Origin of the sequence: Marinomonas sp., assembly GCF_039940335.1 — a bacterium.
Lineage (GTDB): Bacteria > Pseudomonadota > Gammaproteobacteria > Pseudomonadales > Marinomonadaceae > Marinomonas.
The window spans coordinates 115195-157061 of the sequence record NZ_JBDVGW010000016.1; the positions used below are offsets into that span (position 1 = coordinate 115195).

Genomic DNA, 41867 nt, shown 5'->3' on the forward strand with positions numbered 1-41867 from the left:
ACCTCAATAAAAATTTTTACAACACATGATAAATCAGGTCCGCCTATGGTTTTAATGCGGACCTTTTTAATACCTATCTAATACCTAGCGCTTGATATTGCTCACCACTAGGAAAATGGCACCAAATAAAATCCCCCAAAATGCGGAAGCAATGCCCGCGAATGACAATCCAGACACCGTCACTAAAAAAGTCACTAATGCGGCCTCACGAGTGACTTCTTCACCCAGTGCATTTTTTAAGTTGGTTGCAATGGTGCCAAACAAGGCTATCCCAGCTAAGGCTGCGATCATTGCAGTAGGAAAGATAGAAAACATAGCGACAACTGTGGCACCTGCCATACCCGCAAGCATATAGAAAACTCCCGCAGACAAACCTGCAATGTAACGTTTAGCAGGGTCTTTATGGCACTCGTCACCTGAGCAAATAGCGGCGGTAATGGCAGCTAAATTAAAGGCAAAACCGCCTAAAGGGGCTAGGACAACCCCAGCAATACCCGTCCAATAGATAAGGGGAGAAGCTGGTGCTTGATAGCCAGCGTTTTTCATTACCACCACACCCGGAATATTCTGTGAGGTCATGGTAACAATATAAAGAGGAATACCAATCCCAATAATGGCGCCTAGATTCCATTCTGGCCACACCCAATGAAAGCTACCCAATGCCAGGGGAATCTCCCCCATACTAGCACTACCTTCATTCAATAAAACCCAAACGACACCTGTCACTAACACCACTAACACTGAATAACGAGGGACTACTAATTTGCTAACCAAGTAAGCCAACAACATAGCCCCCACTAAGAAAAAGTTACTTTCAAAGGATGTGAAAACAGCAAGACCAAAATTAAACAGAACCCCTGCTAACATGGCACAGGCTATTGGTAATGGCACCCAGCGCATCAGTTTATCAAAGCCACCTGTCAACCCTGTGATAACAGCTAAGCCACTAGCGAATACAAATACACCAATGGCTTCGGGATAACTTATCGCACCTAGGCTGGTCGCCAAGAGCGCAGCCCCTGGTGTCGACCACGCAGTAATTACGGGTGCTTTATACCATAAGGACAGAAAGAAGCAGCTCAACCCCATTCCAAGTCCAAGCGCCATAATCCAAGAAACGATTGTAGCGGAGTCAGCCCCTGCCGCTTGAGCCGCCTGGAAAACAATCGCAACAGAGCTTGCAAAACCGATTAAGACGGCAACAAAGCCTGCCACAATAGCGCTAACGCTTAAGTCCTTTAAAACATTTAACACTCATTTTCCTTAATATAATAAAAACGCCCTTATAGGGCGCTTGATATCAAAAATAACGTGCTCACGAACATTGCTACGGTTGCTTTTCGCAGGTTTTTACACCTTCAGGTATCTGATACCAATCTTGCTTTTCATTGGTCCAAATATGAATGGCGGGCTCAAGAATACTGGTATCTTCTAGTGTTGAAGGTTTCAGTTTGATGCTGTCAGGCTCAGCAGGATTATAATGATATAAACGGTTACCACAATTTGTGCAAAACTTTGCAGCGCTGATATTACCACTATCAGCTGGACGTTGCCATTCAGCCATCTCGCCTTCAAAACGAATATTTTTACTGTCTACAAATGCCGTTAAGCTGAAGGCGCTCGTAGAAAGTTTTTGGCATTCACGACAGTGGCAAGCCGCCACCATGGCTGGCGCGGCTAATAGCTCATAAGTGACTTGCCCGCACTGACAAGCGCCTTTAATCGGATACTTTGCTTCACTCATTATGTCTTCTCACATCGTCATTGAACATGTTTAACTACGAAGCTTATTAAGCTGATAAGTGAATTATTACACCTTAGAGCACAGTTAGGTTCAAGAATCTTTGCATAAAAAATGCAGCACTAAGGCTGCATTCTTTAATCTAAATACAGTCAGTGCTATTTTTCAGCACGACCTGCAAATTTACGCTCTTCCACATTCACTTTAATGCGGTCACCCGTAGAGATATGTTCGGGGACCTGCACTGTTGCACCGGTTGAAAGTACCGCAGGCTTTGTTCTAGATGTCGCTGAGGCACCTTTGATAGATGGGTCTGTTTCAACCACTTCCAATTCCACATTGGTGGGCATATCCAGCGCGACAGGTGAGTCGCTGACCAAAATAACCTGGATACCTGCGGTTTCTTCATTAATGAAAAGCACTTCTTCTTCAATGGATGCCTTGTTCAGATTGTACGGTGTGTAGTCTTCTGTATCCATAAAGACATATTCTTCACCGTCCAAATAAGAAAACATCGCCGGACGGCGCACAAGATCAGCCAAATTGATCATATCTGAGTCTTTAAAAGTCTCATCCACTTTTCTGCCTGTTACCACATCGTACATACGCATGCGATACAGGCTTCCACCAGCTCGGCCTTGAGGCACAGAGCGCTCAATATCTTTTACGATAAAAGTCTTTCCATCATGATCGATGGCAACATTTTTTTTAATTTCAGATGCTTTTGGCATTCTCTATATCCTGATAAAAACCATTAAAATAAACACGCAATACAAACTTAAGTCTGTCGCCTAGTGTCGCAAAACAAACGATACTGTCATCTAGACTTCGCCCTTAAATATCGCCAATCAATCCTCAGCCTTCATAGCAGTACTGGCCATTATTTGATGTAAAGGATACAGCACATCAGCTCCTAAGATTTTAGCCCGCTCAGGTGACCAACCGACGATTTCATCGGGTAAGTTTTGGTTATCTTTAAAGGGCATCTCTAAGGTTAACGCCAAACAACGATAAGTCTCCCCCACCCATTTGGTTGCAACAGTTAAATTCGCTTCACCAAATTGGTCTGGGGTATAACCCATCTCCGTTTGAAAATCTGGGCTAACCGCACAAAATGCATCTTTGAAAATACTTTCCAGACTGGCCATTCGTTCATCGAAAGAAGGCACGCCCTGACACCCATCCACAAAATTGACGGCTAAGGCTTCATCTCCATGTATATCCAAGAAGACATCTACGCCTGTTTCGGCCATTTTTTTCTGTACGGCCAACACTTCTGGACTGAACTCTTTACTCGGATTTTTCCACTCGCGGTTCAAGTTCACGCCCTTGGCGTTGACTCTTAGATTTCCGTGAACCCCTCCATCTGGGTTCATATTGGGGACAACGTAAAAGCGACACTGGTTCAGTAAGGATCGAGCAATAGGATGGGACTCATCAAACAAACGCTCTAACAGCCCTTCGACAAACCACTCTGCCATCGTTTCACCGGGATGCTGGCGTGCAATAATCCAAACATTCTTAGCTAAACCTTGAGTTTTACTTACTTCTAAAAGCGTAATATCGCGACCTTCAGCGGTTTCACCAATATGATCGGTTATGCAATCTTCATGGCTGGCCGCCCAAGCCAGCATGTCTAAATGGCGCTCATAGCTGTAAGGGGCAAAGTAAGCGTAGTAAACACTGTCTTGTTCTGGCTGGTGATGTATAACCAGCTTTCCGTCATTGTACTCTGTAGGTACACGGAACCAATATTCACGATCATAAGAAGCAACAGCCTGATAATCCACCCAACCAGCTGGATAAGCCGCTTGGCTGGCATTCTCAAAATGAATCACACATTGTTCGCCCATTCCGCCTTGTAATCGAAAATAAAACCACTGTAGGAATTTAGAGTTTGTATCGTTAGGGATTTTTACTCTAATATTGTCTGGTTCCGTCGCGTCAATAACGGAAATATTACCGCCATCAAATTCACTACTTATCTTGATTCGGCTGGTCATTCGCTTATTCCTTACACTTAAATTGTGATTCTATATTATGGCAAGTTTACCTATATTCATAACGGCTGTCGCTAATTCTTCCGATGAGCCAGCTTTCCCATTACTCTTTACTTGGTCTACTCACGAAGCACAAGTTAAAGAAGTTTTAGTCATACCCGATGATGCTTGGTTGGAAAATCACACAATTGAATCCAACGCATTAGATTTGGATGAGCAACAGCTCTATGAGTTTGGTTATGAAGCCAGTGATATTTTAGCGGAATGGATAAACGAATTCGATACGGATGTGGTGTACGCACTTGAGCCTGAAATGATTACACCTTTGATTGAAGCGACTTATGATGCTAAAGGTTTAGAGCCTAGTTTTGAAGTACAAAGTATTTATAACTGGTTTGATGAGCGCGATGTACAACTAGATGAAGTAATCAATGACATGGGAATCCATACACCCTTACATCTTTTACCACCAGATGAACTGATCATGCAATTGCTACAAGTTGCGGCAGATCATCAGCTTATAAACCTAGAGGATATTCAAGAAGCGTAAAATAATCTAAGAATTAAATAGGTTTGGATACCGTTTATATACGGCATCCAAACTGGAAATATTATTGATAAGTGCCGCGAGCTGGACGTTCGTTTTCAATGGTAAAGATCATACCGTCTAGAAGCTCTGCAAGGTCCGGACGTGCTGCTGGGCCATTGGATATCGCCGCAATTTGGACACTACCATCTGGTCGCAAGCAAAATACTGCCGGTTCAGAGAAAGGACCATCCGCTTCATTAGCACTCAGAGGCTCACTGATATAAACACCAAGCTTTTTCATATCCTCAATGCTTAGCTCACAAGCAATTGGGAAAGTCCAGTTAAACTCAGCAACATCCTGCTGAGCTTTGGCTTGAGAATCTGCGGAGACAGTCATGATATCGAAACCTGCATCTGCCCAAGCCTGTTGCTGCCCCTGTAAAATATTCAAATATTTTTTACAGCGCCCACAATGCTTGCCGCGGTAAACAATCACCAGTTGCCACTTACCATTTGCTTGACCGATTGTTATTTGCTCACCGTCCAACACAGATTTTGCTGTGAAGTTAGGAAGTGCCTTACCAGCATCAACTTTATGACTTGTCATCTATCATTCTCCAGTATTTTAATTATTGGATTTTGAGTGTCACAAATAATCATACAATAGTCACTTAAATGAATAAATTTGTGCAATTCTTCCTTATTGTCTGACCATACTACTTAAGTAAACAACTTTCTTGTTTCATGAAGGTTATTTATTCAGTAACCTCTCACGTTTATTTCATGATGTGGATTATCCTAACTGATGCGCACCTTATTATTTTTAGCTTTACTACTCATCGTTTGTAATGATGCCCATGCCAAACTGAATTTTTCTACTATTAAAGACTATGCAGAATTATCCAACGGAACTTATTTAAACGACGAAGCACTCGGACAGATTTTAGAAGAGAAACAGCGCCAACTAGTACATCAGGCAACCTTTACAAACTCACAGGTAAGCTTTTACCTAAGCTCAAATGACGACATACAAACCATTGCCATTCGTGGCACCGCTAATCTTGAGAACGTGATGCTGAACCTTAACCTTGCGCTGCAAACAGACACCACTTTAGCCATAAGTTTGCATCAAGGTTTTGCCAGTGCCGCCCGTGCGGTTTATCAAGAAGTCCAACCCTTCTTAGCCCCAGACATGCCAATCTCTACCACAGGACATAGCTTGGGTGGTGCCATTGCCGTTATTTTAGCTATGTATCTTGAACAGGATGGTTACGATTTACAGCAGGTCATTACCTTTGGTCAACCTAAAGTCACCAACGTTAGTGGCGCAAAAAAATTTATCGCCCTCCCCTTGCTACGGGTTGTTACTCCAGAAGATATCGTGCCACTCGTGCCACCCATTAGTCCGTTACAAATAACCAACCTTGATATATTTTGGCACATGGGGGATGAGATAATTTTACAAGGAAAAAATCAGTATGCGCTTACGACAGGTATAAAAAGCATGCTACGTGCCACTAAATTCGGCAGTAGCATTCCTAGTGAAAAGAACTTAATAGCACATAAAATGATGACATATCTTGCTAAGCTCAACGAGCTTCAGCAAGAGTCTCAAGAAGTGACCTACAAGACAGACATCAATGTGTTTGGCTTTACACTGGATTAAGCCCTAGGAGAAAGCCATGGCCTCTAGAGCAATCTAGAGGCGCAAACCTATAGGCAAGCTTTCCCCTAACAAGGCATTTAGCTCATCATCATTGATTTCATCTAAGCTGTTTAAGCGCTCTAACCACTGGCTTGGGCATTTATCTTTCTTAAGTTTGTTGGCCACTTTTTTACGATACATCGGCATTTTATCGGTTTCATCAAGACACACTTGAGACATCAAAACAGCAGCCAAACCTGCTTGTTTACGCTTTTTCCAATCTTCTTTTAGACAAGCATCTAAAATAGGGTAAAGCTGTGTTTCAGGCAGTTTGTCAGCACTTTGCCCTGAGAGTAAATGTCTGGAAGCCAAACGCCCAACACTCCACCATGCGGTATCAGGCTCAGACGATTTGTTTAATCGTTTGAGCAAACAAGCCAATAAAGCTTGCTTATCCTCAAGAGCCAAAGCTTCCAAAGCCCCCACCAAGCGAATGAGATCGTCGCTTGATCGAGTCGTTAGCGCTTTCATCTTTTCACGCGAACGCTGCCCTGCTGGCGAGTAGAATTGATTAAACTCTTTTAATAAAACTTGTTGATCCATTACACTTAGACCACCAGCGATACGCCTGTACAATGTCCAGTACTGCCCCCATACTGGTGCAGAATCATGCAGCGCCCCCGCTTTAGTCAGGTTAATAACCTGGTCTACCCGAGGTTTATCTGCGGCATCACCACAACCGGGTCGTAAACAAAACCCTACTAGCTGTAACCATTGGCGTTCATGGACAGGGGACTTACTGCGGCCTGATTTAAGACTCAGCAACTTATCAACTAAGCGCCTTGAAGTGGCTAGATTCCAAGTCTCACGGCTTCCCAATAGTTGATCTAAATCTTGTTTTAAAGATTTCACCAAATCAGGGAATTGTTTCTGCCCAACATTAGAGAAACACTTCATCAAGTGTTCTTCGGCGGCGCCGGTATTAGCATGCAGCAACTCTTCTTGGGATGAAGAAGCCAACTCTTCTTTTGCTTGTGTAGAAAAATCTAACTGCCATTGGTCATTAGAATCCCTTGCCACAAGGCTAACCTGCAACACACCTACTTCAGTAAGCTGGGCGCTCACTTGCACCGCCACCTGTTCATCTTGGCATTGGCTATCAAGCTCAGTAGTTAGATTCGACACATAATGCATACCTGAAGCGTCATGAATCGTCCCAGGGAGACACTCGATGAAATCTTCAGCGCGGTATAAAGGGAATTGTACGGGTTCATCCACAGCCACATAAAATGTCTGCTCTAGGGTGGTCACTTGGGCACTATGGGTTCCTTTCGGCAAAATGCCCACAAACTGATCATCAGCCAATTGTAGATATAAACTATGAGCAGCCCCACTTTCTATACCCTTACCGTCTCCTGCTAGAGCACTTAGGTACAAGGCGGCACCTTTAGCCACTGCTGCATTAGGCTCTGGCGCTAAACAGCTCAGTAAAGGATGGTCAGACCATGAAGCCAGTTGATCAAGAAAGCGCTGCTTTAAAATTTGGCTGTTAAACAGTCCACCGTTAAATAATACAGCGTCTGGCATACTGTGGCCTGTCGCAGCAACAATTAATGATTGGTGCTGGGTCAAAAATGCACCCAGATGACGAGTGAAGGCGGCATCCGCTTCATACGGTAAGCCTAGTGTATGCATGCCATAGCTACTTTTCACGACCTTATCGTGCAGGGTCACGTTAGGCAAAAAACCTGTTTCCACTTGTTCGAGTAAGGCCTGCTGATACACATCAAATTTTTGCGAACCGCCAATTAAACGGCGACCGCCACCCAGCACAGTAATACTGACTTTTTCAGGAGCATTTGCGGCTAACAACTGCTCTTTCGCTTGGCGTGTTTGTTGTACCAGTGCGGCCAATCGGCTGGTAGACAACGCAGAAATTTGCTGAGGGTCCAATTGGAAAGCTAGAGCTTGGTCAAGATTATCCCCCCCAAGCAGGAGGTGGTCCCCAACAGCAATCCGTTTTAGGGTGATCTCATCGGTTTGGGTATTAGATGGTTTTATTTCTACTAAGCTGAAATCGCTTGTGCCGCCACCAATATCCACCACTAAGAGCATTTTTTTATCGGCAATCGCAGCCAACTTGGCTTCATCATTCATATAATGATAACAAGCCGCCTGAGGCTCTTCTAATAGGTATAAATGTTTCAAACCTGCTAGGTTCGCCGCTTCCAGCGTCAATGCACGAGCTTCTTCATCAAAGGATGCTGGCAGCGTCAAAGCCACTTCTTGCTCTTCCAATAAGGCCTCTGGGAATTGCTGATTCCAACTTGCCCGAATATGCGCCAGCAAGATTTTACTGGCTTGCAACGGGCTAAGTTTTTGGCCGTTTTCACTGCCCCAAGGCAGAATTTTTGCTCTTCTATCGACCTTACTATGACTTAGCCAACTCTTAGCACTTTGTACGAGTTGATCCGCTCGTCGCTGGCCTAAAGCCAAGGCACCAGTTCCCACAATACAAGCGAGATTATCGTATGCTGCCTTTGTCCAAGGCAAAACAGCCGAGGATGTTTCATCTTCTGCCAATAGATAAATAGCGCTAGGCAGATATTCAAACACCTGTACGGAGTTATCCGCCATCACTTGCGGTATCGATAATAGCAGAGGGTCTGATGCTCCCGCTGTAAGGTAAGAAACCACACAGTTCGTGGTACCTAAATCAATACCCACTCGATAGCTACTTGTTGACATTAAGACTCCCTAACTAAAAACTCGATTGTCCAACTTAGCTCAGATTGACTGTCGTGAGCTTGCAACAATAGCAAACCGAGCTCTGTCACTTGCGCGGTTAAGTACACGCGCACCATTTCCCCCGCCTGATAATGCCCCGCTTCTAAGCTTACTGACAAAGGACTCAATTCCAATAGCTTACCAATAGCGAAAGAGCTAATCACCTTGCCAATATTATCCGTTTCACCATCTTGTGATTGGAAGAATCGGAAGGTCACCGTTTCTCCCACAATCAATGAAAATTCATTAGGCAACATAAGCTCACTTGAGCCTTCTTCCAAGCCAAATGGTGCAACACACAAAGCATCGACAGGTGTTGGCATACCAGGGATAGCGGGCATAGGACTGGCGATACCAATATAGTAATTAGCCGCTAGACCACTTTTAACTTTAACGCCGCCCTCGGCCTGAGTCTGTGCATAAAAAGTTGCGCCTTTAGCCACCGCATAATCTAAGTGACTTGGCACCAACATAACAGGAGAGTTTTCCTGCAGAAGAGCGGCTAATTGAGCTTCGATGCGCTGGCGAATCATGCTGGCATTAAAGACACCACCATTAAGTAATACTTTGTTAGGTTTGGCATCATGCTGGGCTAAGAATTCGCTAATATGACGAGTGATAGCAGGGTCTGTTTCATAATCTAAGTTAATAGTGCTGAAACCACTACGAGGCGTTTTATGAGCACGCTCACCATAACTAACCTCTGGAAAAAAACCTTGCAATAGTAGGGTTTCTACATCCGCTTGAGTCAGTGTTGCTTTGATGCTGTTATTGAATAAACTACGACCACGGCTGGGCACCACCACACTGACTTCAGCGAGGGAAGCATCCGCCAATAAACGTTCTTTGGCTTGTCGACAAGCTTGGGTTAAACCACTAATTTGCCACGCTTCCAGTTGTGTCCCGGAATGAGCCAGTTGTGCGGCAAGATGATAACTAAGAGTCATATCCATGTTATCGCCACCAAGCAAGATATGTCTACCTACAGCGACACGTTCAAGACCTAACGCACCGTCTTTCTCAACCGCTTGGATCAAGGACAGATCGGTTGTACCGCCACCCACATCCACGATCAAAACCTGATCATCAACCGTGAGTTTATCTGCCCAGTTAGATTGCTCCCCTAACCAGGCATAAAACGCCGCTAACGGCTCTTCAATTAAGCGCGCACGTAGTCCTAATTGTTGCGCGACCTGTTCTGTCGCAGCCCTTGCCGCCGGATCGAAAGAAGCAGGCACAGTAATCACCACGTCTTGCTCAGCCATAACAGCATCTGGAAAGGCAAGATGCCATGCCTGAACCAAATGCTCTAGCAGGGCTTGAGTAATATGCTGAGGAGAAACCTTAGCAACTTCGTCTAAAGCATCTATCGGTAAAACCGCCTCATCTACTGAAACACTTGCGTGGCACAACCAGCTTTTTGCACTCTGTACCATACGTCCAGAAGACTTTGCTCCCAACTCTCGAGCAAATTGGCCAATCACACTAGAGGCTTTTCCCCACGGTAGTTGCAAATCACTTTCTAGAAATTCTGTTTTATGAGGGTAATAAACAAATGACGGCAATAATGCCAATTCATCAACCTGCCCTGGGGCAACCAATTGAGGAATTTTTAAAGCTTTAATATGCCCTGAATTGTCACCATTTTTAGCAGAATAGAACACGGCCGAATGCGTGGTACCGAGGTCGATACCAATGAAATACTGACTCATGATTACACCTCGACTTGTGCAGGAGCAATGATGTGCAAACGGTCGGTTCGACTTACTTTAGGCAATCGAATATCCGTTACCTGCCAACCAGGATGCACTAGCGTGCCCTGATATGGGCCTTCACCAGTGACGCGACCTTCTAGTTTGATTTGGCTGTTGTCATAATCTGCTGCCACTTCTATGCGACTGTTTTCAGGGCTATGGTTCACCACTTCTAGCGTAAAGTGCCCAGACAAGACTTTTGCACAACCTTTATGGATTTGACGAGCGGCCGCCCCCACATCGCTATCACTGTAATCATCAATATTTTCTTGTAGAAAATCGATGAAGCGTGCTTCTTGTTGCAGAAGCTGCAGTAAATGTAATGCACCATCCGTATTTACTGTGTCTAGTACGGGTGCTGGCACTTCGATTTCACGGATAACTTCTACTGTCTCGGTAATGATTTTTGCTTCAACTTCATTGGCCAATAGCTCGCCATGGCTAAGCTGCTGACAACGGGCCGCATATTCGCCATCACCAAGGTATTTAAAAAATTGCCCAAACGCGCCAACAAAGCGAGCGGCAAAGGATATAGGTTTCAATTCATTACTCATAACTTACCCATTCTGCATTTCTTCAAGCTCAAGCCACCTTTCCATAGTGTTCTCAAGTTGTTGTTCTTTTTCAGCCATTTTGGCCAACGTATCTTGTACTTGTTGTGCATCACCTGCGTAGAAATCCGCCCCGGCGGTGATTTCTTGTAAAGCTTCCACTTCGCTTTCAAGGCTGGCAATCAACTCTGGCATACCATCAAACTCTCGTTGTAGCTTATAACTTAATTTAGCTTTTGGTTTAGGGGCAGCTTTGGCTTCTACAGGTGTTTTTGGTGTTTCAGCAACGGCACTTGGCTTTGCAACCTTTACTTCGTCAGTCTGAGAGGTAGATTCACTTGGGAATTTACCACCTTGTCGAATCCAATCCTGGTAGCCACCAACGTATTCTCGAACACAGCCTTGCCCTTCAAAAGCAATCACACTGGTTACAACATTATCTAGAAATGCCCTGTCATGGCTAACTAACAGTAAGGTGCCGTCATAATTCATTAACAGCTCTTCTAATAACTCTAGCGTTTCTACATCGAGATCATTGGTCGGTTCATCCATCACCAGCAAGTTGGCAGGTTTGGTAAACAGCTTGGCTAATAAAACTCGATTTCGTTCACCACCAGACAATGCTTTAACTGGGGTGCGAGCTCTTTCCGGGGGAAATAGGAAGTCACCTAGATAGCCGATTACATGCTTGTTCTGACCATTGATTTCAATAGTTTCTTTGCCTTCGCCTACGTTCTCAGCAACGGTTTGTTCAGGGTCTAGCTGCTCTCTAAGCTGATCAAAATAAGCCACATTAAGTTTTGTGCCGATGCGCACAGCCCCTTCAGCCGGCTCAAGTTGACCCAATAAAATCTTTAGGAAGGTACTTTTACCACAACCATTAGGTCCAATAAGTCCAATACGGTCGCCTCTTGAAACCACAAGATCCATCGGTTGCAAAATAACTTTGTCATCAAACGCATGAGCAACCTGAGTAAATTCAGCCACCATCTTGCCTGATTTCTCTTTGCTCTCAATCGCCATTTTGGCATTGCCTTGACGGTTAATGCGTTCTGAACGCTCAACCCGCAACGCTTTCAACGCTCGAACACGGCCTTCGTTACGGGTACGACGTGCTTTAATACCTTGTCGAATCCAAACTTCTTCTTCTGCTAGGCGCTTATCGAACAAAGCATTTGCGCGCTCTTCTTCCTCTAGCAGTTTATCTTTAAAGACTAAAAATTCATTAATATTACCGCTGAATGACAATAAATTACCGCGATCAAGCTCAACAATACGGTTAGCCAGCTTTTCAAGAAAACGACGGTCATGGGTAATAAATAGGATCAAACCACGGAACTGCTGAAGTTGCTGTTCCATCCATTCGATCGTGGGTACGTCCAAATGGTTGGTTGGTTCGTCTAGTAGCAAGACATCTGGGTTTGAAATCAAGGCTTGCGCGAGTATCACTCGGCGACGCCATCCCCCAGACAACTCCGACATTAGCTTTTCAGCAGGTAGCGCCAAACGCTGAACCATATGATTCACTCGTTGTTCAAGATCCCAGCCTTGAATTTTGTCTAACTCTACTTGAATATCTCCAAGTTCATCACTGTGATCTGCATCTAGATCTTCTAGCAATTTATAGTAACGAGACATAAGTTCATGAGCTTTACCGGCACCTTCACTTACCACTTCACGTACTGTTTTATCATTTGCATCCGGAAGTTCTTGAGGTAATTGAGCTAGACGCATACCTCCTTCTAAGCGCACTACGCCTTCATCGGCTACCTGCTCACCTGAAATGATTTTCAGCAAAGTAGACTTACCAGCACCATTTCGGCCGATTATAGCAACACGCTCACCAGCGTTGGCAGAAAAACTAATTTTTGAAAGCAATGGGTTGTGCCCGAATGCGACACTGACTTGCTCTAATGACAATAGACTCATATCTATCCAAATAATGTAAAAATTTTGTGGCCGTATATTAGCATTCTTCCGAGCACAGATTCAGCAATTACGCTCATATATTCACAAAAACTCGTGCATATTATACTGTTAGTAATTGTGTAAATAATTTGATAAAAATTCCAAATGCTGCCGTATAAACAGATAAGTCTTGTGTTATCTTACTGATAATAATCTTTAATTATTTTCAGCTAAGTCTGTGTCACATTAGCCGTATGCATGAAAGCGGAGTATTTAATGGAATTAAAAAATAAAATTGGTCCAATCACAGCGGTAGTGGTCACAGGGGCCGCTATAGTCTGGATGGCAACGGGTGATACGGGTTTAACCACCGCGCCTTCCCAAGCCAATCAAAGTAAAACGACAGACACTCAAGTTAATGCCGCAAAAGCCGAATCTGCAATCAGTTATTCAGTACAAGCTCAAACCATTTCAGCTCGCCCAATACAATTGCACCTCCCACTGAGCGGTAAAACGCTTGCGAATGAAACCCTAGAACTAAGAAACACATTTCAAGGTAGGGTCGTACAACTGTTCGCATCCAAGGGAGATACCATCACCGAAGGGCGCTCTATTCTTAAAATCGACACACGCGTCCTAAATAGCCAAATTGAAGAAGCCAAGTTGATTCTGAAACAAAGAACTTTAGAGTATGAAGGCATCAAAAAGCTGTCTTCGAGTAACTACTCAACTAAAGTGAACCTCGCACAGGCGGATTCAAATTTAGCCACCGCTAGAGCAAACTATCAATCTTTATTAATTGACTTAGAAAACGCCAATCTAACGGCGCCTTTTACTGGTGTTCTAAATACTTTAAATGCTCAAAAAGGTGCGTTTCTAACCAACGATGCTTCAGTTGGTACCTTGGTTTCTCTCGACCCCATTAGAGTTCAAGTCAATATACCGCAAAACAAAGTCACCAAAATTGATATCGGGACACTGGCAGACATTACTTTCGAATCAGGTAAAAGTGCTGAAGGCACCGTTTCCTACATAAGCACTACCGCCAACGAAGCAAGCCGCACGATCAGTGTGGAAATATTAGTCGATAACCCCGACAACAAAATTCCGGCGGGATTATCGACTAGCGTGGACTTTTTATTGGATGATCAGAAAGCACAAGCTTTTTCACCCGCCCTGTTAACGCTGGATGATAGCGGTAATACAGCTGTGAAGATTTTAGATGTTGATAATATTGTCACTCTCATGCCAGTGGAGATTGTGAAATCAGAACGTGACAAAGTATGGGTAACAGGCCTACCAGATAACGTAAATATTATTACCGTTGGGCAAGGTTTTGTTGCCCCAGGCGATAAAGTGAACGCTCATTATCAAGACTAAGGATAGATTCGATGCAAAAAGTTATTGAAGCGGCTTTAGCTCGCTCAAGAACCGTAATGATGTTCTTTGTTCTGATACTCATTGCAGGTACGGTTTCATACGTGGAAATAGCAAAGGAAAGTAATCCTGATATTACTATTCCGATGGCCTATGTATCGATTTCACTGGAAGGTATATCTCCAGAAGATGCGGACAGTTTACTGGTACACCCACTAGAGAAAGAGCTAAAAGGATTAGAAGGGCTTAAAGAGTTGCGCTCCACTGCATCCGAGGGTCATGCTTCGATTATTCTTGAATTCGAATCCGGAACAGATATTGATCAAGCCATTATTGATGCTCAGGAAAAAGTTGAGCGCGCTAAAAGTGAACTGCCTGATGACGCTGATGAGCCTAGTGTCAATGAAATCAACCTCTCTACGTTCCCAGTTTTAAGAGTTAATTTATCAGGCAATGTAGATTTTGCCATATTAAGTCGAATGGCTAACAATTTACAAGATACCATCGAGGCCACTGATGGCGTACTTGAAGCCGCCATCAGTGGTGACCGCGAGCAACAAGCACAAATTATTATTCGCCCGGAACAACTCGAAGCATACAATTTATCTTTATCGGATGTAGCCAGCTTCGTCGCCAACAATAACCGCCTTGTTGCCGCCGGCAATCTTGATACTGGTGCGGGTAAATTTGCATTAAAAGTCCCGGGACTCCTAAAAACTAAAGAAGATATTCTAAACCTACCCATAAAAGTTAGCGGTGATGACGTAGTATTGCTAGGAGACATCGCAACAGGTGAACTCACCTTCGAGGATGCTACCAGTTATGCTCGAGTTGCTGGACAACGCAGCATAACCCTTGCTGTATCCAAGCGCGTAGGCGCTAACATCATAGAAACCATCGAAGGCGTTAAGGAGGTGGTCGCTGAACAGAGTCAACATTGGCCAGAAGGTGTCCAATATCAGCTCACGGAAGACCAATCCAAAGAAATAGAAACCTCACTCAACGATCTTTTCAACAATGTGCTCGCTGCTACTTTACTCGTCATGATCGTTATTGTGTGGGCGCTTGGCATTCGTAGTGCACTTTTAGTTGGTCTTGCAATCCCTGGTGCCTTTTTATCCGGCATTCTGTTACTCGACATCCAAGGCTATACCATCAATATGGTGGTATTGTTCGCCCTTATATTAAGTGTTGGCATGTTGGTAGATGGCGCCATTGTAGTGACCGAATACGCCGACCGAAAACTGGCCGAAGGAGCGTCCAAGCAGCAAGCCTACAGTGAAGCTGCCAAACGTATGGCTTGGCCTATTACCGCCTCTACCGCAACGACCTTGGCGGTATTTATGCCATTGTTATTTTGGCCGGACATTGTTGGTGAATTCATGCGTTACATGCCCATCACTATCATTGCCACTTTGGCTTCTTCATTAGTTATGGCGTTAATCGTGATCCCAACTATCGGCTCTATTATAGGTAAGAAAGGCGCCTACTCTGCTGAGATGCTTAATACACTTCGTATCACCGAAACAGGTGATTTAGGATTACTAAAAGGCGCTTCTGGTTTTTATAGTCGCCTATTATCTCAATTGGTTGAGCGTCCAGTATGGGTGCTGCTTTTCACCATCACCCTTATGATAGGCATTTTTATTAGCTACGGTAAGTTTGGTAAGGGTGTAGAGTTTTTCCCGAATGTAGAGCCCGAGGCAGCAAGCCTTGATATTCGCGCCCGCGGAGACTTATCTCTTAATGAAAAAAATTCATTAGTAAAACAAGTTGAGCAACAAGTTCTTGGTTTTCCAGGCCTTAAAAGCACCGTAGTCACGGTTTATTCTACACCTGGAAACAATGCTGCAACTGATAGTATAGGCAGTATGAGTTTAGAGTTTACCGACTGGCATAGTCGTGAGCCTGCAAGTGCCATACTTGATAAAATTCGAGCAAGGACAAATCAGATCCCAGGCATCGAAGTAAGTTCTGAAGTTCAACAAGGCGGCCCTCAATCAGGTGCAGACATACAACTACAACTAAGTTCTGACTTTACAGAGGCATTGAATACGGCCACTGACAAAATCAATGCCGAACTATTAGCAAGGGATGAAATTCTAACCGTTAGTGACAGCCGGTCTTTACCGGGCATTGAATGGCGGATCGACATCGATCGCGCTCAAGCAAGTCGATATGGTGTCGATGTCAACATGCTGGGCAATGTCACTAAACTAGTCACTACAGGAATCACTTTAAGTGACTTCCTTCCCGAGGGCGCAGATGACAAAATTGATATTGTGTTACGTTATCCTGTTGAGCAGCGAAACCTAGAGCAACTAGATCAGTTACAAATCCCAACAGCTCAAGGTAGCATTCCTGCGAGTAACTTTATCCACCGCTACGCTGCGCCAAAGCAAGGAGTAGTCAATAGAACCGACGGCAAAAAAACGGTGACTATTGAGGCGGATGTTAGAGATGGACTGGTAGTCGACGAGGTAATTCAAACCATCAAAGCTGAACTTGATGCTTCTCACCTAGGTGATAATGTCTCTTATGAGTTCCGTGGTAACACCGAAGATCAACAGGAATCCATGATCTTCTTAATGAAAGCCTTTGGAGTGGCTTTCTTTATTATGGCTATTATCCTGGTTACTCAGTTCAATAACTTCTTCCAATGCCTATTGATTTTGAGTGCGGTTATTTTCTCTACGATGGGTGTATTTATTGGTTTAATGGCAAAAGGCGAACCTTTTGGCGTGGTTATGAGTGGTGTTGGTGTCATTGCCTTAGCGGGTATAGTAGTTAACAATAATATTGTCTTGATTGATACTTTTAACAGTTTACGTAAACAAGGCATGCTTGTTCGTGAAGCGGCCATTCGTACAGGGGTGCAACGCTTAAGACCCGTTATGTTAACCACCATTACCACTATTCTCGGTTTATTACCCATGGTGTTCCAGCTCAATATTGATCTTACACATCAGGCAATGAGTGTCGGCGCCCCTTCGGCTCAATGGTGGACTCAACTTTCTACAGCCATTGTTGGCGGGCTAACCTTTGCTACACCTTTAACACTGATACTGACTCCTTGCCTACTGGTATTGGGTTATCGTAAAAAAGAAAAAGCTCAGCTGGAATCAATCCACTTTGATTAAGACATAAAAAACCCTCAATGTTTGACTTAACAAAACATTGAGGGTTTTTTGAGCTAAGTTATTCTAAGAACATAAACTAATCTAGTTGACCTAAGGCTTGCTCAACATCCGCAATAATATCGTCAATATCTTCCAAGCCGACTGATACCCTTACTAAGCCATCAGCAATACCTGCTTTTTGTTTTTCTTCGTCCGTTAAGCGTCCATGGGTTGTTGTAGCAGGATGCGTCACTAAGGTTTTAGTATCGCCCAAGTTACCAGTAATAGACATCAGCTTGGTGCTGTTAATAAAGCGCCAAGCCGAGTCACGCCCACCTTCTAGCTCGAAAGATAGCAGTCCGCCAAAGTCTTTTTGCTGTCGTTTAGCCAGCTCATGGTACTTATGGCTTGGCAAACCACCATAATTTACCTTCTTCACTTTTTCGTGAGCTTCAAGGTATTTCGCCAATTTAATTGCATTAGCGGAATGTGCTGTCATACGCAATGACAAGGTCTCTAAACCATTGAGTAATATCCAAGCATTAAATGGGCTCATGCAAGGCCCAGCACTGCGCATAAAGGCAGTGAAAACATCAACGATTTCTTGGCTTGCAATAAGCGCCCCGCCCAAACAACGACCTTGGCCGTCAATAAACTTGGTGGCCGACTGCATGACGATATCCGCACCCTGAGTAAGAGGGTTCTGTAATGCTGGGGTCGCCAAAACCGTATCAACACAGAGTAAAGCACCTTTGTTGCGTGCTAATTGTGACACTTTCGCCACATCAACCACTTCGTAAAGCGGGTTAGACGGTGTTTCAAAATAGCACAGTCGCGTTTTATCTGTAATGGCCTCTTCCCATGCGGCATAATCTGTAGCATCTACATAGACCACTTCAACACCAAACTTAACCGTATAGGTATTGAAAAACTTCACGGTAGAACCAAATATATTACGTGAACAAACCACGCGATCGCCGGCACTTAGTAAGCTGTACGCCAGAGTCATAAGCGCAGCCATGCCCGAACTTGTTGCAATGGCGGCCTCACCTTTCTCTAGAGTGGCTAAACGCTTTTCAAACAAACTTACGGTTGGATTAGTAAAACGGGAATATACATTACCGTCATCATCACCAGAGAACTTACCGGCGGCCTCTTCAGCACTGGCATAGGCGAAGCTAGAAGTCATGAATATAGCTTCACTATTCTCCTGCTCTTGGGTTTGTGCAACACCTGCATGTATAGCATTTGTCGCATCTTTAAAATTCGACATTTTTTATCCTTAAATACTCGCTGAACGTTGAATGCATAATTTAGTGTAGATTACATTGGGTGCATCATATCGCTGGATGTCGTCACTTCAACATTGATTTTATTAATATCATTACGGCTGCCTTCTAAATTGGCCAAATAGTCCGCATCAATATTGCCAGTAATGTAGGTCGCGTCGAAAACTGAGGTATCAAATTCGCGTACCTCTGAGTGTTTTTCATCAATACATGCTTCAATTAGATCATCAAGATCTTGGAAGATCAGCTTATCAGCGCCTATTAACTCACAGATATCATCCACAGTGCGATTGTGAGCAATCAATTCATGGGCTGCTGGCATATCGATACCATAAACATTTGGATAACGAACTTCAGGGGCTGCTGAGGCGATATACACCTTCTTAGCGCCTGCCTCACGAGCCATTTCAATGATTTCCTTACTGGTCGTACCACGGACGATAGAGTCATCCACCAACAGAACGGTTTTATCTTTAAATTCAAATGGCACAGGGTTAAGTTTCTGGCGAACAGATTTTTTACGCACCGCTTGGCCCGGCATAATAAAGGTACGGCCAATGTAGCGGTTTTTCACTAAGCCTTCACGGAATGGAATCTCAAGGGTCTGAGCAATTTGTAGCGCTGCTGTGCGGCTGGTGTCCGGAATTGGGATAACCACATCAATATCATGCCCTATCCATTCGCGCTGAATTTTTTCAGCCAAACGGTCACCCATATTAATACGGGCTTTATAAACCGAAATACTATCAATGACAGTATCTGGACGAGCAAAATAAACGTATTCAAACAAACATGGTCGAGGCACTTTTTTAGGCGTACATTGACGCATGTGCACCTTATGATTAACGTCTAAAAAGATCGCTTCACCTGGTTGAATATCACGCTCCACTTTAAAGCCAGCAGCATCCAGTGCTACGCTTTCAGAAGCAACCATGTACTCAATACCTTGTTCTGTTTCACGTGATCCATAAATCAATGGGCGAATCCCATCTGGGTCACGAAACGCAAGAATGCCATAACCAGTAATGAGGGCGGCAACAGCATAACCACCTTCGATACGCTGATAAACCCGCTCCAATGCATTAAAGATGTCATCAGGAATTGGCACTAATTTGCCTTCTTCGTGTAACTCATGAGCTAATACGTTGACCAGCACTTCGGAATCTGAAGTGGTATTGATATGACGTAGGTCTGACTCAAACACTTCACGCTTTAGCTTCGCCGTATTGGTAAGGTTGCCGTTATGCGCAAGCGAAATGCCGTATGGAGAGTTTACATAAAAAGGCTGAGCTTCAGCGGAGCTTGAAGTGCCTGCCGTTGGGTAACGAACATGGCCAATGCCAATATTCCCAAGTAGTTTTTTCATGTGACGTGTACGGAACACTTCACTGACCGGACCATTGTCTTTACGTAAACATAAACGTCCATTATGGCTTGTGACCATACCCGCAGCATCCTGCCCACGATGCTGAAGAAGCGTTAACGCATCAAAGATTGCTTGGTTAACTATAGACGTGCCTACGACACCAACGATACCACACATGTTCTAGATCCTCGTATTGGGAAACGGCGGCTGGTTCAGCCGCAACAGGTTTTAACAATTTGATTTAATTGACTAACAACTAACTGCTTAAGGCTCGGTCAATTAGACTTGGATTAACAAACTCCGAACCTTTACCAAGCATTTCTCTTGTCCAATCTTTTAATAGTACTAGCTGTGGAATCAGCTGAGAGGATTTCCACATATCTGTTTTTTCAATAGCGGGGCTCAAACTTAATAGCGAAACGAAGGCCACCACAACCATACTGCCACGCGCAAACCCAAACACCATTCCGAGCACTCTATCAGTACTGCTTAGCCCGGTAACTTGAATTAAAGAGCCTAACAAAAAGCTAACCAATGCACCCACTACCAAACTTGCAATAAACAAGGAGACAAAAGCGACAATGTATCGAATCTGATCACTCTGTACTTGTTCGACTAATAAGGCCTGCATCTGATCGGAAAATTTTACAGAGACAACAAAAGCAACGACCCAAGTGACTAATGAAAGAATTTCTTTAACAAAGCCGCGCTTCAAACTTAACAAGGTAGAAATCACTACCACCGCAATAATTAACCAATCCAAGGTGGAAATCGCACTTAACTGATCCATCAAAACCTCATCTCAATGATACGTCCTAGTAAACCCTATAACGGGAGCTTACAAATTATGTTCTACTAATTCACAGAATACTTAATAACAAAACCGCTTAAACGGAAATCTTTCTTAATTTGCTCACGAGCCTTATCCGATACTTCACGTTTAAACTCAGGTCCTACATAGACTTTATAAAGAGAGTTAACTGTAATACTGTAGGCGTCATAATTGGCACTCTTTAATTTAGCGACCAAGCGCTGAGCGTTTTCCTGACTCTTAAAGGTAGCAATTTGTAACGTCCATCGTTCCGCAGGCTTAGTCGTAACGACAGGTGCCGAAGTCCCTTTCGCAACAGAAGTGCTCTTAGTGGGCTTAGCCTTTTCAATAACAGGGACTTTAGCGGTTGGTTTTTCAATTAGGTTGGTAACGGTTTTATGAGCATTAGTCTGTTGAGGAACAGGAATAAGCTGAATATCATCACTGGTAGTGTTTTCGGAAGTCGAATTGGGTGCCTGAGTTATTTCTTCTAAACTTTGTACAGGGTCAATTTTTTGTACGACAAATTCGGGCGCTTTCGCTAACTCAACTTGCCTGTCTAATTCTGCAGGGCGTTCGCCATCTAGCACCAAAGGTAAAAGCGCCGCTGCCGACAAAACCATTATCCCGGCACCAATCAATCTAAATTTAATGGTGTTATCGATCATAGTTCATCCTGAGTACGTTGCGATAAAAGGTAGTCAGTTACCGTTACAAACGACCCAAATACGATTAGAGCACAGTTCTCTTTTTGTGCCATTTGATACGCCGCTTGATAGGCTAACGTTACGCTTGCATAGGCTTGACTTTTAGCTGCCACATTGGCTGGCAACATGTTTACGATTTCTTCGCCTTTCGATCCTCTCGGAGCATTCAAATCTGCACAGAACCAAGCACCAAACGAGCCATTTAAGTGCTCTACAACTTTCGTAATGTCTTTGTCTTTTAACATGCCACACACAGCAATAGCAGGCTTATCTAACTCAGCCAGCTTAATCGCCAACTGCTGAGCCGCTTCAGGGTTATGAGCAACATCTAAAAAAGTTAATGGTTCACTCGACACTTGTTGAAATCTGCCCGTCATTTGACAGCTCGTAAACAAATCCACTAATTCAGCATTTTTTGGAACTAGCCCCATATAAGTCAATACAGCGACAGCAGTTGCCGCATTTTCTAGAGGCAATTTAGGCATTGGCAGGGATGTGTAATTTGACTCCCCTACTGCACAAGACCAAGATTTAGTGCCTTGGTAAAGGTGAAAATCAACGCCCTTTTGATATAAGTCAGCACCGATTTTCTTAGCAGTTTCAGCCAAAGACTCAGGGGGGGCGTTCACACCACTTACTAGCAGTTTTCCGGCACGAGCAATTCCAACTTTTTCTTGAGCAATAACCTCTAAACTGTCTCCTAACCAATCGGTGTGATCTAGAGCAATGGAGGTCACGACCGCCACATCGGTATCAACCATATTGACGGAATCAAGACGACCACCTAACCCAACTTCAAGCACCCAATAGTCAAGCTGTTGCTGATCAAAAATCCATAATGCGGCAAGGGTACTGAATTCGAAGTAAGTGAGAGAAATATCACCTCTTAAGGCTTCGATAGTTTCGAAAGCTTGGCAAATTAATGCATCATCACAAGGGATGCTATTAAGGGCGATACGCTCATTGAAAGCGATAAAATGAGGAGAAGTATAGGTACCAACACGATGTCCTCGTGCGGTGAGAAATTGCGTCAATAAAGTACAGGTAGAGCCTTTACCATTGGTGCCAGCGACTGTAATGATTTTTGCTTTAGGCCGGCCAATATTTAATTTGGCCAGCACCTTAGCACCACGCTCAAGACCAAGCTCAATTTCAGTGGGGTGCTGGCTTTCAATATATGAAAGCCAGGCATCCAATGACGGTTGGGTCATTTAATTAAGCCGCCTTGTTGGTAAGCAATGAAAGAATATTATGCAAACGCTGACGCATGTCTTTGCGCGTAATAATCATATCAAGAGCACCTTTATCCAATAAGAACTCACTGCGCTGGAAACCTTCTGGAAGTTTTTCACGAACAGTTTGCTCAATAACGCGAGGGCCAGCAAAACCAATCAAGGCATTTGGCTCAGCGACGTTTAGATCACCTAGCATAGCAAGAGATGCAGAAACACCACCAAACACAGGGTCAGTCATTACCGAAATATACGGAATGCCTTCTTGCTTCATGCGTTCAAGACCTGCACTGGTTTTTGCCATTTGCATAAGAGAAATTAATGCTTCTTGCATACGAGCACCACCACTTGCAGAAAAACACACAAGCGGGATACGTTTTTCAAGACAAACATTCACAGCTTGAATAAAACGCTCACCAACGATGGCTCCCATAGAACCGCCTAGGAAGCTAAATTCAAAGGCAACGGCAACAACCGGCATGCCGTTTAACACACCTTCCATTGCGACCAAAGCGTCTTTCTCGCCTGTTGCTTTCTGAGCGGCAACGATACGATCTTTATAACGCTTAGAATCTTTAAACTTAAGTTTGTCCTCTGGCTCTAAGTGAGCACCGATTTCTTGACGGCCTTCTTTGTCCAAGAACAAATCTAAGCGACGGCGCGCGCCAACACGTAGGTGGTGTTCACACTTAGGACAAACATCTTGGTTTTTTTCAAGCTCTGGGCGATACAGTACGCTTTCACACTTAGGACATTTTTTCCATAAGCCTTCAGGTACAGAACCTGCAGATTTCTTCGACTCACTGCGTACAATCGAAGGAACAAATTTATCTAGCCAGCTACTCATTTAATTCTCCATATCTTTGTAAGCTAATGCTTAGGCGTCCATTTCGGTACGCATAGGCTTTAAAATCGCCCCTAACGCATTAGCAATGTATTCTTTTTCGCGTTCTTGATTTTCAGCAATGGCATTTACTAGCACACTGCCTACAATGACACCATCAGCGCATCGGCTAACCGCTGCGGCTGTTTTTGCATCACGAATACCAAAACCCACCCCAATTGGTAGGTCAGTAATCGTGCGCAATGAATCTACATGCTGCTTGACACTATCCACATCAAGTTCAGCAGAACCTGTGACACCTTTTACCGAAACGTAATATACGTAGCCTGAAGCTAGGTCACATATCTTTTTAGCGCGTTCAGGTGTTGTTGTCGGCGCTAATAGGTAAATCAGGTCAATCTCATTTGCTTTGAAGTATTCTACTACATCTGTCGCTTCTTCTGGAGCCAGATCGACTAATAAAATACCGTCTACACCCGCTTCTTTTGCTGCATCGGAAAATGCTTGATAGCCGAAGAATTCAATTGGGTTCAAGTAGCCCATCAAAACCACTGGGGTTTCATTATCCGTTTGACGGAATTCACGGATAATATCAAGTACTTTACGAACACTTGTACCCGCAGCTAAGCTTCTCTCACACGCTAATTGGATAACCGGGCCATCTGCCATAGGGTCTGAGAACGGCATACCAATTTCAATAACATCGGCACCCGCAGCCACCAACTCATTCATAATGGTGACAGTATGGTTCGGTGTTGGGTCGCCAGCGGTAATATACGGAATGAGCGCCTTTTTACCAGATTTTTCTAAATTTTCAAAACACTGTTTTATACGACTCATACTTCAATACCATCCAATTGCGCTACTGTCAGAATATCTTTATCACCACGGCCCGATAAATTCACCACGACAATTTGGTCTTTATCCATAGTCGCTGCCAGTTTCATACCGTAGGCAACCGCATGGCTTGACTCAAGGGCAGGCATTATACCTTCAAGACGGGTTAAGTCACGGAAGCCATCCATCGCCTCATCATCATTGATTGCCACATAGTTGGCACGACCAATATCTTTTAGCCATGCATGCTCAGGGCCCACGCCCGGGTAATCCAAACCTGCCGATATAGAATGGGTGCCGATAATCTGACCATCATCATCCGCCATTACATAGGTACGGTTTCCGTGTAGCACCCCAGGACGACCCGCAGACAAAGGTGCTGCATGACGACCCGTCTCGATTCCATCGCCGCCAGCCTCAACACCATACATGGCAACAGATTCATCTTTAATGAAGGGGTAGAACATGCCAATAGCATTAGAACCACCACCAACACAAGCGACGACCGCATCCGGTAAGCGCCCTTCTTGCTCTATACATTGCGCCTTAGCCTCACGACCGATCACGGCTTGGAAATCACGAACCAATTTAGGGTATGGATGCGGCCCTGCGGCAGTACCTATAATGTAGAAGGTATCATCAACATTACCCACCCAATACCGCATGGCTTCGTTTAACGCATCTTTAAGGGTTTTCGTACCTGATTCAACCGATATCACTTCAGCGCCTAACAGTTTCATACGATAAACGTTTAGAGACTGACGACGAATATCTTCTGCCCCCATGAATACCTTACACTTAAGACCAAGGCGTGCTGCAACCGTTGCTGACGCAACACCGTGCTGACCTGCGCCCGTTTCGGCTATAATATTCGGCTTACCCATATGTTTAGCCAACAAAGCTTGGCCAATGGTATTGTTAATTTTGTGAGCACCAGTGTGATTTAAATCTTCACGCTTTAGATAGATTTTTGCGCCACCCGCCCTTTCAGTAAGACGTTCTGCAAAGTACAAAGGCGAAGGACGACCAACATAATGCGCCAAATCCTTATCAAAAGCGGCTTGAAATTCTTGGTCTTTAGAAAGGCGTTCGTACATCTCAGTCAGATCATCAAGTGCGGCCATTAAGGTTTCCGACACAAATACGCCACCATACTGACCAAAACGGCCATGGGAATCCGGCAATTCTTGGTTGATATCTTTAATATCCACTTTTTGCTCCACTGATAAATTCTTTTACTTTAAATTTGTTTTTAATGCCTTTCGACAATTCTACACCACCACTGACATCAACAGCGTATGGTTTAGTTGCTTTTACTGCTAATTTTACATTTTCTGGAGTTAATCCCCCAGCGAGCACTATTGGCTTAGGCATTTCACTTGGTATAGCCCCCCAATCAAAAGACTCTCCTGTACCTCCCGGAACTCCAGGCTTGTAGGCATCGAGTAAGATAGCTAAGGCACTTGGAAAAGATTCGGCTTGCGTTTTAATATCCGCACCGTCTTTCATTCGTAAAGCTTTTATGTAAGGTCGATCATATTTTACGCAGCCAGACTCTACTTCATCACCATGAAATTGAATCAACCAACGTGAGTTTTGGGACACCACTTGTGTTACCTGTTCTTCGCTGGCATTGACAAACAAAGCAACAGGCGTCACAAAAGGAGGTAATTTCTCAACAATAGCATTGGCTTGCGCTGGACTGATGTAACGGGGGCTTGGCGGATAAAACACAAAACCTAAAGCATCAGCTCCCTCTTCGCACGCATGCAGCGCATCCTCCAGGTTAGTGATGCCACAAATCTTAACTCGACAGGTCATAAGCAGGCTCTTGAATGAAGGGTAAAAAATGCGGCCCTAGAGGGACTTGGGGGACGTCGAAGTGCTCCGGATATTGTGCATCGACAAAATATAAACCTGTTGGTGGGGCTGTCACCCCACCCTGAGCTCGATCTTTAGCATTAAGTACTTGCTCAGCCCACGCAGCTGGCTTCTCGCCCGCACCGACACTCATCAGCACACCCGCAAAGTTACGGATCATATGATGTAAAAAGGCATTAGCGCGAACATCTAAGACAATATAATGCCCTATTTGCTGAATATCGAAATTTAAAATGGTTCGAATTGGACTGTTCGCCTGACAACCGATAGCACGAAATGAAGTGAAATCATGAGTGCCTAAAAAGACCTTACACGCCTGCTGCATCGCGGTGACATCTAGAGGTTTGTAAGTCCAAGTTACACCTTTAGACAAAACCGCAGGACGAATCGCTGAAGAATATATCACATAGCGATAACGACGACTTATAGCACTAAAACGTGCATGAAAGTCCTCACTCACCCCTCTTGCTGCGACTACGGCGATATCCGCGGGAAGATGAGAGTTAACGCCTAATGTCCACGCGCGCATAGGACGATCACAGTCGGTTTCAAAGTGCACAACTTGCGCGCTGGCGTGTACGCCTGCATCAGTTCGTCCTGCACAAATCACCGTGACGGGATGATTTGCGATCACACTTAGTGCTTTTTCTAAATTCTCCTGAACTGTTGCCACACCGTATTTCTGAGCTTGCCAGCCTTTGTAAGCACTGCCATCATATTCAACAACCAATACCACTTTATTTCTAGTCACTTGGGAACATCCGCTCCATCATACTCTTCGCTTCTGCTACTTGTTGCTCATTACCCGTCTTTGCGACATCTTCGAAAATCACACGCGCACCTTCATCATCGCCCATATCCATGTAGGCACGGGCTAGATCCAGTTTAGTGGCCACTTCATCACCACTGGCGTCAAAGAAATCAAACTCTTCTTCATCATCACTTTCTACTTCGTCTTCAATGGCATCTTCAACACCAAAGGACGGAGCTTCAATCTCTTCTTGTGCTTCTGCTAACGTTTCTTCAATTGAATTTGCAAGTGCTTCATTGGGGTCTTGATCAAAGACTGCAGACTCGTCAACATCATCTTGTTCAACGTCATTCAGCAAACTAGAAACAAAAGATTCTTCTTCACTAATTTCTTCTTCATCAAGATCATTAAGTCCGTCCAGTTCATCAATAACATCTTCAAGTGGGTCAACCGTTGGTACAGATTCTTCTTCAATTGTTTCGTCTTCATCTTCGAAATCAATTTCCCCGAAGTCGTTTTCAAGCTCATCAACTTCTGGAGCAAGTTCCATTTCTGGTTCATCGTCTTCCGGAAATTCAAACTCATCTGCTAACTCAGTTTCTTCCACCTCAAAGGATTCTTCTTCAAAAACATCTAAGTCATCAGAAACTTCAGAGTTATCATTAAAATCAAAGGCAAATGGATCTTCTTCAACAACAGGCTCTGGTTCCTCTTCAGTAACCGCTTCCGCAACAGGTGCTGCCGCAACTGTTGCTAATGCCGCACCTCTGGCGAGATCAAATTCATCAGCTGCGCGTTCATCTTCTTTCTTTTTGCCGCCTTTACGCAGCAACATACCACCTAAGAAACCAAGTAACATTAGGACCACGGCACCGATGGAAACGATGATCGAATTACCAAAAATTTTATTGAAAAGCGAGTTTTCTTCCGCTAGTTCTTTTTCACGACGCACTTGATCCGCCTCTAAAAGCTGATCCACCGTGTTTTTCTGTTCTTGCAGCGCTTGTTGCGCCTGACTAAATTGCAATTGCAATTCCGCCATTTGCTTGTCTTTTAGACTAATTAACTGCTCAAGTGTCGCTAACTGCTGATTTAAATCTCCAAGCTTGTCTGATAGCTCTGCTTTTTCTCGCTGCTCTTTATCTAACAACTCTTGAGAGGCCGATAATTGGTTTTTTAATTCAGCAACAGCCTGACCGCCACCAGCATTAGAACTAGCGTTAGATTGAGGTAAAACACTTTGCCCTGAAGCCAGCGTTAGCTTGTCGCTTGTTGATGTTTTATTACCGGAAGCGCTCTTAGACTGAGCTTGAGTATTTAACTGAGCTTGCTCAACACCACGTGAGGCATTATTGGATTTAAGTGCCATCCAAGCTTGATGTTGGCGCTCGAACTCTTGTTGAGACATAGATTGATTAAACAAAGCAATCTGATCTTCAGTAGGCAACCTTAAAATAGCGCCTTCTTTCAGCAAGTTAATGTTGTTAGCATAGAAAGCTTCTTGGTTAAGAGCCTGAATCGCCATCATAGTTTGATAAATAGTTAACTGGTTGCCTTGACGATTTTGATTGGCAATTGACCACAGCGTATTACCCTTCACCACATCAAGCTCTGCACGAACTGGCAATTGATTTGCACTGGATACTGCATCTTTGAAAACACTACTAGGTGTGTCAGTTGCACCAGCTAAACTAGCTGCCTGAACCACTTCGCTTTGAGATTTTTCAACACGAGCAGATTGTTGCAATGGCGTAAGATATTCACGAACCACCTGCCCACTAGGCCAGCGTGCGGCCAAGACAAAATGCAGTTCTTCGGCCTGCAAAGGGGCATCCGAACTAACTTGCACGACCAAGCGACCATTAGATTGAGTGACATCAAACTTCAATTCAGAAAGTATTCGGGTAGGCGCTAATCCGGCTTGGCGAAACTCACTTTCGCTACCAAGACGGACTAAAATATCATTGCTGGTCAGGCCTGCGGCATCAGAGATAACGATTTGGCCACGATAGGGCTCATCCACATTTGAATTAGAGGTTAACTCACCCAATTCCAGAGCTTGGCTACTGGACGCGTATAGTAAGCTTGAAACGGCCATACTAATGAGGGTTTTCCTAAGCATATGCTTCCCTTAATTAACAAAAGTGGATATGTGAATTTTATAAGTATCTTACACAGGTGACTATTTATCAATAGCTTTAGAATCAATGGTTTGTATTGTCTTCCCATGAAGACAATTTTCACTGAATAATTGCTCTTCTAGTGACCATATCCTACTCTTTTAATCATTAAATCCCACACACCGTTTACCTCACCACCCCATATACATTGCAACCCGACGTAAGAATGAAAACCACTAAGTTGCTTGGCTTTAATGCCCCATAGTTAGATGCAAAGCAGTAAGTTTTTCGACATAAAAAAACCTCGCCAGATAACATCTGACGAGGTTCGATTATTGCGAACAATAATTGGTAGAGCTTGGGTTACATCATTCCACCCATGCCACCCATTCCGCCCATGCCACCCATATCAGGCATTGGTGCACTTTCAGGTGCAGGAATGTCAGCAATCATAGCTTCAGTAGTAATCATTAGACCGGCAACAGACGCTGCTGCTTGTAGCGCAGAACGCGTAACTTTTGCTGGATCTAGGATACCCATATCTAGCATATCACCGTATTCACCAGAAGCTGCGTTGTAACCATAGTTACCTTCGCCCTGCTTCACTTTATCAACCACAACTGATGCTTCTGCGCCAGCATTGGCAACGATTTGACGCATTGGAGCTTCCATAGCACGTAGCGCTAGAACGATACCTACGTTTTGATCTTCGTTATCACCTAGAAGGCCTGATACTTTAGTTAGTGCACGAACGAGTGCAACACCACCACCAGCAACGACACCTTCTTCTACCGCAGCACGTGTTGCGTGAAGCGCATCGTCTACACGAGCTTTTTTCTCTTTCATCGCGATTTCAGTCGCCGCACCGATTTTAATAACCGCTACACCACCTGCCAACTTCGCAACGCGCTCTTGCAACTTCTCTTTGTCGTAGTCTGAAGTTGAGCTAGCGATTTCTGCACGAATTTGATCAACACGACCTGTAATAGCTTGAGCATCGCCTGCACCATCAACAATCGTTGTGCTTTCTTTAGTCAAAGTAACACGTTTAGCCGTGCCTAGCTGCTCGATACTTGTTGTTTCTAGAGAGAAACCAACTTCTTCAGAGATCACTGTCGCACCCGTTAGAATCGCAATGTCTTCTAACATAGCTTTACGACGGTCACCAAAACCAGGTGCTTTAGCCGCGGCAACTTTCACGATACCGCGCATGCTGTTCACAACCAGTGTTGCAAGCGCTTCGCCCTCAACATCTTCAGCAATGATAAGCAATGGACGAGAAGCCTTGGCAACACCTTCCAATACTGGTAGCAAGTCGCGGATGTTAGAGATCTTCTTATCAACCAACAAGATAAATGGATTTTCTAACTCAGCACTCATAGTCTCTTGGTTGTTAATGAAGTAAGGAGATAGGTAACCGCGATCAAACTGCATACCCTCAACTACTGCTAGCTCGTCTTCAAAGCCAGAACCTTCTTCAACGGTAATCACGCCTTCTTTACCTACACGCTCCATCGCTTCAGCAATGATTTTACCAACAGAAGCATCAGAGTTAGCAGAAATAGTACCAACTTGCTCAACAGCACGAGTGTCGGCACAAGGTGTAGACAACGCAGCAACTTCTTTTACAACCGCTTCAGTTGCTTTATCGATACCACGCTTAAGATCCATTGGGTTACGACCCGCAGCAACAGCTTTAAGACCTTCAACAACGATAGCTTGCGCAAGAACCGTTGCCGTTGTCGTACCATCACCGGCCACATCGTTGGCTTGAGATGCGACTTCTTTAACCATTTGCGCGCCCATGTTTTCGAACTTATTTTCTAGTTCGATTTCTTTTGCTACGGACACACCATCTTTGGTGACAAGCGGCGCACCAAAAGACTTTTCAATAATTACGTTGCGACCTTTAGGGCCCAAAGTTACTTTTACTGCATCAGCAAGTACGTTCACGCCTTTCAGCATTTGCTGGCGAGCGCTATCGCCAAATTTAACTTCTTTAGCTGCCATTTTTATATACCTTAAACTGTTTTAAATACGATAAAACGAATTAGCATTGTGAAAAATATGATTAGGCTTCTACTACGCCGTAAATCTCATCTTCTTTCATAATCAACAATTCTTCACCATTGATTTTAACGGTTTGACCTGAGTACTGGCCGAATAACACAGTGTCACCAACGCTAACAGCCAATGCCTGCACATCACCATTAGACTGAATACGGCCAGTGCCAACAGCCAAGACCTCGCCTTGAGTAGGCTTCTCGGTCGCAGATCCAGGCAGTACGATACCAGATGCAGTTGTTGTCTCTTCTTCTTTACGTCGAACAACAACGCGATCATGCAAAGGACGAATATTCATTGATCATTCTCTCCAATTAAAACAATACCAGGACTCCCCTGGCGGGAATATTCTCGCTTATAGCGAGAAACTATATCGACTTCTTATATACGGCTAACAAAACGCATTTCAACCCCATATATCGAAATTATTTTTTATTTATCAGGTCATTTTCTTCATTCACATATTCACCTTCAATGATGTCACCTTGCTGAGCGGTGGGTCCGCCTCGCCAATGACGTCCTCGAGTCATAATGCTGCTCATGAATTTAACAATTAGGCCCGCTGCAAAAAGTTTGCGCAAAGGGGAAATCAACAACAACGCACCCAGTGCATCAGTCATAAATCCTGGTATCAATAAACACAGGCCAGCAAACATCAACATAACCCCTTCCGCCATCTCCGATGCAGGCAATTCACCTCGTTGCATTTTCTGTTGGGCTTTTAGGGAGGTCGCAAGGCCTTGCTTACGAATGAGTGTCACACCTACAATAGCGGTTAAGAAAACCAAACCTACTGTGGCCAAGCTACCAATTTGACCACCGACTTTGATCAACACAGTCATTTCTATAATTGGTATTAAAATAAACAGTAACAGAGCAAATCTCATGATCACCTTCTTTGTATCGAGTTCAGATAAATATCTATGGGCAGTGTAATGACTAATCAAGCAATGGAACACTTTAAATCACAAGTGTTCCTTATTTTAAGCGAAACTCTGACAGGTGAATGCATTTCATACGGCGAAGTAGCCAAACAGGCTGGATTCCCAGGCTATGCCCGTCAAGTTGGGCAATTACTAAAAAAACTTCCCAAAGACACCAAGTTGCCTTGGCATCGGGTGGTCAATGCACAGAAACGCATTAGTTTTGCGGAAAACACAGACGCCTATGTAAGGCAGAGAACAAAGCTGGAAGAAGAAGGTTGGCTCATCGTAGGTACTAAGCTCACCCTCCAAGAGAAAAAAGGGCCACTTAACAAAGCAGCCCTATCTAACTAGTCTCTAAAATTAGTAAATTGAACAGGCTGTTTTAGATCCGCACCGCGTAACAGTGCCATCACTTGCTGCAAGTCATCACGTTTTTTACCAGTAACACGTAATTGGTCACCTTGAATTTGTGCTTGCACTTTCACTTTACTTTCTTTGATCATTTTAACAATGCGCTTGGCCTCATCGGTTTCTAAGCCTTCTTTCATTTTTACAGCTTGAGAGGCACGCATGTTACCTTTTTCTATATCATCTTTTTCTAAACTTTTTAAATCTATGCCACGGTTGACCAATTTTTGATTTAGAATATCAGACATCTGGCGAAGTTGAGGTTCTGCCTCAGCCTCCATAACAACCGCTTTATCTTTGATCTCATAGCCGGCTTTAACACCTTTGAAATCATATCGTGTTGTTATTTCTCTGTTAGCTTGATCCACCGCGTTGGTGACTTCGTGCCAGTCAAGCTCGGAAACTACGTCAAATGATGGCATATTATGCTCCTTTGCAATTTAGATAATGGAATTTTGCGGGATGATAACAGGGATTCAAAGAAAACACCTAATGGAAAACACCACATGAAAAAAACACCTTGGCTCGTGGTTGGCGCGGGCGCCATTGGTTTATTCTGGGCCTGTAAGCTCGAAAAACTAGGGTACCCAGTGCATCTTGTTTATCGAAGCGAAAAACCTGGCAAGAAAATCACTTTGGATAGTTTTGATGAGGATGACCCTCAGCAACCTGTGACGTCTATCCACAAAATCAAAAGCTTTAAAGTGGATGAACTGTCCAAACAATACGATCAGGTCTTGTTTTGTACCAAAGCCTATGATCTCAATACGGCATTCCAAAGCGTCGAGCACTACCTCACAGAGCAGGCGACCATCGCTTGTTTATGCAATGGTTTGGGCGCACAACAACTGGTACAAAAACAACTTAAACCAACTCAAACACTTTGGGCTGGCGTGACCAGTGAAGGCGCACTAAAGTTAGATTCGAATAGAGTTAAGCACACAGGGTTTGGCGACACCTATTTCGGTCTTTGGGATGCCCAACATAAAGCGGTTAATTTCCCCATTGAGTCACTACAAATCACCAACATCCATCAAAAACTCATAGAAAAGCTCGCGATCAATGCCGTAATCAACCCCATCACTGCCGTATTTGGGCTTTATAATGGTGAAGTATTAGATGATGATTACTCAAATCTTTTCCATCAGGCTCTTGCAGAGCTCGACCAGCTTTTCAGTCACCCAAAATTTCTTTACTCCGAGCAGAGCAAACACCTCACCTTAGACACCCTGACTCATAGAGTGAGTAATGTCGCCAAGCTGACTCGCCTAAACCGCTCATCTATGCATGAGGACATTCGTTTACACCGCCCCACCGAAAACCAATTTATTTCTGGTTTTCTTATCGACAACAGCCCTATTGAAATGCCTATACAGACCTTGCTGTATCAAGCGATTAAATGCGAAGAACACGAGCCTTTAGAGAAGCTCAAAAAAAAGCTCCTAAGCGTTGCTTAGGAGCTTTTTAAAAGACACCAAACCTTTATTATATTTTGGTGATTTTTTCTTTCGTCAGCAGGATTTTCTTGTCTTTATAAAGCGCACCTAAAGCTTTTTTATAGGTTGCTTTACTCACTTTAAAAACCGCATAGATGGCTTCAGGAGAGGCTTTGTCGGTTAACGGCGACTCTCCTCCATGCTTATCTAAGTAATCCAAAATATCATCTAAGATATTCTTAACTTTTTTATAACCTACTTCTTGTAGGCTTAAATCAATCTTGCCATCTTCACGCATCTGCTTGATAAAACCGGTGGTTTTCTCGCCTTTACGCAGTTGTCTAAAGGCATCATCAAAGAACAGCACACCCCAAAAGCGGTTATCAATTACACACTTAAAACCGATATTGGTTTTATCACCAATAATGATAGAAACTTTATCGCCAACCTTGTATGGCGCTTCTTCACGGTTAAGCAAGGCATCTACTTTGGTTGTAGCAACAATACGATTGGTAAACTGGTCCAAATAAATAAAAAGTAGGTGCGTTTCACCCTCTTCCACACGGTTTTTCTGCTGACTAAAGGGCACTAACAAGTCTTTTGGCAAGCCCCAGTCAAAGAACGCGCCTACTTGGTTAACGGCTACAGAGGTTAATGCCGCAAACTCTCCCACTTGTGCTTTGGGTAAATCCGTCGTGGCGATCAATTTATCATCAGAATCCAAATAAACAAAAACATCAATCTCTTGATCTAACTTAAGACCTTTGGGTACATAGCGTTTTGGCAGTAAAATTTCACCTAGTTGCCCAGCATCTAAGTACACGCCAAAATCTTTTTCTTTTACGACTCTTAAAGTATTTAAGCGTCCAATATTTGCTGTCATGGTTTCTCCAACTCGCTTTTTTGCGCACTATACGCACTTAAAATAGAAGCACAAGACCTCACCTTTAAGAGCGATCAATTTTATTTATTGCTCATCCACTTTCATGCAAGAGGCAAAGGACTCATCTAACACCTCACGGCCCAGTGACTCCATTTTGGCTATGTTATTTTCTGGTATGTCTGCAGTATCACCATAATATTCAATGGCCTTTTCAAGACTTTCTTCACGCAGCAGATGAAGCATAGGATATGGAGAACGATTAGTATAATTTGAAACATCATCAGGGTCAGTTCCAGAAAAGCAGTATTCAGGGTGGAAAGTCGCCAGTTGATACACACCCTCACAACCTTGTTCATACATGAGGTTTTCCGCTAGGTCGACAAAGTCTAGATACCGGAAAAAATCTTTAAATAAGGTAGGAAATACTAAAAGCGTGGTTTCCGTTTCTGGGTGCTGGTCAAGCCATTGTACTTCTGCGATCAGCTCTTCAAGAGCAACATCAGGCTTTTTAGAACGTAACACGACTACTTTGACTGTCTCTCGCTCCACTTCTCGTTTCGCAAACGGACAAACATTATGTTTGATAATAAATTCATTCACCCATTTCATGGTCTGGGTGGTAACCAACTCATCCGTTAATTGCATAGCCGTCTTCTTATCAATGTTTAGATCATTTTAAAGCAAAGCCCACATAGGGTCTAACTTAACCTTTGAAAACAGGTTATCATGGACGTTATAGTCCATTTTAGTAGAGGATTTAATCTTTGAACTTTCCTCTACTTCCGTAACAGAGAGTTTACATGTCATTTGCTGAATTAGATCTTGATTTTACTATTGTCCAAGCAATTAACGACCTAGGTTTTGAAAACCCTACCGAGATCCAAGAACAAGCCATTCCAGTTGCACTAGACGGTTCCGATTTACTTGCAACAGCCCCAACAGGTACAGGTAAAACTATTGCCTTTTGCGCTCCTGCAATTCAACATATTTTTGATCGTGACGAGTCATCAACAACCGCACCGAAAGTCATGATTCTGGCACCAAGCCGTGAACTTGCTCGCCAGATATACAATGTTGTAGAACAATTAACGCAACATACGCGAATTCAAAGTCAACTTATTATTGGCGGCACACCTTATGGCATGCAGCAGCAACAGCTAAGCGAGCCTTGCGACATTCTGGTTGCTACCCCAGGTCGCCTTGTGGAGCTTGACCAAAAGCAATGGCTAGATTTAACCGATGTTTCCTACTTCGTCATTGATGAAGCTGACCGTATGCTCGACATGGGCTTCTCTAGTGCCATCAATCATTTAGCGAAAGAGCTACCTCAAGAGCACCAGACGTTAATGTTTTCCGCCACTCTAGAAGGCGAAAAAATGGGACGTTTTGCCTCCCAATTATTGAAAGAAGACACAGAACAAATTCGTTTAGGAGAGTCCTCCAGAACTGTTCCAAAGCAAATTCGTCAAATTGCCTACCGCGTAGACAGCGACGAACACAAAGAAGCCATTTTAAAACACTTACTGGGCCAAGAGAGAGTCCAACAAGCAGTTCTATTTGTCTCAAATCGCGAACATGTAGACATTTGGGTACAACGCATCCGTAAAATGGGCCTAATGTGTGATGGTCTTCATGGAGACATGAAACAAGGTGATCGCAGCGAACACATGAAACAAATGAAACGCGGCCGTCTACAAGTTTTAGTAGCAACGGATGTGGCCTCTCGCGGTATTGATTTACCAGAAATCAATACCGTCATTAACCTTCGTCTACCTCGTAAAGCAGATGCTTATATACACAGAGCTGGCAGAGCTTCTCGTGAAGGCGCCCCTGGTGAATGTATTTCATTAATCGATATTAATGACTTACCAATGATTGAGAAGATACAACGCTTCATGCAAACCAATGTGAAATTTGGCCGAATCGAAGGACTCGAACCGAAAACCAAAGCTCGTTTACGCAGCGCTAGTTCGAAAAAGAAGAAGAAAAAACCTACCACAAAAAAATAATTTACATAGCACCGTCAGACATATTAAAACCTGCACATAGCAGGTTTTTTTATGAGTAAAATATAATGCCTGTTAAAAATCTTCCAAATTAATGGTGTGCTGTTTGCGTTTTGCTTTGGTAAGGAGGTAACCACGGTTATGCTTATTGACATGAACCTTAGTGGGAATAACTTCAACCACCTCAATACCGTTATCAGACAATTGGTGAGCTTTATCAGGGTTATTGGTTAATACCCTTAGTTTATGAACACCTAACGCTTTTAGCATGTTGGCTGCGACACCAAAATCACGATCATCTTGGGGTAAATGCAACATTTCATTGGCTTGGTAGGTATCATAGCCTTGATCCTGCAATGCATAAGCATCCAACTTTGCGTACAAACCGATGCCACGACCTTCTTGGCGCAAATATAAGATATAGCCACCTTCTTCATGGATGCGGTCAATGGCTTCGTCTAATTGTTCACCGCAATCACAACGACCCGATCCAAAAACGTCGCCAGTCAAACACTCAGAATGCAAACGTACAAGAGGCGCATCACTTGGCACACAGCCTTCTTTACCTTCACAAAAAATAGCAATATGTTCTTTGCCAGATTCATCTCCATCAAAAGAAATAAATTCCGCCATCACGTCTCCAGCCCGAACCGGGATCACTACTCGACGCTTAATTGTTAACTCATTCATAACGATTTCTCTTTGAAGATTCTTTTCAAAATATGCATTTACAGATCATCGCCTCATTATTTGGGCACAATCCTATTTTTCAATACGTACTGGCGACTAATTTGGATGAATAAAAATACCTTTAACGTGACTTAAGGCTTAGTGCTAGTAGAAACTAACCCTCATGCAAGATGGTTTAGAGGTAACGCAGTCCGATTGATGATTCTGCGAAGTAAAAAACTCGAGTGAACACCTGTCACCCCAGGAATACGAGTAAGCTTACCTAACAAGAACTCGTGGTAGTAATCCATGTCTTCGACCGCGACCTCTAAAAGATAATCAGCGGATTGCCCTGTGACCATATTGCAGGCAATTACTTCAGGGAAAGACTCTACCTCAGCTTCAAAAACCTCAAAACGCTCAGGAGTATGCCTATCCATACTAATTTGTATGAAAGCTGTTAGCTTTAAGCCCAGCATTTTCTGATTAAGCAACATTACTTGGCTGTCTATTACCCCAGTTTCTTCCAAGGCTTTAACACGTCGTAAGCAAGGAGAAGGCGACAAGCCAACTCGATCGGCCAACTCCTGATTAGTTAAGCTAGAATCTTGCTGTAATTCTCGCAGTATACTCAGATCAATTTTGTCAAACCTCACGTATCACCTCTTAATAACCAATTAATAGCCATAATACGCAATATTATGCCATAAAGATTTATTTTTCTTTAAAAAACGCAATCTTTTACCTCATTTAATTCGTTATCATATTCCCATAACAAAGCGAGCCATAAATCGCGCAAAATAACACTGTAGGCTTACCCAGCCTCACCATAAAAAGGAATAGCAAATGACATCTTTTGACCACACTAAATATACGCCATTCAAACCAGTCACTTTGGAAAACCGTACTTGGCCAGATCAAGAAATCACTAAGGCTCCAATTTGGTCTAGCGTTGATCTTCGTGATGGCAACCAAGCCCTAGTTGAACCAATGACAGTGGAACAAAAGAAGCAGTTTTTTGCCCTACTTGTGGATGTTGGCTTTAAAGAAATTGAAGTGGGCTTCCCAGCTGCTTCACAACTAGATTTCGACTTTGTTCGCTGGTTGATTGAAGAAGAGCAAGTACCGGATGATGTTTACATCCAAGTGTTAACCCAAGCTCGCCCAGAGCTTATTGAACGTACTTACGAGTCCTTAAAAGGCGCCAAAAAAGCCATCGTTCACGTTTATAACTCAACGTCTAAAACCCAACGTGAGCAAGTCTTCCGCATGGACATGGAAGGCATCAAACAAATTGCTGTGAATGGTGCTCAATGTGTTAAAGACCATGCGGCAAAACACCCTGAAACAGAATGGGTTTTCCAATATTCGCCTGAGAGTTTTACCGGTACAGAGACCGATTATGCTGTAGAAGTGGTTAATGCTGTAGCAGAAGTCTGGCAGCCTAGCCCTGAAAACAAAATCATTATTAACCTACCTGCGACAGTCGAAGTAGCCACCCCGAATCGTTTTGCGGACCAAATTGAATATTTCTGTCGTAATGTCGAAAAGCGTGACAGCATGATCATTAGTTTGCATACCCATAATGACCGTGGTTGTGGTGTTGCAGCAGCGGAATTAGGCCTTATGGCCGGTGCCGATCGTATTGAAGGCACGTTGCTTGGTAACGGTGAGCGCACTGGTAATATGGACGTGGTCACCATGGCCATGAACATATACAGCCAAGGTGTTGACCCTGAGCTTCAATTGAGTGATATGGACCGTATCATCAGTGTTGTTCAAGCCTGTACTTTATTACAGGTCCATCCACGCCATCCTTATGCCGGTGAACTTGTCTTTACCGCTTTCTCCGGTTCTCACCAAGATGCTATTAAAAAGTGCTTGGCGAACCAAACAGATGACAAACCTTGGGATGTGGCTTACTTGCCAATCGACCCTCGTGATGTGGGCCGTAGCTACCAAGAAGTTATTCGAGTTAACAGCCAATCCGGTAAAGGCGGCATAGCTTATACACTTGAGCAAGAATTTGGCTTAGCATTACCACGTTGGTTGCAAGTTGAATTCAGTCCAATTGTACAACGCTTTGCAGAGCAAGATGGTGGCGTGGTAAATGGCGAATCTATGAAAGCATTGTTTGAATCAAGTTTTATGACGGGCACTACGCCGTATCAACTAGGTCGTTATGATTTAACTAAAGATGAAAGCGATACTGTCAATGCTGAGCTGATAGCTGAAGCGGGTAACATCCAAATTACCGGTTCGGGTAATGGAGCGCTTTCAGCTTTCAGTGAAGCTCTAGGCCAACACTTTGGATTACGAGTTGATATCATTCAATATCAAGAGCACGCCTTAACTGTTGGTAGTGATTCTCAAGCTATTGCGTATGTTCAAGCGAACATTGACGGCGAGCGATTCAATGGTGCCGCTGTTAACAGCGACATCGTATCTGCCTCGATTCAGGCATTATTGGCTACGGTTAACCAAAAAATTACCCAGTAATAGACCATAAGCAAAAAAACCGCCTCATTCGAATAACTGAATGAGACGGTCTTTTTTGGCCAGAATACCACTACATGATTTCTTTCATCAAGATGCAGTCGCCTTCTTCATTTCTACTTTCGCTAACTTTATCCAATACCTTTTGTGCCGTTTCTTTTTTGCTACTTGGCATATATTTAGAATCTACGGTTTCCTGTAATTTTTCTAAATAGTCGTTTAGCTTAGGTGTGCAATAATCATCCAACGCCAAGGCATTAGTCGAACCCAAAGTAGCCGCCGCGAGCATTAAGGCAAGCAAAGACGCTTTCATTGTCATAATTTTTTCCCTATAAAAGTTACAGTAAGTGATATGAGCAACATTATAAACTTCGAAACCTATAATGTAACGAGCCCTTTTGATATATCAAAACCAACTTCGTAACATTAGGTACACAGAACGGTACTTTTCCGAACCTGTCTTATAATAAAGATTAATGAGTGACTTATCACTTAGCCTGACTAAAGCCGAAAACTAAATTTGTGACATTCGGCACAACAGATTATCCTAAACATCACTTTTCACCGCGGTTCTTCCGGAACTATTTCAGCAAAATCCAAACCTACAGTTGCCCCTCAGCATGAACTAGATTTGCTAAATGATACTTGGTAAGTTTGCATTTACACTGACATGACGATGCACGAGACAGGCTCAATACAATCTACTTTGTAGCGCCACCCAGAACGAATACCCGCTGATAGCTTACGTTATCGTCAACATGATATTCGCGTCAGCCTGAAGGCTGACCCACTGTTGGTCATCAGTATAAGCCAGGTTGGTTTTGTAGGTTCGGCTTTAGCCGAAGGCGGAATTGATGGCAATCAAGCGCAATCATGCAATTCAAAGATTAACCCAAATATCTTCAGTCACCGCGGCTAATTAAAAACTTACGTAATCTTCAAAAGGTTTTCCGCGTCAGCCTGAAGGCGGCCCTACGGTTGATCATCAGTATATGTGAAGCTTATCTTGTAGGTTCGGCTTTAGCCGAAGGCGGAATTGATGGCAATCAAGCGTAAACATGCACTCCAAAGATTAACTAAAACATCATTGGTAAGCGTGGCTAATGAAAACTTACGTTATCTACAAAAGGCTTTCCGCGTCAGCCTAAAGGCTGACCTGCGGTTGATCATCAGTATATGTGAAGCTTATCTTGTAGGTTCGGCTTTAGCCGAAGGCGGAATTGATGGCAATCAAGCGCAATCATGCAATCCAAAGATTAACCCAAATATCTTCAGTCACCGCGGCTAATTAAAAACTTACGTAATCTTCAAAAGGTTTTCCGCGTCAGCCTGAAGGCGGCCCTACGGTTGATCAACAGTATATGTGAAGCTTATCTTGTAGGTTCGGCTTTAGCCGAAGGCGGAATTGATGGTAGTCCAGCGCAAACATGCAATCCAAAGATTAACTCAAACATCATCGGTAAGTGTGGCTAATGAAAAATATGCTTTATTTTCAAAATGATTTCCGCGTCACGCTGAAGCGTGACCTACGGTTAGTCATCAGCATTTATTGGATCTGTTGCTTTGAAGGAGGGAAGGTTGTGGATTTGCATTTACGCTGACGCGTCGAGGCACGAGACAGGCGCAAGTAAATGGAAGGCCACAACCTGCGTTGTACCATGGCTCAGAGCGAAAACTCACTAGAAAAAGCACTCAAGAGGTTTTCCGCGTCCCGCTAAAGCGGTACCTAC

General features: G+C 43.7%; 39 protein-coding genes (1 of these 39 running past the window's edge). 10 read left to right on the plus strand and 29 right to left on the minus strand.

The genetic code is table 11. The features are described from left to right. Nucleotides 1–10 carry the end of a sensor histidine kinase gene (locus tag ABJF92_RS15610; RefSeq protein WP_446816699.1) on the plus strand. It extends 653 nt beyond the left edge of the window, so only the last 10 of its 663 coding nucleotides appear in the window; its start codon lies off the left edge, out of view; it ends in the stop codon at nucleotides 8–10. Between the two features lie 74 nt (nucleotides 11–84). Here ABJF92_RS15610 and ABJF92_RS15615 read toward each other — a convergent pair whose 3' ends face one another. The 4 genes from ABJF92_RS15615 to ABJF92_RS15630 all read right to left on the minus strand — a co-directional run bounded on the left by ABJF92_RS15615 (nucleotide 85) and on the right by ABJF92_RS15630 (nucleotide 3744). Then, nucleotides 85–1254 (minus strand): benzoate/H(+) symporter BenE family transporter, encoded by a 1170-nt coding sequence (locus ABJF92_RS15615; protein WP_446816700.1) that lies wholly within the window; start codon nucleotides 1252–1254, stop codon nucleotides 85–87. 73 nt (nucleotides 1255–1327) lie between these two features. Continuing rightward, complete coding sequence (locus ABJF92_RS15620; RefSeq protein ID WP_446816701.1) at nucleotides 1328–1744, minus strand: GFA family protein; 417 nt, start codon at nucleotides 1742–1744, stop codon at nucleotides 1328–1330. 155 nt (nucleotides 1745–1899) lie between these two features. After that, nucleotides 1900–2472, minus strand: a complete 573-nt coding sequence (efpL, locus tag ABJF92_RS15625; protein ID WP_446816702.1) for an elongation factor P-like protein EfpL — start codon at nucleotides 2470–2472, stop codon at nucleotides 1900–1902. Nucleotides 2473–2589: 117 nt separating this feature from the next. Beyond that, the gene (locus ABJF92_RS15630) at nucleotides 2590–3744 is read right to left on the minus strand and encodes a M14 family metallopeptidase (RefSeq protein WP_446816703.1); all 1155 of its coding nucleotides are present in this window, start codon (nucleotides 3742–3744) and stop codon (nucleotides 2590–2592) included. 37 nt (nucleotides 3745–3781) lie between these two features. Here ABJF92_RS15630 and ABJF92_RS15635 point away from each other — a divergent pair, with 37 nt between their 5' ends. Further along, nucleotides 3782–4291 (plus strand): hypothetical protein, encoded by a 510-nt coding sequence (locus tag ABJF92_RS15635; RefSeq protein WP_446816704.1) that lies wholly within the window; start codon nucleotides 3782–3784, stop codon nucleotides 4289–4291. Between the two features lie 61 nt (nucleotides 4292–4352). Here the strand turns inward: ABJF92_RS15635 and ABJF92_RS15640 are convergent, their stop codons facing one another. Further along, nucleotides 4353–4877 (minus strand): peroxiredoxin family protein, encoded by a 525-nt coding sequence (locus ABJF92_RS15640; protein WP_446816705.1) that lies wholly within the window; start codon nucleotides 4875–4877, stop codon nucleotides 4353–4355. A gap of 198 nt (nucleotides 4878–5075) precedes the next feature. On the opposite strand from ABJF92_RS15640, the gene ABJF92_RS15645 reads away from it, so the two are divergent. Then, entirely contained in the window at nucleotides 5076–5936 is an 861-nt protein-coding gene (locus tag ABJF92_RS15645) for a lipase family protein (RefSeq protein ID WP_446816706.1), read from the plus strand. Between the two features lie 33 nt (nucleotides 5937–5969). On the opposite strand, the gene ABJF92_RS15650 is transcribed toward ABJF92_RS15645, so the two are convergent. Genes ABJF92_RS15650 through ABJF92_RS15665 form a run of 4 tightly spaced genes read right to left on the minus strand, consistent with a single transcriptional unit; the run spans nucleotide 5970 to nucleotide 12936 of the window. Beyond that, nucleotides 5970–8663 (minus strand): Hsp70 family protein, encoded by a 2694-nt coding sequence (locus ABJF92_RS15650; RefSeq protein ID WP_446816707.1) that lies wholly within the window; start codon nucleotides 8661–8663, stop codon nucleotides 5970–5972. Further along, a complete protein-coding gene (locus ABJF92_RS15655; RefSeq protein WP_446816708.1) occupies nucleotides 8663–10414 on the minus strand; it encodes an Hsp70 family protein in 1752 nt (583 codons plus the stop codon). Before ABJF92_RS15655 ends, ABJF92_RS15650 begins: the two co-directional genes overlap by 1 nt. 2 nt (nucleotides 10415–10416) lie before the next feature. Beyond that, the gene (locus tag ABJF92_RS15660) at nucleotides 10417–11010 is read right to left on the minus strand and encodes a DUF2760 domain-containing protein (RefSeq protein WP_446816709.1); all 594 of its coding nucleotides are present in this window, start codon (nucleotides 11008–11010) and stop codon (nucleotides 10417–10419) included. A 3-nt stretch (nucleotides 11011–11013) separates the two neighbouring features. Continuing rightward, nucleotides 11014–12936 carry an ATP-binding cassette domain-containing protein gene (locus ABJF92_RS15665; protein ID WP_446816710.1) on the minus strand — a complete coding sequence of 641 codons (1923 nt, stop codon included), beginning with the start codon at nucleotides 12934–12936 and terminating at the stop codon, nucleotides 11014–11016. Nucleotides 12937–13191: 255 nt separating this feature from the next. On the opposite strand from ABJF92_RS15665, the gene ABJF92_RS15670 reads away from it, so the two are divergent. Together ABJF92_RS15670 and ABJF92_RS15675 are read left to right on the plus strand one after the other, a co-directional pair. Next, nucleotides 13192–14295, plus strand: a complete 1104-nt coding sequence (locus ABJF92_RS15670) for an efflux RND transporter periplasmic adaptor subunit (protein ID WP_446816711.1) — start codon at nucleotides 13192–13194, stop codon at nucleotides 14293–14295. Between the two features lie 11 nt (nucleotides 14296–14306). Then, nucleotides 14307–17432 carry an efflux RND transporter permease subunit gene (locus ABJF92_RS15675; protein ID WP_446816712.1) on the plus strand — a complete coding sequence of 1042 codons (3126 nt, stop codon included), beginning with the start codon at nucleotides 14307–14309 and terminating at the stop codon, nucleotides 17430–17432. A 76-nt stretch (nucleotides 17433–17508) separates the two neighbouring features. Here the strand turns inward: ABJF92_RS15675 and ABJF92_RS15680 are convergent, their stop codons facing one another. From ABJF92_RS15680 to ABJF92_RS15745, 14 genes are all read right to left on the minus strand, one after another. Next, nucleotides 17509–18684, minus strand: coding sequence for an O-succinylhomoserine sulfhydrylase (locus ABJF92_RS15680; RefSeq protein ID WP_446816713.1), 1176 nt, complete (start codon nucleotides 18682–18684; stop codon nucleotides 17509–17511). 50 nt (nucleotides 18685–18734) lie between these two features. Next, entirely contained in the window at nucleotides 18735–20243 is a 1509-nt protein-coding gene (gene purF, locus ABJF92_RS15685) for an amidophosphoribosyltransferase (protein ID WP_446816714.1), read from the minus strand. A gap of 79 nt (nucleotides 20244–20322) precedes the next feature. Continuing rightward, nucleotides 20323–20856 carry a CvpA family protein gene (locus ABJF92_RS15690; protein WP_446816715.1) on the minus strand — a complete coding sequence of 178 codons (534 nt, stop codon included), beginning with the start codon at nucleotides 20854–20856 and terminating at the stop codon, nucleotides 20323–20325. Nucleotides 20857–20921: 65 nt separating this feature from the next. Then, nucleotides 20922–21545 carry an SPOR domain-containing protein gene (locus ABJF92_RS15695; RefSeq protein WP_446816716.1) on the minus strand — a complete coding sequence of 208 codons (624 nt, stop codon included), beginning with the start codon at nucleotides 21543–21545 and terminating at the stop codon, nucleotides 20922–20924. Continuing rightward, the gene (gene folC / locus ABJF92_RS15700; protein WP_446816717.1) at nucleotides 21542–22795 is read right to left on the minus strand and encodes a bifunctional tetrahydrofolate synthase/dihydrofolate synthase; all 1254 of its coding nucleotides are present in this window, start codon (nucleotides 22793–22795) and stop codon (nucleotides 21542–21544) included. Before folC ends, ABJF92_RS15695 begins: the two co-directional genes overlap by 4 nt. A gap of 4 nt (nucleotides 22796–22799) precedes the next feature. After that, a complete protein-coding gene (gene accD, locus ABJF92_RS15705; protein ID WP_445977244.1) occupies nucleotides 22800–23663 on the minus strand; it encodes an acetyl-CoA carboxylase, carboxyltransferase subunit beta in 864 nt (287 codons plus the stop codon). Between the two features lie 30 nt (nucleotides 23664–23693). After that, nucleotides 23694–24500, minus strand: a complete 807-nt coding sequence (gene trpA / locus ABJF92_RS15710) for a tryptophan synthase subunit alpha (protein WP_446816718.1) — start codon at nucleotides 24498–24500, stop codon at nucleotides 23694–23696. Continuing rightward, nucleotides 24497–25708: a tryptophan synthase subunit beta gene (trpB, locus tag ABJF92_RS15715; protein WP_446816719.1), complete on the minus strand. Its 1212-nt coding sequence runs from the start codon at nucleotides 25706–25708 to the stop codon at nucleotides 24497–24499. Before trpB ends, trpA begins: the two co-directional genes overlap by 4 nt. Further along, nucleotides 25698–26318, minus strand: coding sequence for a phosphoribosylanthranilate isomerase (locus tag ABJF92_RS15720; protein WP_446816720.1), 621 nt, complete (start codon nucleotides 26316–26318; stop codon nucleotides 25698–25700). Before ABJF92_RS15720 ends, trpB begins: the two co-directional genes overlap by 11 nt. After that, nucleotides 26302–27129, minus strand: a complete 828-nt coding sequence (gene truA / locus ABJF92_RS15725) for a tRNA pseudouridine(38-40) synthase TruA (RefSeq protein ID WP_446816721.1) — start codon at nucleotides 27127–27129, stop codon at nucleotides 26302–26304. The genes ABJF92_RS15720 and truA overlap by 17 nt, the downstream gene beginning before the upstream one ends. After that, the gene (locus ABJF92_RS15730; RefSeq protein ID WP_446816722.1) at nucleotides 27122–29251 is read right to left on the minus strand and encodes a FimV/HubP family polar landmark protein; all 2130 of its coding nucleotides are present in this window, start codon (nucleotides 29249–29251) and stop codon (nucleotides 27122–27124) included. Before ABJF92_RS15730 ends, truA begins: the two co-directional genes overlap by 8 nt. A 361-nt stretch (nucleotides 29252–29612) precedes the next feature. After that, nucleotides 29613–31259 (minus strand): chaperonin GroEL, encoded by a 1647-nt coding sequence (groL, locus tag ABJF92_RS15735; RefSeq protein ID WP_446816723.1) that lies wholly within the window; start codon nucleotides 31257–31259, stop codon nucleotides 29613–29615. A gap of 61 nt (nucleotides 31260–31320) precedes the next feature. Continuing rightward, nucleotides 31321–31611: a co-chaperone GroES gene (locus ABJF92_RS15740; RefSeq protein WP_024022707.1), complete on the minus strand. Its 291-nt coding sequence runs from the start codon at nucleotides 31609–31611 to the stop codon at nucleotides 31321–31323. A gap of 127 nt (nucleotides 31612–31738) precedes the next feature. Continuing rightward, complete coding sequence (locus tag ABJF92_RS15745) at nucleotides 31739–32200, minus strand: FxsA family protein (protein WP_446816724.1); 462 nt, start codon at nucleotides 32198–32200, stop codon at nucleotides 31739–31741. Nucleotides 32201–32248: 48 nt separating this feature from the next. Here ABJF92_RS15745 and ABJF92_RS15750 point away from each other — a divergent pair, with 48 nt between their 5' ends. Beyond that, the gene (locus ABJF92_RS15750; protein WP_446816725.1) at nucleotides 32249–32590 is read left to right on the plus strand and encodes an MGMT family protein; all 342 of its coding nucleotides are present in this window, start codon (nucleotides 32249–32251) and stop codon (nucleotides 32588–32590) included. Here the strand turns inward: ABJF92_RS15750 and ABJF92_RS15755 are convergent. Then, nucleotides 32587–33069: a YajQ family cyclic di-GMP-binding protein gene (locus ABJF92_RS15755; protein ID WP_446816726.1), complete on the minus strand. Its 483-nt coding sequence runs from the start codon at nucleotides 33067–33069 to the stop codon at nucleotides 32587–32589. The two genes, ABJF92_RS15750 and ABJF92_RS15755, sit on opposite strands and share 4 nt — an antisense overlap. Nucleotides 33070–33153: 84 nt before the next feature. On the opposite strand from ABJF92_RS15755, the gene ABJF92_RS15760 reads away from it, so the two are divergent. Further along, entirely contained in the window at nucleotides 33154–34104 is a 951-nt protein-coding gene (locus tag ABJF92_RS15760; protein ID WP_446816727.1) for a ketopantoate reductase family protein, read from the plus strand. Nucleotides 34105–34132: 28 nt separating this feature from the next. Here the strand turns inward: ABJF92_RS15760 and ABJF92_RS15765 are convergent, their stop codons facing one another. Beyond that, a complete protein-coding gene (locus ABJF92_RS15765) occupies nucleotides 34133–34966 on the minus strand; it encodes a CvfB family protein (protein WP_446816728.1) in 834 nt (277 codons plus the stop codon). An 84-nt stretch (nucleotides 34967–35050) separates the two neighbouring features. After that, nucleotides 35051–35611: a DUF1415 domain-containing protein gene (locus tag ABJF92_RS15770; RefSeq protein WP_446816729.1), complete on the minus strand. Its 561-nt coding sequence runs from the start codon at nucleotides 35609–35611 to the stop codon at nucleotides 35051–35053. Between the two features lie 155 nt (nucleotides 35612–35766). Between ABJF92_RS15770 and ABJF92_RS15775 the strand changes: the two genes are divergently transcribed. Next, on the plus strand, nucleotides 35767–36975 hold the full coding sequence (locus tag ABJF92_RS15775; protein ID WP_446816730.1) for a DEAD/DEAH box helicase: 1209 nt from the start codon (nucleotides 35767–35769) through the stop codon (nucleotides 36973–36975). Between the two features lie 72 nt (nucleotides 36976–37047). Here ABJF92_RS15775 and ribA read toward each other — a convergent pair whose 3' ends face one another. Both ribA and ABJF92_RS15785 read right to left on the minus strand, forming a co-directional pair. Beyond that, on the minus strand, nucleotides 37048–37662 hold the full coding sequence (gene ribA, locus ABJF92_RS15780; protein ID WP_446816731.1) for a GTP cyclohydrolase II: 615 nt from the start codon (nucleotides 37660–37662) through the stop codon (nucleotides 37048–37050). A 161-nt stretch (nucleotides 37663–37823) separates the two neighbouring features. Further along, on the minus strand, nucleotides 37824–38297 hold the full coding sequence (locus tag ABJF92_RS15785) for an Lrp/AsnC family transcriptional regulator (RefSeq protein ID WP_446816732.1): 474 nt from the start codon (nucleotides 38295–38297) through the stop codon (nucleotides 37824–37826). Nucleotides 38298–38487: 190 nt separating this feature from the next. On the opposite strand from ABJF92_RS15785, the gene leuA reads away from it, so the two are divergent. Beyond that, nucleotides 38488–40140, plus strand: a complete 1653-nt coding sequence (gene leuA / locus ABJF92_RS15790; protein ID WP_446816733.1) for a 2-isopropylmalate synthase — start codon at nucleotides 38488–38490, stop codon at nucleotides 40138–40140. A 70-nt stretch (nucleotides 40141–40210) separates the two neighbouring features. Here the strand turns inward: leuA and ABJF92_RS15795 are convergent, their stop codons facing one another. Beyond that, the gene (locus tag ABJF92_RS15795) at nucleotides 40211–40456 is read right to left on the minus strand and encodes a hypothetical protein (protein WP_446816734.1); all 246 of its coding nucleotides are present in this window, start codon (nucleotides 40454–40456) and stop codon (nucleotides 40211–40213) included. 720 nt (nucleotides 40457–41176) lie between these two features. On the opposite strand from ABJF92_RS15795, the gene ABJF92_RS15800 reads away from it, so the two are divergent. Next, nucleotides 41177–41425 carry a hypothetical protein gene (locus ABJF92_RS15800; RefSeq protein ID WP_446816735.1) on the plus strand — a complete coding sequence of 83 codons (249 nt, stop codon included), beginning with the start codon at nucleotides 41177–41179 and terminating at the stop codon, nucleotides 41423–41425. Nucleotides 41426–41867: the final 442 nt, after the last annotated feature.

Coding starts and splice junctions, on each gene's coding strand:
- leuA (WP_446816733.1), top strand. CDS start 38,488: ATGACATCTTTTGACCACACTAAATATACGCCATTCAAACCAGTCACT.
- ABJF92_RS15775 (WP_446816730.1), top strand. CDS start 35,767: ATGTCATTTGCTGAATTAGATCTTGATTTTACTATTGTCCAAGCAATT.
- ABJF92_RS15730 (WP_446816722.1), bottom strand. CDS start 29,251: ATGCTTAGGAAAACCCTCATTAGTATGGCCGTTTCAAGCTTACTATAC.
- efpL (WP_446816702.1), bottom strand. CDS start 2,472: ATGCCAAAAGCATCTGAAATTAAAAAAAATGTTGCCATCGATCATGAT.
- ABJF92_RS15680 (WP_446816713.1), bottom strand. CDS start 18,684: ATGTCGAATTTTAAAGATGCGACAAATGCTATACATGCAGGTGTTGCA.
- ABJF92_RS15745 (WP_446816724.1), bottom strand. CDS start 32,200: ATGAGATTTGCTCTGTTACTGTTTATTTTAATACCAATTATAGAAATG.
- ABJF92_RS15755 (WP_446816726.1), bottom strand. CDS start 33,069: ATGCCATCATTTGACGTAGTTTCCGAGCTTGACTGGCACGAAGTCACC.
- ABJF92_RS15655 (WP_446816708.1), bottom strand. CDS start 10,414: ATGAGTCAGTATTTCATTGGTATCGACCTCGGTACCACGCATTCGGCC.
- ABJF92_RS15740 (WP_024022707.1), bottom strand. CDS start 31,611: ATGAATATTCGTCCTTTGCATGATCGCGTTGTTGTTCGACGTAAAGAA.
- groL (WP_446816723.1), bottom strand. CDS start 31,259: ATGGCAGCTAAAGAAGTTAAATTTGGCGATAGCGCTCGCCAGCAAATG.
- purF (WP_446816714.1), bottom strand. CDS start 20,243: ATGTGTGGTATCGTTGGTGTCGTAGGCACGTCTATAGTTAACCAAGCA.
- ABJF92_RS15800 (WP_446816735.1), top strand. CDS start 41,177: ATGGCAATCAAGCGTAAACATGCACTCCAAAGATTAACTAAAACATCA.
- ABJF92_RS15635 (WP_446816704.1), top strand. CDS start 3,782: ATGGCAAGTTTACCTATATTCATAACGGCTGTCGCTAATTCTTCCGAT.
- ABJF92_RS15620 (WP_446816701.1), bottom strand. CDS start 1,744: ATGAGTGAAGCAAAGTATCCGATTAAAGGCGCTTGTCAGTGCGGGCAA.
- folC (WP_446816717.1), bottom strand. CDS start 22,795: ATGACCCAACCGTCATTGGATGCCTGGCTTTCATATATTGAAAGCCAG.
- ABJF92_RS15660 (WP_446816709.1), bottom strand. CDS start 11,010: ATGAGTAATGAATTGAAACCTATATCCTTTGCCGCTCGCTTTGTTGGC.
- ABJF92_RS15695 (WP_446816716.1), bottom strand. CDS start 21,545: ATGATCGATAACACCATTAAATTTAGATTGATTGGTGCCGGGATAATG.
- ribA (WP_446816731.1), bottom strand. CDS start 37,662: ATGAATGAGTTAACAATTAAGCGTCGAGTAGTGATCCCGGTTCGGGCT.
- ABJF92_RS15750 (WP_446816725.1), top strand. CDS start 32,249: ATGACTAATCAAGCAATGGAACACTTTAAATCACAAGTGTTCCTTATT.
- ABJF92_RS15765 (WP_446816728.1), bottom strand. CDS start 34,966: ATGACAGCAAATATTGGACGCTTAAATACTTTAAGAGTCGTAAAAGAA.
- ABJF92_RS15640 (WP_446816705.1), bottom strand. CDS start 4,877: ATGACAAGTCATAAAGTTGATGCTGGTAAGGCACTTCCTAACTTCACA.
- accD (WP_445977244.1), bottom strand. CDS start 23,663: ATGAGTAGCTGGCTAGATAAATTTGTTCCTTCGATTGTACGCAGTGAG.
- ABJF92_RS15720 (WP_446816720.1), bottom strand. CDS start 26,318: ATGACCTGTCGAGTTAAGATTTGTGGCATCACTAACCTGGAGGATGCG.
- ABJF92_RS15675 (WP_446816712.1), top strand. CDS start 14,307: ATGCAAAAAGTTATTGAAGCGGCTTTAGCTCGCTCAAGAACCGTAATG.
- ABJF92_RS15760 (WP_446816727.1), top strand. CDS start 33,154: ATGAAAAAAACACCTTGGCTCGTGGTTGGCGCGGGCGCCATTGGTTTA.
- ABJF92_RS15645 (WP_446816706.1), top strand. CDS start 5,076: ATGCGCACCTTATTATTTTTAGCTTTACTACTCATCGTTTGTAATGAT.
- ABJF92_RS15630 (WP_446816703.1), bottom strand. CDS start 3,744: ATGACCAGCCGAATCAAGATAAGTAGTGAATTTGATGGCGGTAATATT.
- ABJF92_RS15690 (WP_446816715.1), bottom strand. CDS start 20,856: ATGGATCAGTTAAGTGCGATTTCCACCTTGGATTGGTTAATTATTGCG.
- ABJF92_RS15795 (WP_446816734.1), bottom strand. CDS start 40,456: ATGACAATGAAAGCGTCTTTGCTTGCCTTAATGCTCGCGGCGGCTACT.
- ABJF92_RS15665 (WP_446816710.1), bottom strand. CDS start 12,936: ATGAGTCTATTGTCATTAGAGCAAGTCAGTGTCGCATTCGGGCACAAC.
- ABJF92_RS15670 (WP_446816711.1), top strand. CDS start 13,192: ATGGAATTAAAAAATAAAATTGGTCCAATCACAGCGGTAGTGGTCACA.
- ABJF92_RS15650 (WP_446816707.1), bottom strand. CDS start 8,663: ATGTCAACAAGTAGCTATCGAGTGGGTATTGATTTAGGTACCACGAAC.
- trpA (WP_446816718.1), bottom strand. CDS start 24,500: ATGAGTCGTATAAAACAGTGTTTTGAAAATTTAGAAAAATCTGGTAAA.
- ABJF92_RS15770 (WP_446816729.1), bottom strand. CDS start 35,611: ATGCAATTAACGGATGAGTTGGTTACCACCCAGACCATGAAATGGGTG.